The organism is Pseudomonas sp. SBB6 (assembly GCF_024213215.1).
Lineage (GTDB): Bacteria > Pseudomonadota > Gammaproteobacteria > Pseudomonadales > Pseudomonadaceae > Aquipseudomonas > Aquipseudomonas donghuensis.
The window spans coordinates 1-56,125 of the sequence record NZ_JANAVH010000019.1; the positions used below are offsets into that span (position 1 = coordinate 1).

At 62.5% G+C, this 56,125-nt stretch carries 53 protein-coding genes and 5 tRNA genes (1 of these 58 cut by a window edge); 47 read left to right on the forward strand and 11 right to left on the reverse strand.

The window, feature by feature from the left end; genetic code table 11:
- Positions 1-178 precede the first annotated feature (178 nt).
- A complete protein-coding gene (locus NLX68_RS25190; protein ID WP_010223202.1) occupies positions 179-586 on the reverse strand; it encodes a PA2817 family protein in 408 nt (135 codons plus the stop codon).
- Positions 587-654: 68 nt separating this feature from the next.
- Positions 655-3,102 carry an acyl-CoA dehydrogenase gene (locus NLX68_RS25195; protein WP_254286305.1) on the reverse strand — a complete coding sequence of 816 codons (2,448 nt, stop codon included), beginning with the start codon at positions 3,100-3,102 and terminating at the stop codon, positions 655-657.
- A 184-nt stretch (positions 3,103-3,286) separates the two neighbouring features.
- Between NLX68_RS25195 and NLX68_RS25200 the strand changes: the two genes are divergently transcribed.
- The 3 genes from NLX68_RS25200 (at position 3,287) to NLX68_RS25210 (ending at position 5,773) form a co-directional block, all read left to right on the forward strand.
- Entirely contained in the window at positions 3,287-3,910 is a 624-nt protein-coding gene (locus NLX68_RS25200; RefSeq protein WP_254286306.1) for a glutathione S-transferase family protein, read from the forward strand.
- A 154-nt stretch (positions 3,911-4,064) separates the two neighbouring features.
- Positions 4,065-4,997 carry an ABC transporter ATP-binding protein gene (locus NLX68_RS25205; RefSeq protein WP_010223205.1) on the forward strand — a complete coding sequence of 311 codons (933 nt, stop codon included), beginning with the start codon at positions 4,065-4,067 and terminating at the stop codon, positions 4,995-4,997.
- A complete protein-coding gene (locus tag NLX68_RS25210) occupies positions 4,994-5,773 on the forward strand; it encodes an ABC transporter permease (protein ID WP_010223206.1) in 780 nt (259 codons plus the stop codon). Before NLX68_RS25205 ends, NLX68_RS25210 begins: the two co-directional genes overlap by 4 nt.
- Here NLX68_RS25210 and NLX68_RS25215 read toward each other — a convergent pair.
- Positions 5,741-6,283, reverse strand: coding sequence for a DUF2062 domain-containing protein (locus NLX68_RS25215; protein ID WP_254286307.1), 543 nt, complete (start codon positions 6,281-6,283; stop codon positions 5,741-5,743). The two genes, NLX68_RS25210 and NLX68_RS25215, sit on opposite strands and share 33 nt — an antisense overlap.
- Before the next feature lie 143 nt (positions 6,284-6,426).
- Between NLX68_RS25215 and NLX68_RS25220 the strand changes: the two genes are divergently transcribed.
- From NLX68_RS25220 to murB, 8 genes are all read left to right on the forward strand, one after another.
- On the forward strand, positions 6,427-8,649 hold the full coding sequence (locus NLX68_RS25220; RefSeq protein ID WP_254286308.1) for a DNA internalization-related competence protein ComEC/Rec2: 2,223 nt from the start codon (positions 6,427-6,429) through the stop codon (positions 8,647-8,649).
- Positions 8,650-8,719: 70 nt separating this feature from the next.
- Positions 8,720-9,355 carry a MotA/TolQ/ExbB proton channel family protein gene (locus NLX68_RS25225; protein ID WP_010223209.1) on the forward strand — a complete coding sequence of 212 codons (636 nt, stop codon included), beginning with the start codon at positions 8,720-8,722 and terminating at the stop codon, positions 9,353-9,355.
- Complete coding sequence (locus NLX68_RS25230; RefSeq protein ID WP_010223210.1) at positions 9,352-9,783, forward strand: biopolymer transporter ExbD; 432 nt, start codon at positions 9,352-9,354, stop codon at positions 9,781-9,783. Before NLX68_RS25225 ends, NLX68_RS25230 begins: the two co-directional genes overlap by 4 nt.
- The gene (gene lpxK, locus NLX68_RS25235; RefSeq protein WP_254286309.1) at positions 9,783-10,793 is read left to right on the forward strand and encodes a tetraacyldisaccharide 4'-kinase; all 1,011 of its coding nucleotides are present in this window, start codon (positions 9,783-9,785) and stop codon (positions 10,791-10,793) included. Before NLX68_RS25230 ends, lpxK begins: the two co-directional genes overlap by 1 nt.
- 37 nt (positions 10,794-10,830) lie before the next feature.
- Positions 10,831-11,016, forward strand: a complete 186-nt coding sequence (locus NLX68_RS25240; protein ID WP_003247142.1) for a Trm112 family protein — start codon at positions 10,831-10,833, stop codon at positions 11,014-11,016.
- On the forward strand, positions 11,013-11,777 hold the full coding sequence (gene kdsB, locus NLX68_RS25245) for a 3-deoxy-manno-octulosonate cytidylyltransferase (protein ID WP_254286310.1): 765 nt from the start codon (positions 11,013-11,015) through the stop codon (positions 11,775-11,777). Before NLX68_RS25240 ends, kdsB begins: the two co-directional genes overlap by 4 nt.
- On the forward strand, positions 11,777-12,241 hold the full coding sequence (locus NLX68_RS25250) for a low molecular weight protein-tyrosine-phosphatase (RefSeq protein ID WP_254286311.1): 465 nt from the start codon (positions 11,777-11,779) through the stop codon (positions 12,239-12,241). The genes kdsB and NLX68_RS25250 overlap by 1 nt, the downstream gene beginning before the upstream one ends.
- Complete coding sequence (gene murB, locus NLX68_RS25255) at positions 12,238-13,257, forward strand: UDP-N-acetylmuramate dehydrogenase (RefSeq protein WP_254286312.1); 1,020 nt, start codon at positions 12,238-12,240, stop codon at positions 13,255-13,257. The genes NLX68_RS25250 and murB overlap by 4 nt, the downstream gene beginning before the upstream one ends.
- A gap of 172 nt (positions 13,258-13,429) precedes the next feature.
- Here the strand turns inward: murB and rne are convergent, their stop codons facing one another.
- Positions 13,430-16,591, reverse strand: a complete 3,162-nt coding sequence (gene rne / locus NLX68_RS25260) for a ribonuclease E (protein ID WP_254286313.1) — start codon at positions 16,589-16,591, stop codon at positions 13,430-13,432.
- Between the two features lie 745 nt (positions 16,592-17,336).
- On the opposite strand from rne, the gene rluC reads away from it, so the two are divergent.
- From rluC to NLX68_RS25275, 3 genes are read left to right on the forward strand one after another with little or no spacing between them, the layout of a single operon-like run.
- Positions 17,337-18,293, forward strand: a complete 957-nt coding sequence (rluC, locus tag NLX68_RS25265) for a 23S rRNA pseudouridine(955/2504/2580) synthase RluC (protein ID WP_254286314.1) — start codon at positions 17,337-17,339, stop codon at positions 18,291-18,293.
- Entirely contained in the window at positions 18,283-18,975 is a 693-nt protein-coding gene (locus tag NLX68_RS25270; RefSeq protein WP_254286315.1) for an HAD family hydrolase, read from the forward strand. The genes rluC and NLX68_RS25270 overlap by 11 nt, the downstream gene beginning before the upstream one ends.
- The gene (locus NLX68_RS25275; protein WP_254286316.1) at positions 18,968-19,951 is read left to right on the forward strand and encodes a S49 family peptidase; all 984 of its coding nucleotides are present in this window, start codon (positions 18,968-18,970) and stop codon (positions 19,949-19,951) included. The genes NLX68_RS25270 and NLX68_RS25275 overlap by 8 nt, the downstream gene beginning before the upstream one ends.
- Positions 19,952-20,008: 57 nt before the next feature.
- On the opposite strand, the gene NLX68_RS25280 is transcribed toward NLX68_RS25275, so the two are convergent.
- Complete coding sequence (locus NLX68_RS25280) at positions 20,009-20,587, reverse strand: nucleoside triphosphate pyrophosphatase (RefSeq protein WP_036996486.1); 579 nt, start codon at positions 20,585-20,587, stop codon at positions 20,009-20,011.
- A 95-nt stretch (positions 20,588-20,682) separates the two neighbouring features.
- Here NLX68_RS25280 and NLX68_RS25285 point away from each other — a divergent pair, with 95 nt between their 5' ends.
- The 12 genes from NLX68_RS25285 (at position 20,683) to NLX68_RS25340 (ending at position 30,448) form a co-directional block, all read left to right on the forward strand.
- Positions 20,683-21,210: a YceD family protein gene (locus NLX68_RS25285; protein WP_254286317.1), complete on the forward strand. Its 528-nt coding sequence runs from the start codon at positions 20,683-20,685 to the stop codon at positions 21,208-21,210.
- A 13-nt stretch (positions 21,211-21,223) separates the two neighbouring features.
- Positions 21,224-21,406, forward strand: a complete 183-nt coding sequence (rpmF, locus tag NLX68_RS25290; RefSeq protein WP_010223221.1) for a 50S ribosomal protein L32 — start codon at positions 21,224-21,226, stop codon at positions 21,404-21,406.
- A 3-nt stretch (positions 21,407-21,409) separates the two neighbouring features.
- On the forward strand, positions 21,410-22,420 hold the full coding sequence (plsX, locus tag NLX68_RS25295) for a phosphate acyltransferase PlsX (protein WP_081492797.1): 1,011 nt from the start codon (positions 21,410-21,412) through the stop codon (positions 22,418-22,420).
- A gap of 129 nt (positions 22,421-22,549) precedes the next feature.
- On the forward strand, positions 22,550-23,488 hold the full coding sequence (fabD, locus tag NLX68_RS25300; RefSeq protein ID WP_254286318.1) for an ACP S-malonyltransferase: 939 nt from the start codon (positions 22,550-22,552) through the stop codon (positions 23,486-23,488).
- A gap of 16 nt (positions 23,489-23,504) precedes the next feature.
- Positions 23,505-24,245 (forward strand): 3-oxoacyl-ACP reductase FabG, encoded by a 741-nt coding sequence (gene fabG, locus NLX68_RS25305; RefSeq protein ID WP_038994156.1) that lies wholly within the window; start codon positions 23,505-23,507, stop codon positions 24,243-24,245.
- Positions 24,246-24,441: 196 nt separating this feature from the next.
- A complete protein-coding gene (gene acpP, locus NLX68_RS25310; RefSeq protein WP_010223225.1) occupies positions 24,442-24,678 on the forward strand; it encodes an acyl carrier protein in 237 nt (78 codons plus the stop codon).
- A 104-nt stretch (positions 24,679-24,782) separates the two neighbouring features.
- The gene (gene fabF, locus NLX68_RS25315; RefSeq protein WP_254286319.1) at positions 24,783-26,027 is read left to right on the forward strand and encodes a beta-ketoacyl-ACP synthase II; all 1,245 of its coding nucleotides are present in this window, start codon (positions 24,783-24,785) and stop codon (positions 26,025-26,027) included.
- Positions 26,027-26,842, forward strand: coding sequence for an aminodeoxychorismate lyase (gene pabC, locus NLX68_RS25320; protein ID WP_254286320.1), 816 nt, complete (start codon positions 26,027-26,029; stop codon positions 26,840-26,842). Before fabF ends, pabC begins: the two co-directional genes overlap by 1 nt.
- 3 nt (positions 26,843-26,845) lie before the next feature.
- Entirely contained in the window at positions 26,846-27,991 is a 1,146-nt protein-coding gene (gene mltG / locus NLX68_RS25325; protein WP_254286321.1) for an endolytic transglycosylase MltG, read from the forward strand.
- 19 nt (positions 27,992-28,010) lie between these two features.
- The gene (tmk, locus tag NLX68_RS25330; RefSeq protein WP_036996483.1) at positions 28,011-28,643 is read left to right on the forward strand and encodes a dTMP kinase; all 633 of its coding nucleotides are present in this window, start codon (positions 28,011-28,013) and stop codon (positions 28,641-28,643) included.
- On the forward strand, positions 28,636-29,622 hold the full coding sequence (locus NLX68_RS25335; protein WP_010223231.1) for a DNA polymerase III subunit delta': 987 nt from the start codon (positions 28,636-28,638) through the stop codon (positions 29,620-29,622). Before tmk ends, NLX68_RS25335 begins: the two co-directional genes overlap by 8 nt.
- Before the next feature lie 43 nt (positions 29,623-29,665).
- Positions 29,666-30,448, forward strand: coding sequence for a TatD family hydrolase (locus NLX68_RS25340; protein ID WP_036996481.1), 783 nt, complete (start codon positions 29,666-29,668; stop codon positions 30,446-30,448).
- A 231-nt stretch (positions 30,449-30,679) separates the two neighbouring features.
- On the opposite strand, the gene NLX68_RS25345 is transcribed toward NLX68_RS25340, so the two are convergent.
- Positions 30,680-31,813 (reverse strand): aminotransferase class V-fold PLP-dependent enzyme, encoded by a 1,134-nt coding sequence (locus tag NLX68_RS25345; protein WP_254286322.1) that lies wholly within the window; start codon positions 31,811-31,813, stop codon positions 30,680-30,682.
- A 72-nt stretch (positions 31,814-31,885) separates the two neighbouring features.
- Between NLX68_RS25345 and NLX68_RS25350 the strand changes: the two genes are divergently transcribed.
- From NLX68_RS25350 to NLX68_RS25365, 4 genes are all read left to right on the forward strand, one after another.
- On the forward strand, positions 31,886-32,524 hold the full coding sequence (locus NLX68_RS25350; protein ID WP_010223234.1) for a TetR/AcrR family transcriptional regulator: 639 nt from the start codon (positions 31,886-31,888) through the stop codon (positions 32,522-32,524).
- A 127-nt stretch (positions 32,525-32,651) separates the two neighbouring features.
- On the forward strand, positions 32,652-33,620 hold the full coding sequence (locus tag NLX68_RS25355; RefSeq protein ID WP_254286323.1) for a GTP 3',8-cyclase MoaA: 969 nt from the start codon (positions 32,652-32,654) through the stop codon (positions 33,618-33,620).
- A gap of 66 nt (positions 33,621-33,686) precedes the next feature.
- A complete protein-coding gene (locus NLX68_RS25360) occupies positions 33,687-34,292 on the forward strand; it encodes a DUF4823 domain-containing protein (RefSeq protein ID WP_036996478.1) in 606 nt (201 codons plus the stop codon).
- A gap of 10 nt (positions 34,293-34,302) precedes the next feature.
- Positions 34,303-34,866, forward strand: a complete 564-nt coding sequence (locus NLX68_RS25365) for a DUF1285 domain-containing protein (RefSeq protein ID WP_254286324.1) — start codon at positions 34,303-34,305, stop codon at positions 34,864-34,866.
- A 90-nt stretch (positions 34,867-34,956) separates the two neighbouring features.
- Here the strand turns inward: NLX68_RS25365 and NLX68_RS25370 are convergent.
- Together NLX68_RS25370 and NLX68_RS25375 are read right to left on the reverse strand one after the other, a co-directional pair.
- A tRNA-Asn gene (locus tag NLX68_RS25370) sits at positions 34,957-35,032 on the reverse strand.
- 63 nt (positions 35,033-35,095) lie between these two features.
- Complete coding sequence (locus NLX68_RS25375; protein WP_254286325.1) at positions 35,096-36,292, reverse strand: amino acid aminotransferase; 1,197 nt, start codon at positions 36,290-36,292, stop codon at positions 35,096-35,098.
- 308 nt (positions 36,293-36,600) lie between these two features.
- On the opposite strand from NLX68_RS25375, the gene uvrB reads away from it, so the two are divergent.
- From uvrB to NLX68_RS25430, 11 genes are all read left to right on the forward strand, one after another.
- Positions 36,601-38,616 carry an excinuclease ABC subunit UvrB gene (uvrB, locus tag NLX68_RS25380; RefSeq protein WP_254286326.1) on the forward strand — a complete coding sequence of 672 codons (2,016 nt, stop codon included), beginning with the start codon at positions 36,601-36,603 and terminating at the stop codon, positions 38,614-38,616.
- An 87-nt stretch (positions 38,617-38,703) separates the two neighbouring features.
- Entirely contained in the window at positions 38,704-40,185 is a 1,482-nt protein-coding gene (gltX, locus tag NLX68_RS25385; RefSeq protein ID WP_254286327.1) for a glutamate--tRNA ligase, read from the forward strand.
- A gap of 280 nt (positions 40,186-40,465) precedes the next feature.
- Positions 40,466-40,541 (forward strand) — tRNA-Ala (locus NLX68_RS25390).
- A gap of 79 nt (positions 40,542-40,620) precedes the next feature.
- Positions 40,621-40,696 (forward strand) — tRNA-Glu (locus tag NLX68_RS25395).
- A 53-nt stretch (positions 40,697-40,749) separates the two neighbouring features.
- Positions 40,750-40,825, forward strand: a tRNA-Ala gene (locus tag NLX68_RS25400).
- A 44-nt stretch (positions 40,826-40,869) separates the two neighbouring features.
- Positions 40,870-40,945: transfer RNA gene (locus NLX68_RS25405), tRNA-Glu, on the forward strand.
- A gap of 178 nt (positions 40,946-41,123) precedes the next feature.
- Complete coding sequence (locus tag NLX68_RS25410) at positions 41,124-41,663, forward strand: TetR/AcrR family transcriptional regulator (protein WP_213569945.1); 540 nt, start codon at positions 41,124-41,126, stop codon at positions 41,661-41,663.
- Positions 41,664-41,691: 28 nt separating this feature from the next.
- Complete coding sequence (locus NLX68_RS25415) at positions 41,692-42,525, forward strand: alpha/beta fold hydrolase (protein WP_254286328.1); 834 nt, start codon at positions 41,692-41,694, stop codon at positions 42,523-42,525.
- A 44-nt stretch (positions 42,526-42,569) separates the two neighbouring features.
- Positions 42,570-43,010, forward strand: a complete 441-nt coding sequence (locus tag NLX68_RS25420; protein WP_254286329.1) for a thioesterase family protein — start codon at positions 42,570-42,572, stop codon at positions 43,008-43,010.
- 49 nt (positions 43,011-43,059) lie between these two features.
- Positions 43,060-44,019, forward strand: a complete 960-nt coding sequence (locus NLX68_RS25425) for a tRNA-dihydrouridine synthase (RefSeq protein WP_100782041.1) — start codon at positions 43,060-43,062, stop codon at positions 44,017-44,019.
- Between the two features lie 115 nt (positions 44,020-44,134).
- Complete coding sequence (locus NLX68_RS25430; RefSeq protein ID WP_010223248.1) at positions 44,135-44,581, forward strand: Hsp20 family protein; 447 nt, start codon at positions 44,135-44,137, stop codon at positions 44,579-44,581.
- A gap of 462 nt (positions 44,582-45,043) precedes the next feature.
- On the opposite strand, the gene NLX68_RS25435 is transcribed toward NLX68_RS25430, so the two are convergent.
- The 3 genes from NLX68_RS25435 to NLX68_RS25445 form a co-directional block, all read right to left on the reverse strand.
- Complete coding sequence (locus NLX68_RS25435) at positions 45,044-45,730, reverse strand: DUF2268 domain-containing putative Zn-dependent protease (protein WP_254286330.1); 687 nt, start codon at positions 45,728-45,730, stop codon at positions 45,044-45,046.
- Positions 45,731-45,757: 27 nt separating this feature from the next.
- Entirely contained in the window at positions 45,758-49,054 is a 3,297-nt protein-coding gene (locus NLX68_RS25440; RefSeq protein ID WP_254286331.1) for an EAL domain-containing protein, read from the reverse strand.
- Between the two features lie 61 nt (positions 49,055-49,115).
- Positions 49,116-50,000, reverse strand: coding sequence for a LysR family transcriptional regulator (locus tag NLX68_RS25445; RefSeq protein ID WP_010223251.1), 885 nt, complete (start codon positions 49,998-50,000; stop codon positions 49,116-49,118).
- Between the two features lie 130 nt (positions 50,001-50,130).
- Between NLX68_RS25445 and leuC the strand changes: the two genes are divergently transcribed.
- The 6 genes from leuC to NLX68_RS25475 form a co-directional block, all read left to right on the forward strand.
- Positions 50,131-51,564: a 3-isopropylmalate dehydratase large subunit gene (leuC, locus tag NLX68_RS25450; RefSeq protein WP_254286332.1), complete on the forward strand. Its 1,434-nt coding sequence runs from the start codon at positions 50,131-50,133 to the stop codon at positions 51,562-51,564.
- Positions 51,561-52,205, forward strand: coding sequence for a 3-isopropylmalate dehydratase small subunit (gene leuD / locus NLX68_RS25455; RefSeq protein WP_115085981.1), 645 nt, complete (start codon positions 51,561-51,563; stop codon positions 52,203-52,205). The genes leuC and leuD overlap by 4 nt, the downstream gene beginning before the upstream one ends.
- A 97-nt stretch (positions 52,206-52,302) precedes the next feature.
- On the forward strand, positions 52,303-53,067 hold the full coding sequence (locus tag NLX68_RS25460) for a class I SAM-dependent methyltransferase (protein ID WP_010223254.1): 765 nt from the start codon (positions 52,303-52,305) through the stop codon (positions 53,065-53,067).
- A gap of 53 nt (positions 53,068-53,120) precedes the next feature.
- Positions 53,121-54,203 carry a 3-isopropylmalate dehydrogenase gene (leuB, locus tag NLX68_RS25465; protein WP_036996469.1) on the forward strand — a complete coding sequence of 361 codons (1,083 nt, stop codon included), beginning with the start codon at positions 53,121-53,123 and terminating at the stop codon, positions 54,201-54,203.
- Between the two features lie 68 nt (positions 54,204-54,271).
- Positions 54,272-55,384, forward strand: coding sequence for an aspartate-semialdehyde dehydrogenase (asd, locus tag NLX68_RS25470; protein ID WP_010223256.1), 1,113 nt, complete (start codon positions 54,272-54,274; stop codon positions 55,382-55,384).
- Between the two features lie 202 nt (positions 55,385-55,586).
- Positions 55,587-56,125 carry the 5' portion of an aspartate-semialdehyde dehydrogenase gene (locus tag NLX68_RS25475; RefSeq protein WP_254286333.1) on the forward strand. Its footprint extends 472 nt past the window's final position, so 539 of the gene's 1,011 nt are visible here — the first part of the coding sequence; its start codon is at positions 55,587-55,589; the stop codon falls past the right edge of the window.

Consider the following 56,125-nt stretch of genomic DNA (forward strand, 5'->3'; position numbering starts at 1 on the left):
GGAATAGCTCAGTTGGTAGAGCACGACCTTGCCAAGGTCGGGGTCGCGAGTTCGAGTCTCGTTTCCCGCTCCAAATAAAGAAACGCCGTTCGTTTGAACGGCGTTTTTTTTCGTCTCGATTATTTAATCGCTGTCTGCGGGCGGCAGGGCTGTTGTCAGCCCTGCGCACCTTCATCGCTTAATGCTTGCTGTCGTCGTCCGACATGCTCAGCAGCTGTTTTTCCTGGTTCCAGTCGAAGGGCTCGTCATTCTGCTCGGCTTCGAAGCGGCGCTCTTCCAGTTCCTGGTACATGTCCAGCTCGTTCTCCGGCATGAAGTGCAGGCAGTCGCCGCCAAAGAACCACAGCAGGTCGCGTGGCACCAGGTGAGCAATTTGCGGGTAGCGCTGGATGACCTGGCAGATGATGTCCTGGCCAAGATAGGTACTTTCCGGGTCGACCGGCAGTTGCAGCATCAGCTCGTCGAAGCGCTCCAGAAACAGCGCGTGGCTTTCTTCCGGTACCTGCTCGGCTTCGCCCAAGGCAACCAGGATGGTGCGCAGGTGGGTGAGCAGGGCGAGATGATATTCCAGGCGATCGGTAGCCATGCTGGCAATCCTCTTGAGCAAAAACGGGCGCGGGAGTATACGGCTCCCGGCGCCCGATGTCCCGGCTCTTAGCGAATCTTGCCGTCGGCCGGTAGCAGTTCCTCCTTGTTGAAGGCGTCCACATCGATCACCCGGCGGCGTGCCGTTTCAGCGGCATGCAGGCTTTGCGCCTCAACGGCTTGCAGCACGCCGGCATGCAGGGCGGCATCGATTGCCGATTCGCCCGGGGCGGGGGCGACCTGGCCGCTCTTGAGTGCCTGATGCAGCTTTTTGCGCAGTGGCTCGCTTGCGCTGAGTTGCTCGTAGGCCTGTTGCAGGGCCGCAACCGGGTCACCCTCCGCTTGCGGTCGGTAGCAACCGGCAAGCAGTTCTTCCAGGGCCGGGTCGCCCTTGGCGCGGCCAATCAGTTCGGCGATCTCGGCGTCCAGTTCATCGCTTGGCCCGCTGTGGCGGCGCCCGAACGGGAACACCACCAGGCGCAGGGCGCAACCGAGCAAGCGATTGGGGAAGTTGTCGAGCAGCCGGTCCAGGGCTTTTTCGGCCTGGCCGAGGCTTTCTTCCATGGCCCAGCGCAATAGCGGTTGCAGGTGCTCGGGCGAGTTCAGATCGTGGTAACGCTTGAGTGCGGCCGAGCCTAGGTACAGGTGGCTGAGCACATCGCCCAGGCGCGCCGACAGACGTTCGCGGCGTTTGAGTTCGCCGCCGAGCAGCATCATGCACAGGTCCGCCAGCAGGGCGAAGGCCGCCGCCTGACGGTTGAGGGCGCGGAAGTAACCCTGGCTCAAGGCATCGCCCGGGACTTTCTCGAAGTGACCCAGGCCCAGGCCGAGCACCAGGGTGCTGGCGGCGTTGCCCACGGCAAAGCCGATGTGCTGCATGAGCAGTTGGTCGAACTCCTTGAGTGCCTGGTCGTGGTCCTCGCGGCCGGCCAAAGCCATTTCCTTGAGCACGAACGGATGGCAGCGAATCGCGCCCTGGCCGAAGATCATCAGGTTGCGCGAGAGGATGTTGGCACCCTCGACGGTAATAAAGATCGGCACGCCTTGCCAGTTGCGCCCCAGGTAGTTGTTCGGGCCCATGATGATGCCCTTGCCGCCATGCACATCCATGGCGTGCTGGATGCACTCACGGCCGCGCTCGGTGAGGTGGTACTTGAGGATCGCCGAGAGCACCGAGGGTTTCTCGCCCAGGTCCACGGCTTTGGCGGTGAGCAGGCGCGCACTGTCCATCAGGAAGGCGTTGCCGCCGATGCGCGCGAGGGATTCCTGGATACCTTCGAAGGCCGCCAGTGGCACATTGAACTGCTCACGGATACGCGCATATTGGCCGGTGACCAGGCTGGTGTATTTGGCCGCGCCGGTGCCCACTGCCGGCAGGGAGATCGAGCGGCCCACCGACAGGCAGTTCATCAGCATCATCCAGCCCTTGCCGAGCATGTCCTGGCCGCCGATGAGGAAGTCCAGCGGCACGAACACATCCTTGCCGCTGTTGGGGCCGTTCATGAACGCCGCGCCCAACGGCAGGTGGCGCTTGCCGATCTCGACGCCGGGGATGTCGGTGGGGATCAGTGCCAGGCTGATGCCCAGTTCTTCCTTGTCGCCCAGCAGGTGTTCGGGGTCGTAGGCCTTGAAGGCAAGACCCAGCAGGGTGGCGACAGGGCCGAGGGTGATGTAGCGCTTTTCCCAGTTGAGGCGCAGGCCGATGACTTCCTCGCCTTGCCACTGGCCTTTGCAGATGACGCCGGTATCGGGCATGGCGCCAGCATCGGAGCCGGCCAGCGGGCCGGTAAGGGCGAAGCAGGGAATCTCGTCACCACGGGCCAGGCGCGGCAGGTAGTGATTGCGCTGCTGGTCGGTACCATAGTGCAGTAGCAGTTCGGCCGGGCCGAGGGAGTTGGGCACCATGACTGTCGAGGCGAGGTCGCCGCTGCGGGTCGCCAGCTTCATCGCCACCTGCGAGTGGGCATAGGCCGAGAAACCCTTGCCGCCGTACTCCTTGGGGATGATCAAGGCGAAGAAGCCATGGCGCTTGATGTGCTCCCAGGCCGCGGGCGGCAGGTCCAGGTCCTGGCCGATCTGCCAGTCGCTGACCATGGCGCAGAGTGCTTCGGTGGGGCCATCGATAAAGGCCTGTTCTTCTTCAGTGAGTTCGGCCTTGGAATAGCCGAGCAGGGTGTTCCAGTCCGGGCGGCCGCTGAACAACTCGCCGTCCCACCACACGGTGCCGGCGTCGATGGCTTCGCGTTCGGTCTGCGACATCGGCGGCAGGGTGCGCTGGAACCAGCCGAACAACGGTGCGCTGAGCACGTTGCGGCGCAGGTCGGGGAGCAGCAGCGGGACGGTCACGGCGGCCAGCAACAGCCAGAAGATCGTCAGCAACCAGCCCGGTGAATGGCTGAAAATGCCCATCGCCAGCAGGTACAGGGCGACGATGCCCAATGCTGGCAAGGCGGCAATGCGACGGTGGGCCAGGTAAGCCACGCCGATCACCAGGACCACTAACCACAACAGCAACATAGGAAGTTCCTCCGTGAAACATCGGGGCATTTCGCCATCCATCGAAGCTTAGACCGCATCGGCTAAACGGCTTGTCTGAACAGTGACAGGACATGACCTCAGGAGTTCGCCTGAATGCCAGACGATTGCCAGCGTGATCGCCTGGAGTAGACTGGGCGACCGGTCAAACCAATAGGGATATGTCATGCTCAAGATCTGGGGTAGGAAGAACTCGACCAATGTCAGGAAAGCACTGTGGTGTGCCGAAGAGCTTGGCCTTGAGTATGAGTCGATAAATGCCGGGGGCGCCTTCGGCCTGGTCAATGACCCGCAATACCGGGCATTGAACCCCAACGGCCTGGTGCCGATGATCGAAGACGACGGTCTGGTGCTTTGGGAGTCCAATGCCATCGTTCGCTACCTGTGCGCGCAATACGGTAGCGCGTCGGGTTGGTATGAGACGGACGCGCGCAAGCGCGCCGAGGCGGACAAGTGGATGGACTGGGCCACCTCGTCGCTCGCCACGCCGTTTCGCCCCTTGTTCTGGGGCATGGTGCGCACGCCTGAAGAGCAGCGGGATTGGCTGGCAATCAACGCCGCGCACAAGACCTGCGCGCAGCTGCTTTCGATTGCAGATCAGGCCTTGGCCAATTCGCCGTATCTGTCCGGCGATACCCTGGGCATGGGCGACATTCCGCTGGGCTGTTTTGCGTATGCCTGGTTCGAGATGCCTATCGAGCGTCCCGAAATGCGTCACCTGCGCGCCTGGTATGAACGCTTGCGGGAGCGCCCGGCGTACCAGGCGGCAGTGATGACCGCACTGACCTGATCGCTGTTGATCGGGTAACTACGGTCAATCTGATAGTTATTATCGATACACATGACTGTACTTGTCCGGTCTGCACAAGCACCATGGTCATATTCACTGCGGCCGGCCTTGCCCGGCCGCGTCTAGAACCTTCCACACTGGTACGCGACCCGCTATGAGTTCTGCTCTGTCCATAAGGCAGCTAACCAAAACCTACGGCAACGGTTTCCAGGCCCTCAAGGGTATTGACCTGGATGTCGCCGAAGGTGACTTCTTCGCCTTGCTCGGCCCCAATGGCGCCGGTAAATCCACCACCATTGGCATCCTTTCGACCCTGGTCAACAAGACCAGCGGCAGCGTGAATATTTTCGGTCACGACCTTGATCGTCAACCCGCCGCGCTCAAGCGTTGCATTGGCGTGGTGCCGCAGGAATTCAACTTCAACCAGTTCGAAAAGACCTTCGACATCGTCGTGACCCAGGCCGGCTACTACGGCATTCCGGCCAAGGTGGCCAAGGAGCGTGCCGAGCAGTACCTGACCCAGCTCGGCCTGTGGGACAAGCGCAATGCACCGTCGCGTGCGCTGTCCGGCGGCATGAAGCGCCGCTTGATGATCGCGCGCGCCCTGATACACGAGCCGCGCCTGTTGATCCTCGACGAGCCCACCGCGGGCGTCGACATCGAGCTGCGCCGTTCGATGTGGAGCTTCCTTACCGAGCTCAACCAGAAAGGCATCACCATCATCCTCACCACCCATTACCTGGAAGAGGCTGAACAGCTGTGCCGCCACATCGGCATCATCGACCACGGCACCATCGTCGAGAACACCAGCATGCGTGCCTTGCTGAGCAAACTGCATGTCGAGACCTTCCTGCTCGACCTCAAGCAGGACTTGCCCCAGGCGCCACACCTGGTCGGTTATCCGTGTCGTCTGATCACCCCGCACACCCTGGAAGTGCAAGTGGACAAGGAAGTGGGCATCACCGCGCTGTTCGGCCAGCTGGCGCTGCAGAACATCGAGGTGCAGAGCCTGCGCAACAAGACCAATCGTCTCGAGGAGCTGTTCGTGTCCCTGGTTGAGAAAAACCTGGCAAAGGTGGCGGTATGAGTTCGGAACTGAGCGCCAACCTGGTCGCCCTCAATACCATCGTCTACCGCGAAGTACGCCGCTTCACCCGGATCTGGCCGCAGACCCTGCTGCCTCCGGCAATCACCATGGTTCTGTATTTCGTGATCTTCGGTAACCTGATTGGCCGGCAAATTGGCGACATGGGCGGTTTCACCTACATGGAGTACATCGTCCCGGGGCTGATCATGATGTCGGTGATCACCAACTCCTATGGCAACGTGGTGTCGAGCTTTTTCGGCAGTAAATTCCAGCGCTCGATCGAGGAGCTGATGGTGTCGCCGGTGTCGCCGCACACCATCCTCGTCGGCTACACCCTGGGCGGTGTATTGCGCGGCTTGGCGGTGGGGGTGATCGTCACGTTGCTGTCGTTGTTCTTCACCGACCTGCAGGTGCACCACCTGGGCGTGACCATTGTCGTGGTGCTGCTGACGGCGACGATCTTCTCGTTGCTGGGCTTCATCAATGCGGTGTTCGCACGCAACTTCGATGATATCTCGATCATCCCGACCTTCGTGCTGACGCCGCTGACCTACCTGGGCGGGGTGTTCTACTCGATTACCCTGCTGCCGCCGTTCTGGCAGACCGTGTCGATGGCCAACCCGGTGCTGCACATGGTCAACTCGTTCCGCTATGGCATTCTCGGCGTGTCGGATATCCGTATCGGCGTGGCCATCAGCTTCATGCTGGTCGCCACTGCGGTGCTGTATGTCGGTTGTACGCGCCTATTGGTCAGCGGGCGAGGAATGCGCACCTGATTGCTTGACCTTGCGCCGGCGCCACTGCCGGCCTACCCACCAGCGCCAGTAGAGCATGGTCAGGCAGTAGGCGAGGGCGCCGAGCAACACGCCACACACCACTGAACCGAGCAGGAACGGCTGCCACAAGGTCGACAACTGGTCGGTGATCCATTCGAAGGTCAGTTCTTCGGGCAGGCTGCGTGGCGGAATCTGCATCAGCCAGGCGCCCATCTGGTAGGTGCAGAAGAACACCGGCGGCATGGTGATCGGGTTGGTCAGCCACACCAGGCTGACCGCGATCGGCAGGTTGCCGCGCACCATGATCGCCAGGCTGGCGGCCAGTAGCATCTGCATCGGAACCGGGATAAAGGCGGCGAACAGACCGACGGCCATGGCCCGCGCAACCGAATGCCGGTTGAGGTGCCAGAGGTTGGGGTCGTGCAACAGCCGGCCGAGAAAGCGTAAGGATTTGTGTTCCCTGATGCTGGTCGGATCGGGCATGTAGCGTTTGAAGAGACGACGCGGCATGTGGGGTCTCGGCAATCTGAAGGGTGCCAGTATGCACGGATTCTAAAAGTGCCTTATTCAGACTTTGTGACAATTATTTAGCGAGCGCTTGCCGTCACTGATCTAAGCCTCAGGAGGTGGTTCACTTCTGGAGCTTCAACCTTATGCGCACAGGGATGTTGGCGCTTGCGCTCGGGCTGATCAGCCTCGGGTTTCTACCGGCTTTGCCGTCTGTCTGGGGACTTGTCCTGCTGACAGTTGTCGGCCTTTCCTGTTTGCCTTCGCGGCTTTGGCCAATCGGGCTGTTTCTGCTGGGGTTGAGCTGGGCCTGTGTCTCGGCGCAATCGGCGCTGGACCAGCGTCTGGCGGCAGAACTCGATGGCCGTACCTTGTGGATTGAAGGCCGGGTCACAGGCTTGCCGGAGCAGGGCGCGCGCTCGGTGCGCTTCGAGCTGAGCGCTGCCCACTCTCGCCGTGCGCAATTGCCCCGGCGAATACAGCTCAGCTGGTTTGGCGGGCCAGCGGTCAACAGCGGTGAGCGTTGGCGATTGGCCGTCAGCCTCAAACGCCCCTCCGGTTTGCTTAATCCTCATGGTCCCGATCAGGAAGCGAGCCTGTTGGCCCGGCGTATCGGTGCCACCGGCAGCGTCAAGGCCGGCGAGCGCCTGGCACCGGCGACAGCGGCCTGGCGCGATCACCTGCGCCAGCGCTTGTTGGCTGTGGATGCCCAAGGCCGGGAGGCGGCGCTGGCCGCGCTGGTACTGGGTGATGGCGGCGGGTTGGCGCGCGAAGACTGGCAGGCGTTGCAGGCAACCGGTACGGTGCACTTGCTGGTGATCTCTGGCCAGCATGTGGGACTGCTGGCCGGGTTGGTGTATGCCTTGATTGCCGGGCTGGCGCGCCTTGGCTGGTGGCCGTCAAGGCTGCCCTGGTTGCCTTGTGCCTGTGCGCTGGCACTTGCCGCCGCACTGGTCTACGGCGTGCTGGCCGGTTTTCAGGTGCCGGTGCAGCGTGCCTGCGTGATGCTGGCCATGGTGCTGCTCTGGCGCCTGCGTTTTCGCCATCTGGGCGTTGGCTTGCCGCTGTTGCTGGCGCTGAATGCGGTGTTGCTGTGGGAGCCGCTGGCCAGTTTGCAGCCGGGCTTCTGGTTATCGTTCGTGGCCGTGGCGATTCTGATCTTTACCTTCAGCGGCCGCCTTGGCGCCTGGAACCGGTGGCTGGCCTGGGGTCGCGCCCAGTGGTTGATCGCCATCGGCTTGTTGCCGGTGTTGCTCGCGCAAGGTTTGCCGGTGAGCTTGACGGCACCGCTGATCAACCTGCTGGCGGTGCCGTGGATCAGCCTTGCGGTGTTGCCGGCGGCGTTGCTCGGCACCCTGTTGCTGCCGGTGCCGTATCTGGGGGAGGGGCTGTTGTGGCTGGCCGGTGGCTTGCTCGACGGTTTGTTCCGGATGTTGGCAGAAGCCGCTGTCTGGCGCCCGGCCTGGCTGCCTGCGGCACTGCCTTTCTGGGGCTGGTTGCTGGTGTGCCTGGGAGCGTTCCTGCTGCTGTTGCCGCGCGGCTTGCCCATGCGCGCTCTCGGCTGGCCTTTGCTGCTGCTGGCGGCATTTGCGCCACGGGAGCGCGTACCCGAGGGCCAGGTGGAAGTCTGGCAACTGGATGTCGGCCAGGGGCTGGCGTTCATCTTGCGCACCCGTCACCACGCCATGCTCTATGACGCGGGCCCGGCCATGGGCGATTTCGATTTGGGCGAGCGGGTGGTGCTACCCAGCTTGCACAAGCTGGGTGTGCGCCAGCTCGACCTGATGCTTCTTAGCCACGCCGATGCCGACCACGCCGGCGGTGCTCGCGCCGTTCAGCGCGGTTTGCCGGTACTACGGGTGCTCAGTGGCGAAGCGTCGGCCTTGCCTGCTGTGCTACAAGCGCAATCTTGCGGTAGCGGAGAGCGTTGGCAGTGGGACGGGGTCAATTTTTCCCTCTGGCAATGGCATGACGCCGGTGATAGCAACCAGGATTCCTGTGTGTTGCTGGTCGAGGCGCAAGGCGAGAAGCTGCTGCTCACCGGTGATCTCGATGCCCGTGGCGAGCGGGCCTGGGGGCGGGATTGGCAGGCGGGCCAGGTCGATTGGCTGCAGTCGCCCCATCACGGTAGCCGCAGTTCCTCCAGTGAGGCGCTGTTGAGCGCAACCGCCCCGCGTGGCGTGCTGATCTCCCGGGGGCGCTACAACGCCTTCGGTCATCCTCACCCCGAGGTCATGGCGCGCTATCGGACGCACGGTATCCAGGCTTACGACAATGTCGAACACGGTGCGCTGCGCCTGCGCTTGGGGGCGTTCGGCGAGCCTGAAGGGCTGCGCGCCCAGCGGCGTTTCTGGCGTGAGCCGAGATGACGACCTTCGGCAGATGAGCCCCCTGGGGTCCTATGGTAAAGTGGCGGACTTTTTCGAGGGGATGCTTACTGTGTGGGAATTGGTCAAGTCCGGTGGCTGGATGATGCTGCCGATCATTCTGAGCTCCATCGCTGCCATGGCGATCGTCGCCGAGCGTCTCTGGACCCTGCGCGCCAGCCGGGTCACGCCACCGCATCTGCTGGGCCAGGTGTGGATGTGGATCAAGGACAAACAGCTCACCAGTGACAAACTCAAGGCCCTGCGCGCCGATTCGCCACTGGGCGAGATCCTCGCTGCGGGCCTGGCCAACTCGCGCCATGGCCGCGAGATCATGAAGGAATGCATCGAAGAGGCCGCCGGCCGGGTCATTCATGAGCTGGAGCGCTACATCAATGCCCTGGGCACCATCGCCGCCATGGCGCCGCTGCTCGGCCTGCTCGGCACCGTGCTGGGCATGATCGATATCTTCAGTGCCTTCATGGGCACCGGCATGACCACCAACGCGGCGGTGTTGGCCGGTGGTATCTCCAAGGCGCTGATCACCACGGCGGCCGGCCTGATGGTTGGTATCCCGGCGGTGTTCTTCCACCGTTTCCTGCAGCGCCGTATCGATGAGCTGGTGGTCGGCATGGAGCAGGAGGCGATCAAGCTGGTCGAAGTGGTGCAGGGCGACCGTGATGTCGACCTGGCCGAGGGCAAGGCGTGAAATTCCGGCGCAAGCCACGGGAGACCGTGGACATCAACCTGGCCTCGCTGATCGATGTGGTGTTTATCCTGCTGCTGTTCTTCGTGGTCACCACCACCTTCACCCGCGAAACCCAGTTGCGCGTCGAGCTGCCGGAATCGGTCAGCGGTGCGCCAGCGCCGGATTCCGAGCTCAAGCAGTTGGACATCACCATCAGCGCCGATGGCGTCTACTCGGTGAACAACCACCTGTTGCCCAAGAGCGACCTGGCGACCCTGACCGAAGCCCTGCAGCAGGAATCCGCAGGTGACACCAAATTGCCGTTGTCGATCAGCGCCGACGGCAAGACCCCGCATCAGGCGGTGGTGACTGCCATGGATGCGGCCGGCAAGCTCGGTTTCAGCCAGTTGCGCATGACCACGGTCGAGGCGGCTCAGGGGACGCCCTGATGGCTATTGCCGATCGCCTGCTCGATGCCTGGTACGCCGGGCATCCTGCCCTGGCCCTGCTGCGTCCACTTGAAGCCCTGTATCGCCGTGTGGTGCTGGGCAAGCGCGCGCGCTTTCTCAGTGGTGAAAGCCAGCGTTACCGCGCGCCGGTGCCGGTGATTGTGGTGGGCAACATCACCGTCGGCGGAACCGGCAAGACCCCGATGATTCTCTGGTTGATCGAGCATTGCCGTCAGCGCGGCCTGCGCGTCGGCGTGGTCAGTCGCGGTTATGGTGCCAAGCCACCGCAGTTGCCTTGGCGCGTGCGTGCCGAGCAGGGCGCGGCCGAGGCGGGCGATGAGCCTTTGCTGATCGTCCAGCGCAGCGGCGTGCCGCTGATGATCGACCCGGACCGCTCGCGCGCCGTACAGGCGTTGCTGGCCAGCGAGCCGCTGGACCTGATCCTTTGTGACGACGGCATGCAGCACTACCGCCTGGCGCGCGATCTGGAACTGGTGCTGATCGATGCCGCCCGCGGCTTGGGTAATCGCCGCTGCCTGCCAGCCGGCCCCTTGCGCGAGCCGGTGGAGCGCCTGCAGGAAGTTGACGCGGTGCTTTACAACGGCGCCACGGCCGATCGGGAAGACGCTTTTGCCTTTGTCCTGCAGCCTACCGCGCTGGTCAACCTGCGCAGCGGCGAGCGTCACCGCCTCGACTATTTCCCACCTGGCCAGGCCCTGCATGCCGTGGCCGGTATTGGCAACCCGCAACGTTTCTTCAACACCCTGCAGGGGCTAAACTGGCAGCCTGTGCCACACCCTTTTGCCGATCATGCCGAGTACAGCGGCCAGGCCCTGAGCTTCACGCCTGCGCTGCCTGTGGTCATGACCGAGAAGGACGCGGTCAAATGCCGCGCCTTTGCTGCTGACGACTGGTGGTACCTTGCGGTCGATGCTGTGCCTTCGCCGGGCTTCCAGGCCTGGTTCGATGCCCAGCTCGCTCGCTTGCTGCCCGGGTCGCAGCCCTCCTGATTCGTTTCTTTTCCGGCCATTGGCCCGAGGAATTTCCATGGACACCAAACTGCTCGATATTCTTGCCTGCCCGATCACCAAAGGCCCACTCAAGCTCAGTGCCGACAAGACCGAGCTGATCAGCAAGGGTGCCGGTCTTGCCTACCCGATCCGCGATGGCATCCCGGTAATGCTTGAAAGCGAAGCGCGTACCCTGACCGATGACGAGCGTCTGGACAAATGAGCCTGGCCTTTACCGTTGTGATTCCGGCGCGGCTCCGGTCGACCCGCTTGCCGGGCAAGCCGTTGCTGACGATTGCCGGCAAGCCGATGATCCAGCATGTCTGGGAACAGGCGTGCAAAAGCAGCGCCAGCCGCGTGGTGATCGCTACCGATGACGCGGGTATTTTCAAGGCCTGCGAGGCCTTCGGCGCCGAAGTGCTGATGACCCGCGAAGACCATGACTCCGGTACCGACCGCCTGGCCGAGGTGGCTGCCAAGCTGGGCCTGGCCGCCGATGCCATCGTGGTCAATGTTCAGGGCGACGAGCCGCTGATCCCGCCGGTGATCATTGATCAGGTGGCGGCCAACCTGGCGGCCCATCCTGAAGCTGGCATCGCCACCCTGGCCGAACCGATCAGCGACATCGAAGCGCTGTTCAACCCCAATGCGGTCAAGGTGGTCAGTGATTGCAACGGTCTGGCCCTGACCTTCAGCCGTGCCCCGTTGCCGTGGGCGCGTGATGCCTTCGCCCAAAGTCGTGAGCAAATGCCGCAAGACGTGCCGTACCGCCGTCACATCGGCATGTACGCCTACCGTGCTGGCTTCCTGCAGGATTTCGTCGCCTGGGGCCCGTGCTGGCTGGAGAGGACCGAAGCGCTGGAGCAATTGCGCGCGCTTTGGCATGGCGTGCGTATTCACGTCGCCGATGCAATCGATGCGCCGCCTGTGGGCGTCGACACCCCTGAAGACCTGGAGCGCGTGCGGCGCTTGCTGGAGGCCTGATGCGGGTACTGTTCGTGTGCCTAGGCAATATCTGCCGTTCACCCACCGCCGAAGGCGTGTTGCGTCACCAGTTGCAGGCTGAAGGCCTGGGCGAATTGATCGAGGTGGCTTCGGCCGGTACCGGTGACTGGCATGTCGGCAAGCAACCCGATACCCGGACCTGTCGTACCGCCCGCATACGTGGCTATGACTTGTCGCAGCAGCGTGCGCAACAGGTCAAGGCCGCGCACTTCAATGAATGCGACCTGATCCTGGCCATGGACAAGAGCAATCTTGGCCATCTGCGGGCAATGCAGCCTGCCGGGTCAAAAGCCGAGCTGGACTTGTTCCTGCGTCGCTATGAAGGTGCGCTGGATGAGGTGCCGGATCCTTACTACGGCGCCGAAGAGGATTTCGAGCAGGTCCTGGACCTGATCGAGGTCGCCTGTCGCCGCTTGGTCATCGAACTCAAGGGCCGTTTATGAGCGGGCAGTGGCAGCAACAAGTATCGCTCAAGCCGTACAACACCTTCGGCATTGACGTGAAGGCCCGCTATTTCACTGAAGTCCATAGCGACGATGAGGTGCGCCAGGCCTTGGCCCGGGCGAGTGAGCAGGGCGTACCGGTGCTGGTGGTCGGCGGTGGCAGCAACCTGCTGCTGACTGGCGATATCCAGGCGTTGGTTATGCGCATGGCCAGTCGTGGCCTGCGCATCCTGTCTGACGACGGTGAGCGGGTAGTGGTCGAGGCCGAAGCCGGTGAGCCCTGGCATCCGTTCGTGCAGTGGAGCCTGGCCCAGGGTCTGGCCGGGCTGGAAAACCTCAGCCTGATCCCGGGCACGGTCGGCGCCGCGCCGATGCAGAACATTGGTGCCTATGGCGTCGAGATCAAGGATGTGTTCGCCGGGCTCACCGCGCTGGACCGCGAGACCGGCGAGTTGCGCGATTTCAGCCTGGAAGAATGCGCCTTTGCCTACCGTGACAGCCTGTTCAAGCGTCATCCGGGCCGCTGGTTGATTCTGCGGGTGCGCTTTGCCTTGAGTCGGGTAATGCACGCGCACCTGGAGTACGGTCCGGTGCGTCAGCGTCTGAGCGAGCAGGGCGTCAGTCAGCCGACTGCGCAGAATGTCAGCGATGCGATCTGCAGCATTCGCCGCGAGAAGCTGCCCGACCCGCTCGAGCTGGGCAATGCCGGGAGCTTCTTCAAGAACCCGGTGGTGGCTGCGGTGCTGGCCGACAAGATCCGCTTGCAGTACCCGGGGCTGGTGGCTTATCCACAGGCTGATGGTCAGTTCAAGCTGGCTGCGGGCTGGTTGATCGAACAGGCTGGCTGGAAGGGGCATCGCGAAGGCGATGCCGGGGTGCACCGCTTGCAGTCGCTGGTGTTGGTCAACTATGGCCAGGCCACCGGTGTGCAATTGCATCAACTGGCGCAGAAAATCCAGGCCGATATCCTTGAGCGTTTCGGGGTCGAGCTGGAGATGGAGCCGAATCTGTACTGATTTGTGTTGTCCTTGTGGGAGCTGGCGTTGCCAGCGATCGAGCCCGAAGGGGTCGTAGGCTGTGCTGGCCCTATCGCCGGCAAAGCCGGCTGCCACAGGTGATCCGCTTTCCTGCAGGCAATAAAAAAGCCCCGCCAGTTACCTGGCGGGGCTTTTTTTTCAGCCTGGATAATCAGACGAGCGGTTTGTGCTCTTCTGTGGTTTCCAGTTTCTCCTCGACCGCTTGTTCAGCCGGTGCAGCAGGCGCCTCTTCAGCGACCACGGCAGCGCTGGCTTCGGCGGTGGCCACTGCAGCGGCGGCTGCGGCAGCTTCGGCTTCACGCTTGCGACGGCGTACTTCACGCGGATCGTTCGGGGCGCGACCGCCGCTGGTCAGGGCGCTGACCGGTGCTTCAACAGCAGGTGCCGGCGCTTCGACCGGTGCTGGCTCGACAACGGGCGCAGGCGCTTCGACTGCTTCGGCAACGACTACCGGTTCAGCCACAACCGGTGCCTGCACTGCAGGCTCTGGCTCGACTGCAGCAACCGGCTCGACCACTTCAGCTGGTGCAGGCACGGATGCTTCGACCACTGGAGCGATGCTGGCTTCGATGGCCTGCGGCGCTTCGACCGGGGCAGTGAACGGTTGTTCGACAACCGGTGCGGCAGCGACTTCAGCAGCCTGGACGGTTTCAACCACTTCGGCGACTTCAGTGACTTCAACCACTGGCTGGGCAGCTTCGACAGCGACGGTTTCGCTGGCAGCGACTTCAACAACGGCCTGCTCTTCGACAGCAGCGGTGGCGCGTTCGGCCTGCTGGTTGGCTTCGGCTTCGGCAGCGGCGCTGATGTTGCTGGTGGCAACAGCGGCGGTCACGGCCAGGCCGGCGGCCAGTTCAGCGCCCAGCTCGTTGGCTTGAGGCTGCTCTTCGCTGCCTTCTTCCGAGCCTTCTACCAGGTTGCCGTTGGCATCGCGTTGACGCTCGCGACGGTTGCTGCGACGACGCTGGCCACGGGAGCGGCGGCGAGGGCGTTCGCCTTCGGTGCCTTCCTGGTTGTCATCTTGCAGCAGCTCTTCGTTCGGCAGTTGTTCATCAGCCGCTTCTGCAGCCTGTTCGGCTGGGCGAGGCTGACGCTCTTCACGCGGCGGACGCGGTTGGCGCTCTTCACGTGGTGCGCGCTCTTCACGCGGAGCACGTTCTTCGCGCGGTGCACGCTCTTCACGTGGGGCGCGTTCTTCGCGTGGTGCACGTTCTTCACGAGGCTGACGCTCTTCACGCGGGGCACGCTCAGGGCGCTCTTCGCGTACGGCCGGGGCAACGGCGTCCAGTGGCTCGCGCAGTTCGCGGACCGGACGCTCCTCGCGGGAGCGGCGTTCTTCACGTGGTGCGCGTGGTTGGCGCTCTTCACGCGGCTGACGTGGTGCGCGCTCTTCACGGGCAGGGGCTTCTTCGCGAACTTCGCGTGGCTGACGCTCCTCACGCGGGGCGCGCTCGGCACGCTCTTCACGTGGCTTGCGCTCTTCGTCGCGGCGGCCGTTGCGATTGCGGCTCTGCTGACGACCGTTGCGACGCTCTTCGTTGCGCTGCGGGCGTTCGCTGGCAGGTTTCTCGGCAACTGCAGGCGCGGCGGCGGCAGGTTCGTCCTTGCCGGCGAACAGGCTGACCAGCGACTTCACCAGGCCTTTGAACAGGCTTGGTTCAGGTGCGTGCACCGGGGCAGCCACTGGCGCGGCAGCTTCGGTTGGCACCGGGGCGTTGGCGCGGGCCGGGGCAGTCTTGACTGCGGCTTCCTGGCGCACCAGGGTGCGGGTGGCGGCAGCCGGTTGGACTTCTTCGGTCTCGGCGGCAGCGATTTCGTAGCTGGACTGGCCGCTCAGGGCTTCCGGGCTGTCGTCGCGCAGGCGCTGGACTTCGAAATGCGGGGTTTCCAGGTGATCGTTCGGCAGGATGACGATGCGAGCCCGGGTGCGCAGCTCGATCTTGGTGATCGAATTGCGTTTTTCGTTGAGCAGGAAGGCGGCAACCGGAATCGGCACTTGGGCGCGGACTTCGGCGGTGCGGTCTTTCAGGGCTTCTTCTTCGATCAGGCGCAGGATCGCCAGCGACAGCGATTCGACGTCACGGATGATGCCGGTGCCGCTGCAGCGTGGGCAGACGATGCCGCTGCTTTCGCCGAGCGAAGGGCGCAGGCGCTGACGGGACATTTCCAGCAGGCCGAAGCGCGAGATGCGGCCAACCTGTACACGGGCACGGTCGGCTTCCAGGCATTCGCGGACTTTTTCTTCCACGGCGCGCTGGTTCTTGGCCGGGGTCATGTCGATGAAGTCGATCACGATCAGGCCGCCGATGTCACGCAGGCGCAGCTGGCGGGCGATTTCCTCAGCCGCTTCCAGGTTGGTCTGCAGGGCGGTTTCCTCGATGTCGCTGCCTTTGGTGGCGCGCGCCGAGTTGATGTCGATGGAGACCAGGGCTTCAGTCGGGTCGATGACGATCGAGCCGCCGGACGGCAGGTCGACGACGCGCTGGAAGGCGGTCTCGATCTGGCTTTCGATCTGGAAACGGTTGAACAGCGGCACGCTGTCTTCGTACAGCTTGATCTTGCTGGCGTACTGCGGCATCACCTGGCGGATGAAGGTCAGGGCTTCTTCCTGGGCGTCGATGCTGTCGATCAGTACTTCGCCGATATCCTGACGCAGGTAGTCGCGGATGGCGCGGATGATGACGTTGCTTTCCTGGTAGATCAGGAATGGCGCGGCGCGGTCCTGGGAGGCTTCCTTGATCGCGGTCCACAGTTGCAGCAGGTAGTCGAGGTCCCACTGCATTTCTTCGCTGCTGCGGCCAAGGCCGGCAGTGCGCACGATCAGGCCCATGTCGGCAGGGGCGACCAGGCCGTTGAGGGCTTCGCGCAGTTCGTTGCGTTCTTCGCCTTCGATGCGACGGGAGATGCCACCGGCACGCGGGTTGTTCGGCATCAGTACCAGGTAGCGACCGGCCAGGCTGATGAAGGTGGTCAGGGCAGCGCCCTTGTTGCCGCGTTCTTCTTTCTCGACCTGGACGATGACTTCCTGGCCTTCGCTGAGCACTTCCTTGATGTTCACCCGGCCTTCGGGCGACTTCTTGAAGTATTCGCGGGAGATTTCCTTCAGCGGCAGGAAGCCGTGACGCTCGGAGCCGAAGTCGACGAAAGCGGCTTCAAGGCTAGGTTCGATCCGGGTGATCCGGCCTTTGTAGATGTTGGCCTTCTTCTGCTCACGCGCGCCGGACTCGATGTCCAGGTCGTAGAGACGTTGGCCGTCCACCAGAGCTACACGCAACTCTTCGGGTTGAGTCGCGTTAATCAGCATTCTTTTCATGTAATACCGTCGGTTTCCGGGCTGCCGGAAACGGCGTTCGGCACACACGACTTCTCACGGTCTGTGTCAGGTGCGCAAGGGGTGGCGGGCCACCCCCGTGTCCAGCAACTTTCGAGTCCGACTGGTCACCCAGTACTGCCGAAGTCGCGACGACGCGTCCTGCTTGCTGTGGTGTCAAATGCACTCAGTCAGGAGGAGGAATCAGCCTTCGGCCGTGGACGCCCGTGGGGCATCTTGATCAAGACCGGGTCCGGTCGCCTGGCCAATAGGCCGGTGGACTGGACGCAGTACTACACGGTCCGACGGTTGTGCATCTCCACCCTACACGTATCCCTGATAATTCGGGTGCTGCCGCGCGCTGAATCCGCAACGGGTTGCATTTTCGCCAGCTCCATACGGGAGCCCGCGCCTTTTATGTCCAAGGCTGGTATTTCCGAAGCCGTCGCCATGACTGCGTGAAATTGACGGCACTGACAGAGTGGCAGCGAAAAAAAACGTGGGGGAGGGTGAAATACCGCTCTTGTAGTTTTTTATCGGTCTTCTCTGCGCGGCGCTGGTGGCGATTCCAGGCATTTCTGTAAACTGGCGAAAGCCCCGTCGGACGGCCTCGCGTCCTCGAGAATTGCGTCGGTCAGGGCCGGCTGTAAGCCGTGAGTCCGCTGGCCAGCCGCTTTTGGCGGCGTTCGCGACTATAGCAGCAATCATTAAGTGCTTCAAATCCATAAAAAATTGTTATGATTGGCAAATGACGACTAATGCCCCTCCGACCTCCGGCGTCCAGCTGATCGAGGTCGCGCCGGAACTTGCCGGCCAACGAATCGATAATTTCCTCGTAACGAAGCTCAAGGGTGTTCCCAAGACCTTGATTTACCGCATTTTGCGTAAAGGCGAAGTGCGTGTGAACAAGGGCCGGATCAAGCCCGAGTACAAGTTGCAGGCCGGTGACATCGTGCGCGTGCCGCCCGTTCGTCTGCCCGAACGTGACGAACCGGTGCCGGTGGCCCAGGGTTTGCTTCAGCGCCTTGAGGCGGCGATTGTCTACGAAGACAAGGCTCTGATTGTGCTCAACAAACCGGCCGGTATTGCCGTGCACGGTGGTAGTGGCCTGAATTTCGGTGTGATCGAAGCCTTTCGTCAGATGCGTCCCGACGCCAAGGAGCTGGAGCTGGTCCACCGCCTCGATCGCGATACCTCTGGCCTGTTGATGATTGCCAAGAAGCGCAGCATGTTGCGTCACCTGCACGCCGCCCTGCGTGGCGATGGCGTCGACAAGCGCTACATGGCGCTGGTCCGCGGTCACTGGGCCACCGCCAAGAAGCAGGTCAATGCGCCGTTGCTCAAGAGCAACCTGCGCTCCGGCGAGCGCATGGTCGAGGTCAATGACGAGGGCAAGGAGGCGCTGACGATCTTCCGTGTGCTGCGCCGTTTCGGCGAGTTCGCCACGATCGTCGAGGCGCGGCCGATCACCGGGCGTACCCACCAGATTCGCGTGCATGCCCTGCATGCCGGGCATTGCATTGCCGGCGACAGCAAGTATGGCGATGAAGATTTCACTCGCGAGATTCGCGACCTTGGTGGCAAGCGCTTGTTCCTGCATGCCTACGCCCTGACCGTGCCGTTGCCCGATGGCGGCGAGCTCAAGCTCGAGGCGCCGGTGGATGAAATGTGGGCCAGGACCGTGGAGCGCCTGAGTGCAGCGTGATTACGATCTGCTGATCTTCGACTGGGACGGCACCCTGGCCGACTCCATCGGTCGCATCGTCGAGGCCATGCACCTGGCCGCCGGTCGCGCGGGCTATCCTGCCTGCGATGACGAGGCGGTCAAGGGTATAATTGGCCTGGCGTTGCCAGAAGCCATCAGCGTGTTGTATCCGCGGCTCGATGCGGGGCAGGTGGCGCTGTTCCGCCAGCACTATGCTGACGTGTACATGGCCCTGGATGACCAGCCTTCGCCGCTGTTCGAAGGTGTGGTGGAGTCGCTGCAGGCGTTCCGTGCCGAGGGCTATCGCCTGGCGGTGGCCACCGGCAAGGCGCGTCGCGGTCTCGATCGCGTGCTGCGCGCCAATGGTTGGGAGGGCTACTTCGACATCACCCGGGCGGCCGACGAGAGTCGCGGCAAGCCGCACCCGCAGATGCTCGAGGAGATCCTTGCCCATTGCCAGGTCGAACCGCAGCGAGCGTTGATGGTTGGAGATTCATCATTCGACCTGTTGATGGCCAGCAATGCTGGCATGCATTCGGTAGCGGTTGGTTACGGCGCCATGTCGCTGGAGGCCTTGAGTGCCTTTGGGCCGCAGCTGTGTATTGATCATTTTTCTCAGTTGCAGGCCTGGCTTTGCCAAACGCCTGTGGCAGCAGATTCCAGGGTAGGTGAGCATGACTGACGAGTGGAAGGCGCCCAGCGCCGAAGACAACGAAGAGCACAAGAGCTGGAAGCTGCTGGAGAAAACCCTCCTGGCTGGTGTTCAGGAGCAGCGTCGGGCGCGGCGCTGGGGGATTTTCTTCAAGCTGATGGGCTTTGTGTACCTGTTCGGCATCCTTGCCTTGTTCACGCCTTTGATGGACATGGACAAAGCGGCCTCGCGCAGCGTCAGCCACACCGCGCTGGTCGAGGTGCGCGGCTTGATTGCCGATAAGGAGCCCGCCAGCGCTGACAACGTCGTCGGTGGCTTGCGTGAGGCGTTCAAGGATCCGAAAACCAAGGCGGTGGTCCTGCGCATCAATAGCCCGGGTGGCAGCCCGGTGCAGTCAGGGTACATCTACGACGAAATTCGCCGCCTGCGCGCAGAGTACCCGGCCATCAAGCTGTATGCGGTAATCAGTGATCTAGGTGCTTCCGGTGCCTATTACATTGCCAGTGCCGCTGATCAGATCTATGCTGACAAGGCCAGCCTGGTTGGCTCCATCGGTGTGACGGCGGCCGGTTACGGCTTTGTCGGCACCATGGAGAAGCTCGGTGTCGAGCGTCGTACCTACACCGCTGGCGAGCACAAGGCCTTCCTTGATCCGTTCCAGCCGCAAAAGCCTGAAGAGACAGCGTTCTGGCAGGGCGTGCTGGAAACCACGCACAAGCAGTTCATCGCCAGTGTCAAGCAGGGCCGTGGCGAGCGCCTCAAGGACAAAGAGCATCCTGAGCTGTTCAGTGGCTTGATCTGGTCGGGCGAGCAGGCGCTGGCCCTGGGGCTGGTGGATGGTCTGGGCAGTGCCGGTTACGTGGCGCGTGAAGTGGTAGGGGAGAAGGAGCTGGTTGACTTCACCGTCGAAGAGTCGCCGTTCGATCGCTTCTCCAAGCGCCTGGGTGCCAGTGTTGCCGAGCACCTGGCCATGTGGATGGGCTTTCAGGGGCCATCGCTGCGCTGATTGTATTGCCTGATGAAAAGCCGGCCCTTGGAGGCCGGCTTTTTTGTGCTCGCGGTATCAGGGCAAGCTCACGCCTTCAGCCAGCAGCATATCCACCAGGCGAATGAGCGGCAGGCCGATCAGGCTGGTGGCATCCACCCCGTGGGTGCTCTGGAACAGGCTCACGCCCAGGCCTTCGGCCTTGAAGCTGCCGGCGCAGTCGTAGGGTTGTTCGGCGCGCAGGTAGCGTTCGATGCGCTTCAGGTCCAGCTCGCGCATGTTTACCGTGAAGGGCACGCAGTCGACCTGGCAGTGGCCGGTAGTGCTGTTGAGCAGCGCCAGGCCGGTGAGAAAGCTCACATGATTGCCGCTGGCGGCCAGCAGCTGCTCGCAGGCGCGCTCGAAGGTGTGTGGTTTGCCGAGGATCTGCTCACCCAGCACCGCCACCTGGTCAGAGCCGATGATCAGGTGGCCGGGATGGCTGTCGGCCAGGGCCAGGGCTTTTTCCCGGGCCAGGCGCTTGACCAGGTCAAGGGCGGGTTCCTCGGGCAGGCGCTGTTCGTCGATATCCGGGGCGGCGCAGCTGAAAGGCAGGCGCAGGCGCTCGAGCAGTTCGCGCCGGTAAGGTGAGCTGGAAGCCAGTAATAAAGGCAGCATGATAGACTCCTGGGCAGGTGAAACGATTCTAACATGCTGAACGGAGCCGAATTTCCTTTGACAGGGGCGGGGGTCATCCCTAGAATGCTGCGCCTATGTTGAATGACCCGATTCCACCTCACGTTGACCCGCGCAAATTGGCCGATCGTGGTGTTTCCCTCGAAGGAACACTGCAGCTCGCCGATTTGGAGAGACTCTGCGACCCGCTTTCCGACACTGTCGGTACGGTGCAGGCTAAATTCGATTTTGAGCGCGACGAGCAGAAGGCTGTGGTTATCCACACCGACCTGAGCGTCGAGGTCAAGATGGTTTGCCAGCGTTGTCTTGAGCTGGTCACCCTGCCGATCCACAGCGAAACTACTTACGCTGTGGTGAAGGAGGGTGCGAATACCCAGTCGTTGCCGAAAGGTTATGACGTGCTGGAACTGGGCGAAGATCCTTTGGATCTGCAGGCCTTGGTCGAGGAAGAGCTTCTGCTCGCCTTGCCTATCGTGCCTGCTCATCATCCGGAAGAATGCCAGCAGCCGGCGGGCGCCGATGAGCCCGAACCGAGCAAGGACGAGGTAACACGGTCCAACCCGTTCAGTGTATTGGCGCAGTTAAAGCGTGACCCAAACGTTTAGGAGTTAATCAATTATGGCTGTTCAGCAGAACAAAAAATCCCGCTCTGCCCGTGACATGCGCCGTTCGCACGACGCCCTCTCGGAAAACGCTCTGTCCGTAGAGAAAACCACTGGTGAAGTGCACCTGCGTCACCACGTATCGCCAGAAGGCGTATACCGTGGTCGTAAAGTGATCGACAAGGGCGCTGACGAGTAATCCTTGTCCGCTCAGATCATCGCGATTGACGCAATGGGCGGGGACTTCGGTCCCCGCAGCATTGTTCAGGCGAGTATTGCTTGCCTGTCGGCTACCCCCTCGCTGCACCTGACCCTCGTCGGTCAACCCTCCCTCCTTGAAGATCTAGTCGCTGGCCAGTCGGCAGCGGATCGCGCGCGCCTGCAGATCGTGGCCGCCAGCGAGGTGATCGGCATGGATGAGCGGCCGTCCCAGGCGTTGCGCGGCAAGCCCGATTCGTCCATGCGCGTGGCCCTGGAACTATTGCGTGATGGCAAGGTTCAAGCCTGCGTGAGTGCCGGCAACACCGGTGCGCTGATGGCGCTGTCGCGCTATGTATTGAAAACCCTGCCCGGCATCGACCGCCCGGCCATGGTTGCCGCCATTCCCACCCAGACCGGTTATTGCCAGCTGCTCGACCTGGGTGCCAATGTCGACTGCAGCGCGGAAAACCTCTACCAGTTCGCCGTGATGGGCTCGGTGGCCGCTCAGGCCCTGGGGATTTCCCGGCCGCGTGTGGCCTTGCTCAACGTCGGTACCGAAGACATCAAGGGCAATCAGCAGGTCAAGCTTGCCGCGAACTTGCTGCAGAACGCCCGTGGGCTGAACTACATCGGCTTTGTCGAAGGTGACGGGTTGTACCGTGGCGAGGCGGATGTGGTGGTGTGCGACGGCTTTGTCGGCAATATCCTGCTCAAGTCCAGCGAAGGCCTGGCGACCATGATCGGCTCGCGCATCGAGGCCCTGTTCAAGGGCGGGTTCGGTGCGCGCCTGGCCGGTGCCGTGGCCATGCCGCTGCTGCGCCGCCTGCAGGCTGACCTGGCGCCGGCGCGACATAATGGCGCAAGCTTCCTTGGCCTGCAGGGCATCGTCATCAAAAGTCATGGCTCTGCCGGTGTGCAGGGCTTTCAGAGCGCCATCCAGCGCGCGCTGATCGAGATCCAGGAGAACCTGCCGCAACGCTTGCACGGCCGCCTGGAAGACCTGTTGCTTTAGGCATATGCCTCAGGAAGTGGTTAAATGTGACCGCTTGGTCCTCGTTACCATCCAACTCTTCAGTTTCTTGTGCTCAGCCTGGTGCTGGGCGCTTTATTTCCGACGACAAGATCACTAGGGGCTTGTTCAATGTCTGCATCCCTCGCATTCGTCTTTCCCGGTCAAGGTTCGCAGTCCCTCGGCATGCTTGCCGAGTTGGGCGCCCAGTATCCACTGGTCATTGATACCTTCCGTGAGGCCTCCGAGGCTCTGGGCTATGACCTTTGGGCGTTGACCCAGGCCGGTCCGGAAGAGCAACTCAACCAAACCGACAAAACCCAACCGGCCATTCTCACTGCCTCGATCGCCTTGTGGCGCCTGTGGCTGGCAGAGGGCGGTGCGCGTCCGGCGTTCGTTTCCGGTCACAGCCTGGGCGAATACAGCGCCCTGGTCGCCGCTGGCAGCCTGAGCCTGGGTGGCGCGGTGAAGCTGGTCAAGCGTCGCGGCGAACTCATGCAGGAGGCCGTGCCGGCCGGGCAGGGCGCCATGGCGGCGATCCTCGGCCTGGACGATGCTGTCGTCGTGGGTATCTGCGCAGAAGCTGCCCAGGGCGAAGTGGTCAGTGCGGTGAACTTCAACTCGCCAGGTCAGGTGGTCATCGCCGGTGCCAAGGCGGCCGTTGAGCGTGCCATGGAAGCCTGTAAAGCTGCTGGCGCCAAGCGCGCACTGCCACTGCCGGTCAGCGTGCCGTCGCACTGCGAGCTGATGCGCCCGGCTGCCGAGCGCTTTGCCGAATCGGTCAATGCCATTGACTGGCAGGCCCCGCAGATCCCGGTGGTGCAGAACGTCAGCGCTGCCGTTGCGGCTGATCTCGATACCCTCAAGAGCGACCTGCTGGAGCAGCTGTACAAGCCGGTCCGCTGGGTCGAGTGCGTGCAGACCCTGGCTGCCAACGGTGCGGTAAACCTGGTCGAGTGCGGCCCGGGCAAGGTCTTGGCCGGCCTGAACAAGCGCTGCGCCGACGGCGTCAACACCTCTAACCTCAATACCCCGGATGCTTTCGCCGCGACACTCGCGGCGCAGGCCTGATTTAGGAGAAGCTTGCATGAGCCTGCAAGGTAAAGTTGCCCTGGTTACCGGCGCCAGCCGTGGTATCGGCCAGGCTATCGCCCTGGAACTGGGCCGTCTGGGCGCTACCGTGATCGGTACCGCCACCTCCGCTTCGGGCGCCGAGCGTATCGCCGCGACCCTCAAGGAGCACGGCATCACCGGTACCGGCCTTGAGCTGAACGTGACCAGCGACGAGTCGGTCACCGCTACCCTGGCCAAGATCCAGGAGCAGTTCGGTGCGCCGACCATCCTGGTCAACAACGCCGGTATCACCCGTGACAACCTCATGCTGCGCATGAAGGACGACGAGTGGTTCGACGTCATCGACACCAACCTGAACAGCCTCTACCGTCTGTCCAAGGGCGTGCTGCGCGGCATGACCAAGGCACGCTGGGGTCGTATCATCAGCATCGGCTCGGTGGTCGGTGCCATGGGTAACGTCGGCCAGGTCAACTACGCCGCCGCCAAGGCCGGTCTGGAAGGCTTCAGCCGCGCCCTGGCGCGTGAAGTCGGCTCCCGTGCGATCACCGTCAACTCGGTGACCCCGGGCTTCATCGACACCGACATGACCCGCGAGCTGCCTGAAGCTCAGCGTGAAGCGCTGCAGACCCAGATCCCTCTGGGGCGTCTGGGCCAGGCTCAGGAAATTGCCAATGTGGTAGCTTTCCTGGCCTCTGAAGGTGCAGGCTATGTGACCGGCGCGACCATCCCGGTCAACGGCGGCATGTACATGTAAAATCGGATGTGACGGATTGCTTCAAAAAAATGTCATACGAGCTGTCTAAAATCCGTTATAAAGCTGCAACCAGATTCTAGTCGGTTGGCAGGTGTGGTCTTGCAAGGCGTGTTGCGCTTGAAAAGCAGACGTCTTTCTATACACTTACACACCGGCCAGCTGCCTGACATATGTCCATTAGGAGTGAAAACAAGGTATGAGCACCATCGAAGAACGCGTCAAGAAAATCGTCGCCGAGCAACTGGGCGTTAAAGAAGAAGAAGTGAAGAACGAATCTTCCTTCGTCGAAGATCTGGGTGCCGATTCCCTTGACACCGTTGAGCTGGTGATGGCTCTGGAAGAGGAATTCGAGACCGAAATCCCTGACGAAGAAGCCGAGAAGATCACTACTGTTCAAGCTGCTATCGACTACGTCAACAGCCACCAGGCCTAAGACGTTGTAGTCGTCGCTTCTTGTCATGGAAAAACCGCACTGCCTTTGCCGGCGTGCGGTTTTTTCTTTACAAGAGATGTAGTCAATTGAATAAGGAGAGTGCTGTGTCGCGTAGACGCGTCGTGGTCACCGGTATGGGTATGCTGTCGCCACTGGGTACGGATGTGCCGAGCAGTTGGCAGGGCATTCTGGCTGGCCGCAGTGGCATAGGTCTGATCGAGCATACTGACCTGTCTGCCTACTCCACCCGTTTTGGCGGCTCGGTAAAGGGCTTTGAAGTCGAGCAGTACCTGTCGGTCAAGGAAGCCCGCAAGCTCGATCTGTTCATTCAGTACGGCCTGGCTGCCGGTTTTCAGGCGGTGCGTAATGCCGGCCTGGAAGTAACCGATGCCAACCGCGAGCGCATTGGCGTGGCCATGGGCTCGGGTATCGGTGGCCTGACCAACATCGAAGAAACCAGCCGGACCTTGCATGACCAGGGCCCGCGGCGTATTTCGCCATTCTTCGTACCGGGTTCGATCATCAACATGATTTCCGGTTTCCTGTCGATCCACTTGGGGGTACAGGGGCCTAACTACGCTATTTCCACCGCGTGCACCACGGGTACCCACTGTATCGGCATGGCCGCGCGCAACATCGCCTTCGGTGAAGCCGACGTGATGATTGCCGGCGGTGCAGAGATGGCCGCCTGTGGTCTGGGCATGGGCGGTTTCGGTGCGTCGCGGGCGCTGTCGACCCGCAATGACGACCCGACCCGTGCCAGCCGTCCGTGGGACAAGGGGCGTGACGGTTTCGTGCTCGCCGACGGTGCCGGTGCGCTGGTGCTCGAAGAGCTCGAGCACGCCAAGGCGCGCGGCGCAACCATCTATGCCGAGCTGGTTGGTTTCGGCATGAGCGGTGACGCCTACCACATGACCTCGCCGCCAGAAGACGGCAGCGGGGCTGCGCGCTGCATGGCCAACGCCCTGCGCGATGCCGGCCTGAATGCCAGCGACGTTGATTACATCAACGCCCACGGTACCTCGACGCCGGCCGGCGACCTGGCTGAAGCGTCGGCGATCAAGTCGGTGTTCGGCGATCACGCCTACACGCTGGCGGTCAGCTCGACCAAGTCGATGACCGGTCACCTGCTCGGCGCTGCCGGTGCAGTCGAGGCGATCTTCAGCGTGCTGTCGATCAACAGCCAGGTGGCGCCGCCGACCATCAACCTGGATGAGCCGAGCGAAGGCTGCGACCTCGATTTCGTGCCGCACCAGGCGCGCAACATGCCGATCGAGGTGGTGCTGTCCAACTCCTTCGGGTTTGGCGGTACCAACGGCTCGCTGGTGTTCCGCCGGTTCGCCGGCTGATGCGCAGCTGGGTCGATGGCCTGCCGGCAGATGCACTGACGGTGCAAAGCCGGGGGCTGGCCTACGGCGATGGTCTGTTCGAGACCATTGCCGTGCGGGCCGGTCGGCCATCACTGCTCGAGTATCACCTCGATCGCCTGGCGCTGGGTTGCCAGCGTCTGGCGATTTGCGCTGATCACGGCCTGATTCGCGACGAGATATGCCGTTATGCCAGCCTGCTGGGTGACGGCGTGCTCAAGCTTATTGTTACCCGTGGCGACAGTCAGCGCGGCTATGCGCCGGCCGCTGGCGTGGCGCCACGGCGTATTCTCCAGGGCAATCCCTTGCCCGGTTATCCCACGCAGCATGCCGAGCAGGGTGTTCGCTTGTTCGACTGCCAGACGCGCCTGGCCGAGCAACCGCTGCTGGCGGGTTTGAAGCACCTCAATCGCCTCGAGCAAGTATTGGCCCGCGCCGAATGGCAGGACGCCACGTACGCTGAAGGTTTGATGCGCGATGTTTCCGGGCGCATTATCGAAGGGGTGTATAGCAACCTGTTCCTGGTGCGCGACGGCCAGCTGCTGACCGCCGACCTGAGCCGCTGTGGTGTGGCCGGGGTGATGCGCGCAGCCTTGCTCGATCACGCCAGGGCAGTTGGAATCCCCCTTTGGATAACCGACCTGAGCCTGCAGGACCTGCAGCAGGCCGACGAAGTCTTCGTCTGCAACAGCGTCTACGGCATCTGGCCGGTGCAGGCTTTTACATCGCTGAACTGGCCGCCGGGGCCGCTCACCCGTAAACTGCAGGCCATTGCCCGTACGCTACTGGATACCTGATTTGTGAGACGTAAATTCTTGGTGCTGCTGGAGACCGGGTTGATCCTGGCCGGCCTGATGTTGGGGTATTCGGCCTGGAAGGTGAATTCGGCGCTGGAGCAGACCCTGCACGTGTCTCAGGAGCAGTTGCTCGACGTGCCCACCGGTACCACCCCCAACCGTATGTTCTACCGCATGGAGAGCGACGGTGTGCTGGAAGATGCCTTCTGGCTGCGCCTGTACTGGCGCTTCAACATGGCTGGCGTGCCGCTGCACACCGGCGAATACCGCATGACCCCAGGCATGACCGTGCGCGATCTGTTCGAGGTCTGGCGCCGCGGTGATGTGGTGCAGTACACCCTGACCCTGGTTGAAGGCTGGAATTTCCGCCAGGTGCGCGCGGCGCTGGCCAAGCACGAGAAGATCAAGAAGACCCTCGACGGCCTGAGCGACGCCGAGGTCATGGACAAGCTCGACCACCCGGGCGTGTTCCCGGAAGGCCGCTTCTTTCCTGATACCTACCGCTTCGTGCGCGGCATGAGCGACGTCGAGTTCCTTCAGCAAGCCTATGCACGCCTGGAAGAGGTGCTGGCCAAGGAATGGGCGGAACGCTCCAGCGACGTGCCGTATCGCGACCCGTACCAGGCGCTGATCATGGCCTCGCTGGTCGAGAAAGAGACCGGCGTGCCTCAGGAGCGCGGGCAGATTGCCGGGGTGTTCGTGCGGCGCATGCGCATCGGCATGCTGCTGCAGACCGACCCAACAGTGATTTACGGCATGGGCGAGCGCTACAACGGCAAGATTACCCGTGCCGACCTGCGCGAGCCGACGCCGTACAACACCTACACCAACGCCGGTCTGCCGCCGACGCCGATTGCCATGGTCGGCCGTGAAGCTATTCATGCCGCATTGAACCCGACCCCGGGCAGCAGCTTGTATTTCGTCGCTCGTGGCGATGGCAGCCATGTGTTCTCCGATGACCTGGATGCGCACAATTCGGCGGTGCGCGAATACCAGATCAAGCGCCGCGCCGACTACCGTTCGAGCCCGGCCCCTGTTACCGAACCTGAACCCGAGGCCCAGCCGCAGGCGCCGCAAACCCCGGACGTCAGCCCTGCGCCAGCGCCCGAGCAAGCAGCGCCGGCCAGCGAAGCGGCCTCTTCGCAATGAACAACTGTAAGGACTGCCTGTGAGCGGCTTGTTTATCACCCTGGAAGGTCCCGAAGGCGCGGGCAAGAGCACCAACCGCGAGTACCTCGCCGAACACTTGCGCGCCCAGGGCCTGGATGTCGTGCTGACCCGCGAACCGGGTGGCACGCCGCTCGCCGAGCGGATCCGCGAGCTGCTGCTGGCGCCCAGCGACGAAAAAATGGACGCCGACACCGAATTGTTGCTGGTGTTTGCCGCCCGTGCCCAACACCTGGCCGAAGTGATTCGCCCGGCCCTGGCCCGCGGCGCGGTGGTGCTGTGTGACCGTTTTACCGATGCCACTTACGCCTACCAGGGTGGCGGCCGCGGCCTGTCGTTGGCGCGCATCGCCACCCTGGAGAATTTCGTCCAGGGCGATTTGCGTCCGGACCTGACCCTGGTCTTCGACCTGCCGGTGGAAATCGGCCTGTCCCGCGCAGCCGCTCGCGGCCGCCTGGACCGTTTCGAGCAGGAAGGCCAGGCCTTCTTCGAAGCGGTACGTCAGGCCTACCTGGCCCGCGCCCAGGCTGCACCGCAGCAGTACCGGCTGATCGATGCCGCGCTGCCACTGGCACAGGTACAGCAGTCTCTGGACGCCTTGCTACCGCAGATCCTGGAGCGTTGCCGTGGCTGAGGCCTTCCCTTGGCAGCAGGCCTTGTGGCAGCAACTGGCCGGGCGTACCCAGCATGCCCATGCCTACCTGCTGCACGGCCCGCAGGGCATTGGCAAGCGCGCCCTGGCCGAGCGCCTGATGGCTTTGCTGCTGTGCCAGCGTCCAGAAGGGCTGCAGGCTTGCGGGCAATGCAAGTCGTGCCTGTTGCTCGCAGCAGGTAGCCACCCGGACAACTACGTGCTGGAGCCGGAAGAGGCCGACAAGCCGATCAAGGTCGATCAGGTTCGCGACCTGGTGTCCTTCGTGGTGCAGACGGCGCAGTTGGGCGGGCGCAAGGTGGTGCTGATCGAGCCGGTCGAGGCGATGAACGTCAACGCCGCCAACGCCTTGCTCAAAAGCCTCGAAGAGCCCTCGGGCAATACCGTGTTGCTCTTGGTCAGCCATCAGCCCAGCCGCTTGCTGGCGACCATCAAGAGCCGCTGCCAGCAGCAGGCCTGCCCGCTGCCGAGTCGACAGCAAAGCCTGGCCTGGCTCGAACAGGCCTTGCCCGACTGCGACGAGCAGGAGCGCCTGGAGCTGCTCAGCCTGGCGGCCGGCTCGCCGTTGGCGGCGGTCAGCCTGCAGGCCCAGGGTGTGCGCGAGCAGCGCGCGCTGGTGGTCGATGGGGTGAAGAAGCTGCTCAAGCAGCAGCAATCGCCCAGCCAGCTGGCCGAAGCCTGGAATGCCATTCCCTTGTTGCAACTGTTTGACTGGTTCTGTGACTGGTCCAACCTGGTCCTGCGTTATCAGTTGACCCAGGACGAGGAGGGGTTAGGCTTGAGCGATATGCGCAAGGTGGTTCAGTACCTGGCGCAGAAGAGCAGCCAGGGCAAGGTCCTGGAGATCCAGGACTGGATTCTGGCCCAGCGCCAGAAGGTCCTGGGCAAGGCCAACCTCAATCGGGTGCTGTTGCTCGAGGCGCTGCTGGCGTCCTGGGCGATGTTGCCGGGCCAGCGTTGAGCTGCGCCGTCCCTTCATTACTTTTCAGCGTTGTCATGTGCCCATGCTTGTAGATTCCCATTGCCACCTCGACCGTCTCGACCTTACCGCCCACCAGGGCTCCCTGGATGCGGCGCTTGATGCTGCCCGCGCGCGTGGCGTCGGGCACTTTCTGTGCATCGGCGTCAGCGCCGACAACGCCCAGGCGGTCAAGGACCTCAGCGAGCGCTACAGCGATGTCGACTGTTCAGTGGGTATCCACCCGCTGGACCTCACCCCTGACGGTGCGCCGGCGCTGGACTGGTTGCTCAAGGAGCTTGAGCACCCGCACGTGGTGGCCATCGGTGAAACCGGCCTGGACTATCACTACGAACCGGAAGCGGCCCAGGTGCAGCAGGACTCGTTCCGCCTGCACCTGGAGGCGGCGAAGGTCACGGGCAAGCCGGTGGTCATCCATACCCGCGCGGCGCGTGCCGATACCCTGGCACTGCTGCGCGAAGCGGATTTGCCGCAGGCCGGCGTGCTGCACTGCTTCACCGAAGACTGGGACATGGCCAGGGCGGCGCTGGACCTGGGCTATTACATCTCGTTGTCGGGCATTGTCACCTTCCGCAATGCCGATGCACTGCGCGACGTGGCGCGGCAAGTACCGGCCGATCGCCTGCTGGTCGAGACCGATTCGCCGTACCTGGCACCCATTCCCTATCGCGGTAAAGCCAACCTGCCGCAATACGTACGGGAAGTGGCGGAGTTCGTGGCGATGGTGCGCGGTGAGGGTTATGAGCAATTGGCCGAGCAGACCACCGCGAACTTCAAGCGCCTGTTTCCATTGGCGCGGGTGAGCTGAGCTCGCCTGCTGAAAAACAGGCAAAAAAAACCCGGGTTCTGGGGGGTGAATCCGGGTTAAGACCATTAGGAGTAAAACAAAGGTACGCGGTCCCTGAGCACCTTTATCGACGCGCCACTTGGGGGGATGTGCCGCGCCAACACCTGAAGTATTGGTCAGGATTGGCGCGCCGCCAGCATCAGCTGCTCGTTTTTTAAACAGATTTGGAATACGGCTGCGGCTGTTGAGCACTCATCGCTCTGCAATCTGCCGCACAATCGCCAGAGTTTCTTCGATTATCTGCTTAGGTGTGTAGAAGTGCGGGGAAAATCGAACGCCCGGGCCTCGTGGAATGCATATCACCTGTTGCTGCTTGAGCTGCTGATAGACCTGCACGTTTTCAACCCCTTCAATGCTGAAGGACACAATCCCTGAGCGGCGCGCCGGGTCTTGCGGGTTGTGCAGCGTTACCCCGGGTATTGCGGCCAGGCCCTCATTGAGCCACTGCACCCGTTCCTGCAGCTCGGCTGCCACGCGATCCATTCCCACCTCTTCGAGCAACGACAGGCTGGCTTCCAGTGCCGCGGCCCCGAGCATGTTCGGGCTGCCACATTCAAAGCGCCGGGCGCTGTGGGCCGGTTGCCATTCACTGCGGGTGTAGTCGCCCATGTGCTCGAGCATGTGCCAGCCGTACTCGCTGAGCTTGAGCAGCGGGCGCACCTCGGCGCGGCAATAGAACACCCCCAGGCCTTCCGGACCGAGCAGCCATTTATGGCCATCCGCCATGGCGAAGTCGCACTGATAGGCCTGGACGTCGAAGGGCAGGGCGCCCAATTGCTGGATGGCGTCGATGCAGAACAGCACTTCCCGGTCACGGCAGCCCTGACCCAAACGTGGCAAGTCCAGGCGCAGGCCGCTGGCGAATTGCACGGCGCTGATCGCCAGCAGGCGAACCTTGGGGCCGCAGGCGGCCAACAGATCGCCTTCCGGGTCGCTGCCCTTGAGGCTCACCTGGATGACGCTGACGCCTTTGTCGGCCAGGGCTTCCCAGACAATCCGGTTGGAGGGGAATTCTTCGTCGCTGATAACGATCTGGTCGCCGGCCTGCCAGTCGATACCGAAGGCAACGAAAGACAGCGCCTCGGAAGTGTTCTTGACCAGTGCGATGTCATCCGTCGACGGTGCGTTCGTCAGGCGCATCAGGCGTTCACGTAGACGCTGCTCCATGGCCAGCCAGTCCGGATAGTCCCTTGCGCCGAGCAAAACGTTCTCGTTGGCGAAGCGCGAAACCGCCTGGCTGGCGCGTTTCGGCCAGGGTGCCACGGCAGCATGGTTCAGATAACGAAGGCCCGGGGCCTGTTCAAACTCATCAAGAAACATAGACATGGTTGGATGATCCGTGCATTTTGGCGCAAGTTAGGCATAATAACCGGCTTCGATTTTGATCCAGTCCTTCTTATGCAGAAAGAACCTCGTAAGGTCCGTGAGTTTCGTCGCCGTGAGCAAGAAATTCTCGATACCGCGCTCAAGCTGTTTCTCGAACAGGGTGAAGACAGTGTCACCGTCGAGATGATCGCTGATGCCGTCGGTATCGGCAAAGGCACGATCTACAAGCACTTCAAATCCAAGGCGGAGATCTACCTGCGCCTGATGCTCGACTACGAGCGCGATTTGAACGAACTGCTGCACTCTGCCGACGTCGACCGCGACAAGGAAGCCCTGTCGCGCGCCTACTTCGAATTCCGCATGCGTGATCCGCAGCGCTACCGCCTGTTCGACCGCCTCGAAGAGAAGGTGGTCAAGGGTAACCAGGTGCCGGAGATGGTCGGGGAGCTGCACAAGATCCGCGCCTCCAACTTCGATCGCCTGACCCTGCTGATCAAGGGCCGCATCAGCGAAGGCAAGCTCGAAGACGTGCCGCCGTACTTCCACTATTGCGCTGCCTGGGCACTGGTGCATGGGGCGGTGGCGCTCTATCACTCGCCGTTCTGGAGCAATGTGCTGGAAGATCAGGAAGGCTTCTTCCAGTTCCTCATGGACATCGGCGTGCGCATGGGCAACAAGCGCAAGCGCGACCCGGATAGCACCGGTAGCTGAGACATTCAGCCAAACCATGGCGCTACTGGGATTGGGTGGCGAGGAATATACTCAGGTATGAGGCTTGCAAAAACCTGATTTTTGAGTCAGGTTTTGCAGGCCCGATTCACCCATGCCGGAGTCACCCATGATCGTCGACCGCCAAGGCAGGCGTTTTCGCAATTTGCGTGTCAGCCTGACGGCTGCCTGCAACTACGCCTGTACCTATTGTGTGCCGGACGGCAAGCGTCTGGTCGCGGCCCAGGACGAGCTCTCGGCCGAGGCCATGGCCCGTGGCGTGGCTTACCTGGTGGAGGCTGCCGGCATCGAGCGGGTGCGCGTCACTGGCGGCGAGCCGCTGGTCAGCCCCAAGCTTGAAACCTTCCTCGCTTCAATCGCCACCCTCGGCCTGGATGAAATCAGCCTGACCACCAATGGTCAGTTGCTGGCGCGCAAGCTGCCCTTGCTGCACGCGGCGGGTATCCGTCGTCTTAACGTTTCCCTCGATACTCTTGACCCGGACGCCTTCCGGCGCATTGCCCGTGGCGGCGACCTGGCCACCGTGCTGGACGGCATGAGCCAGGCCAGCGCCGCGGGCATGAAGATCAAGGTCAACATGGTGCCGCTGCGTGGGCAGAATTTCGACCAGGTCCTGCCGCTGCTGGAGTATTGTCTGGCCCACGGCTACGAGTTGCGCTTCATCGAGCTGATGCGCATGGGTCACCTGGCTCGCGACAGCAATGCCTTTTTGCAGCAGTTCGTCAGCCTCGAGCACCTGTTGCAATTGATTGGCGGGCGGTACGAGTACCTGCAGGCCAATGCGCCGGTGGATGCCACCGCCTTGCGCTATCAGGTCCCGGGGCAGGGTTACTTCGGCATTATCGCCAACGAGAGCGTACCGTTCTGCCGCACCTGCTCGCGCTTGCGCCTGTCGTCCACCGGGTGGCTGCACGGTTGCCTGTCGTCGAGTAACCGTCACTATATCGGCGATCTGCTCGACAAGCCGCGCCATCAGGCTTTGCCGGCGCTGCAGGGCTTGCTGGTCAAAGCCCTTGGCGACAAGCAGTCGGTGGCGTTTTCCGGCGGCGCGACGGTGATGAAGATCATTGGCGGCTAAGACTGGCGCAAAAGCTGCATCTGCCAGCCGTTCGCCGGTTTTCCGTCACCGGCCACTGGAGGATAGATGCGTAGCCTGGTTTTGCTGCTGGCGCTGACGGCGCTGGGCGGCTGCATGAATGTCAGCGATATGGGCGAGGGCGCCCGGTATCACATGAGCGATGCCGGTCTGCTCGATCACAGCGACACCCGTCGTTCGCTGTCGGTGCGCCTGCAGCCTGATTCATTCATTTACATTGGCCAGGGTGCCTTCGTGCCGCCGGGCAAGGGCCCGTATCCGCGCCCTAACGTGGTGGCCGAAGAGGCCTTCAAGGGTTTTATCGAGTACTTCCCCCTGGTTCGCCGCGCCCCGGCGCCGTTGGGCCTGGAGCAAGCGCTGATCGAGGCGCGTGAAGTCGGCGCCCATTACCTGCTGTACACCCGCTTTGCCCGCACCGATGATCGCATCGGCAATGGCGATGAGTGGTACGACGAACAGGCGGTTGACCGCCTGGGCATCGATACCGGGGTGGTGCAACTGATGCTGATCGAAACCAGCACCCGTTACCTGATCGACACCGCGCAGATCAAAAGCCGCGGCGGTTTGCTGACGTTCCATGACAACAAGCCGGAAGATTTGCTCAGGTCCCCGCTTGAGGATTACGCTCGCAGCCTGTTAGGCATGAGTCGTTGAGGAGAGGGTGATGCAAGATACCGGCAAGGCCAGTGATCTGCTGGCGCAGATTCCCAAGGCAGAAAAAGGCCTGCCGCCCGTGCATCTGTGGAACCCGGATTTTTGCGGCGACATCGACATGCGCATCGCCCGCGACGGCACCTGGTATTACCAGGGGACGCCAATCGGGCGAAAACCGATGGTGCGCCTGTTCTCGACCATCATTCGCCGCGACGGTGACGACTACTTCCTGGTGACGCCGGTGGAGAAGGTCGGCATCAAGGTTGATGACGCGCCCTTTGTCGCTGTCAGTCTTGAAGTGCAGGGCGAGGGTGAGCAGCAGCTGCTGCGCTTTACCAGCAATGTCGACGATCAGGTCGAGGCCGGCCCCGAGCATCCGCTGAGCTTTGAAATCGATGCGCAAACCCAGGAGCCTTCGCCGTATGTGCACATGCGCAGCAACCTCGAAGCGCTGATCCATCGCAACGTCTTCTACCAGTTGGTCGAGCTGGCGGTGCCGCGGCAGATCGATGGCCAGCAATGGCTGGGCGTCTGGAGTGGCGGCAGCTTCTACCCCATCGGCCGGGCCGATTAGCCTCCGCGTATTGCCTGTGGCGCAACTTTTGTTCGCTCGGAAACGAAAAAACCTCCAGTGCTCAGGGCAACTGGAGGTTTTTCAGGTGTTTGGCTCCGCGACCAGGACTCGAACCTGGGACCCAATGATTAACAGTCATTTGCTCTACCGACTGAGCTATCGCGGAATCTGTGGCGTATCTTACTGATTGCTAAGGGGAAGTCAAGCCTCCCCTATGCAATTGAGTAATTTACAGGACCTCGACGATCGCCTTGGTCACCACATGGATGTTGCTTTGGTTGAGCGAGGCGACGCAGATGCGGCCGGTATCCAGTGCATAGATACCGAACTCGTTCTTCAGGCGGGCCACCTGCTCAACGGTGAGGCCCGAGTAGGAGAACATGCCGCACTGGCGACCGACGAAGCTGAAGTCCTGCTGGGCGCCGTACTGGGCCAGCAGCTCGACCATCTGCTGGCGCATGCCGTGGATGCGCTGGCGCATCTCGGCCAGCTCGTCTTCCCACATCGTGCGCAGCTCCGGGCTGTTGAGCACGGTAGCGACGATGGTGGCGCCGTGGGTTGGCGGGTTGGAATAGTTGGTGCGGATCACGCGCTTGACCTGCGACAGCACGCGAGTGGCCTCTTCCTTGGACTCGGTGACGATCGACAGTGCGCCAACGCGTTCGCCGTACAGCGAGAAGGACTTGGAGAACGAGCTGGACACGAAGAAGTTCAGGCCCGACTCGGCGAACAGGCGTACGGCGGCGGCGTCTTCAGTGATACCGGCGCCAAAGCCCTGGTAGGCCATGTCGAGGAACGGCACGTGGCCTTTGGCCTTGACCACTTCGAGGACGTTTTTCCAGTCTTCTGGGGTCAGGTCGACACCGGTCGGGTTGTGGCAGCAGGCGTGCAGCACAATGATCGAGCCGGATGGCAGGGCGTTGAGGTCTTCGAGCATGCCGCTGCGGTTGACGTCATGGGTGGCGGCGTCGTAGTAGCGGTAGTTCTGCACCGGGAAACCGGCGGTTTCAAACAGCGCGCGGTGGTTTTCCCAGCTCGGGTCGCTGATGGCGACGACGGCGTTCGGCGACAGCTGCTTGAGGAAGTCGGCACCGATCTTCAGGGCGCCGGTACCGCCGACGGCCTGGGTGGTGATCACCCGACCGGCGCTCAGCAGCGGCGACTCGGCACCGAACAGCAGCTTCTGCACGGCCTGGTCGTAAGCGACGATACCGTCGATCGGCAGGTAACCGCGGGAAGCGTGCTGGGCAGCGCGCTGGGTTTCGGCTTCGATCACTGCGCGCAGCAGTGGGATACGCCCTTCTTCGTTGCAGTAAACACCCACACCCAGGTTGACCTTGTTGCTACGGGTATCGGCGTTGAAAGCTTCGTTGAGGCCCAGAATGGGGTCGCGTGGTGCCAGCTCGACAGCGGAAAACAGGCTCATTATTACCTTGGCTCTGAATGGAGAGTGGAAGAGATCGCACGCTCCAGTCGCTTGCACTAGAGCGGTGCACAAACGGGGAGTCAGTATAGTGATACCGGCTGGTCACGGCGACAGTCTGTCGCAGCTTTTCCTGCTGTTTGGCCGAATATTTTTCGACCGTTAGTCGATTTCACCGGTCCATCGTCAGAAATGCCCGCAACACTGAGTTGAAACTGGCGCTCGGGGCCCTGAATTCGGTATAACTACTGTCTATAAATACAGTTGCCCGCGCCAGCGATGAAACCATCGCGATCACACAGAGGTTTGTCATGTCCGAGTTCCAGCTCGTCACCCGTTTCCAGCCGGCCGGCGATCAGCCCGAGGCCATTCGCCTGATGGTCGAAGGAATCGAGGCGGGCCTTGCGCACCAGACCCTGCTCGGGGTGACCGGCTCGGGCAAGACCTTCAGCATTGCCAACGTGATCGCCCAGGTGCAGCGCCCGACCCTGGTGCTTGCGCCGAACAAGACCCTGGCAGCGCAGCTGTACGGCGAGTTCAAGGCGTTCTTCCCGAACAACGCCGTGGAGTATTTCGTTTCCTATTACGACTACTACCAGCCCGAAGCCTACGTGCCGTCCTCCGATACCTTCATCGAGAAGGACGCCTCGATCAACGACCATATCGAGCAGATGCGCCTGTCGGCGACCAAGGCGCTGCTGGAGCGGCGCGATGCGATCATCGTCACCACCGTTTCCTGCATCTATGGCCTGGGCAGCCCGGAAACCTACCTGAAGATGGTCCTGCACGTGGACCGCGGCGACAAGCTCGACCAGCGCGCGCTGCTGCGCCGTCTGGCCGACCTGCAGTACACCCGCAACGAGATGGACTTTGCCCGCGCCACTTTCCGCGTGCGCGGTGATGTGATCGACATCTTCCCGGCCGAATCGGACCTGGAAGCCATCCGCATCGAGCTGTTCGACGACGAGGTGGAAAACATCGCCGCCTTCGATCCGCTGACCGGCGAGGTGATCCGCAAGCTGCCGCGCTTCACCTTCTACCCCAAGAGCCACTACGTGACCCCGCGCGAGACGCTGCTGGAGGCGGTGGACGGCATCAAGGAAGAACTGGCCCAGCGCCTTGAGTATCTGCACAAGGCCAACAAGCTGGTCGAAGCCCAGCGCCTGGAGCAACGCACCCGCTTCGACCTGGAGATGATCCTCGAACTGGGGTACTGCAACGGCATCGAAAACTACTCGCGTTACCTGTCCGGGCGTCCGGCCGGGGCGCCGCCACCGACCCTTTACGACTACCTGCCGGACGACGCCCTGCTGGTGATCGACGAATCCCACGTCAGCGTTCCGCAAGTCGGGGCTATGTACAAGGGCGACCGCTCGCGCAAGGAAACCTTGGTCGAGTACGGTTTTCGCCTGCCCTCGGCGCTGGACAACCGGCCGATGCGTTTTGACGAGTGGGAAAACGTCAGCCCGCAAACCATCTTCGTCTCGGCGACCCCGGGCAACTACGAAGCCGAACATGCCGGCCGCGTGGTTGAGCAGGTAGTACGCCCGACCGGCCTGGTCGACCCGCAGGTCGAAGTGCGCCCGGCCACCACCCAGGTCGACGATCTGCTCTCGGAGATTCGCAAGCGCGTGGCGGTGGGAGAGCGGGTGCTGGTGACCACCCTGACCAAGCGCATGGCCGAAGACCTCACCGACTACCTGGCCGATCACGACGTGCGCGTGCGCTACCTGCACTCGGACATCGACACCGTCGAGCGGGTCGAGATCATCCGCGACCTGCGCCTGGGCACCTTCGATGTGCTGGTGGGCATCAACCTGCTGCGTGAAGGCCTGGACATGCCCGAGGTGTCGCTGGTGGCGATCCTCGATGCCGACAAGGAAGGCTTCCTGCGTTCCGAGCGTTCGCTGATCCAGACCATCGGCCGCGCCGCGCGTAACCTCAATGGTCGCGCGATCCTCTATGCCGACAACATGACCGGCTCCATGCAGCGGGCGATTGGCGAGACCGAGCGGCGCCGCGACAAGCAGATTGCCTTCAACGCCGCCAATGGCATCGTGCCCAAGGGCGTGGTCAAGGACATCACCGACATCATGGAAGGCGCCAACGTGCCCGGCTCGCGCAGCAAGAAGCGCAAGGGCATGGCCAAGGCGGCAGAGGAGAGCGCCCGTTACGAAGCCGAGCTGCGCTCACCGGGCGAGATCGCCAAGCGCATCAAGCAGCTGGAAGAGAAGATGTACCAGCTGGCGCGCGACCTGGAGTTCGAGGCGGCGGCGCAACTGCGCGACGAAATTACCGCGTTGCGCGAGCGCATGATCACGGCGTGAGGGCGACGATCGCGCCCATTGCTGGAGCCCGATGCCCGCTCCCTGTTAACATCCCGCCTTTGTTTCATCTCTAGTTCGAGACTGTCCATGACCACCGTTCGCACGCGTATCGCGCCATCGCCTACTGGCGATCCCCACGTCGGCACTGCTTACATTGCCCTGTTCAACTACTGCTTTGCCAAGCAGCACGGCGGCGAGTTCATCCTGCGTATCGAAGATACCGACCAGTTGCGTTCGACCCGCGAGTCGGAACAGCAGATCTTCGACGCCCTGCGCTGGCTCGGCATCGAGTGGAGCGAAGGTCCGGACGTCGGCGGCCCGCACGGCCCTTACCGGCAGAGCGAGCGCGGCGATATCTACAAGCAGTATGCCCAGCAGCTGGTTGACCTTGGTCACGCCTTCCCGTGCTTCTGCACCGCCGAAGAGCTCGACCAGATGCGCGCCGAGCAGATGGCCCGCGGCGAAACCCCGCGCTACGACGGCCGCGCCTTGCTGCTGTCGGCAGAAGAAGTGCAGCGCCGCCTGGCCGCTGGCGAGCCGCACGTGATCCGCATGAAAGTGCCGAGCGAAGGCGTCTGCGTGGTCCCGGACATGCTCCGTGGCGACGTCGAGATCCCGTGGGATCGCATGGACATGCAGGTACTGATGAAAACCGACGGCCTGCCAACCTACTTCCTGGCCAACGTCGTTGATGACCACCTGATGGGCATCACCCACGTGCTGCGCGGCGAAGAGTGGCTGCCGTCGGCGCCCAAGCTGATCAAGCTGTACGAGTACTTCGGCTGGGAACAACCGACCCTGTGCTACATGCCGCTGCTGCGTAACCCGGACAAGAGCAAGCTGTCCAAGCGCAAGAACCCGACCTCGGTGACCTTCTACGAGCGCATGGGCTTCATGCCGGAAGCCATGCTCAACTACCTGGGCCGCATGGGCTGGTCGATGCCGGACGAGCGCGAGAAGTTCTCCCTGGCCGAGATGGTCGAGCACTTCGACCTGTCGCGCGTCTCCCTCGGCGGGCCGATTTTCGATATCGAGAAGCTGTCGTGGCTCAACGGCCAGTGGCTGCGTGACCTGCCGGTGGAAGAGTTCGCCGCGCGCCTGCAGAAGTGGGCATTCAACAGCGACTACATGATGCAGATCGCGCCGCATGTGCAGGGCAGGGTAGAGACCTTCAGCCAGGTCGTGCCGTTGGGGGGCTTCTTCTTTGAGGGTGGCCTCAAGCTCGATGCCAAGCTGTTCGAGAGCAAGAAACTTTCGGCCGACCAGGTACGCCAGGTCATCCAGCTGATCCTGTGGAAGCTCGAAAGCCTGCGTCAGTGGGAAAAAGACCGCATCACCGGTTGCATCCAGGCGGTGGTCGACGCCCTGGAACTGAAGTTGCGTGATGCCATGCCGCTGATGTTTGCTGCGATTACCGGCCAGGCCAGCTCGGTCTCGGTGCTCGATGCCATGGAAATCCTTGGCCCGGACCTGACCCGCTACCGCCTGCGCCAGGCCCTGGACCTGCTCGGTGGTGTGTCGAAGAAAGAAAACAAGGAGTGGGAAAAGCTCTTGGGCACCATCGCCTGATTGCCTGACCTTGGTAAAACTTCGCGGGGCAAACCCGCTCCTACCTGTTCAGCAGGAGTGAGCTTGCCCCGCGAAGAGGCCCGCAAACCCCTGTAAAACCGGGGTGTTTCATCCGGCCGGGCGGTAAGTGTTTGTTATCTCGGAAATTTTTTTTGAATTTTGTTGAAAATATATTTGACAGGTTCGCCATCCGATCTTAATATGCGCCCCGTCCACAGCGATGAACGAAAACGAAGCGCGAAGCACCCAGCCAAGCGATTCAAGTTCAAAGCGACATTGTGGGGCTATAGCTCAGCTGGGAGAGCGCCTGCATGGCATGCAGGAGGTCAGCGGTTCGATCCCGCTTAGCTCCACCAAATTCCGATTCGTAGTCAGCTAGACTGGCTGCGAAATCAACCGGGTTCCAGCGACCAGGTTGGTAAGGTAAGAAGGTTCGTCCCCTTCGTCTAGTGGCCTAGGACACCGCCCTTTCACGGCGGTAACAGGGGTTCGAGTCCCCTAGGGGACGCCAGTTTCACACAAGCAACGTCGAAAGAGGTTGCTGGGCCGCGAGGCTAAAAATCTGGGGCTATAGCTCAGCTGGGAGAGCGCCTGCATGGCATGCAGGAGGTCAGCGGTTCGATCCCGCTTAGCTCCACCAATTTTGCCAGGATTCGTGAAAACGGATCTGCACGAAGGTTACAAGTCCCCTTCGTCTAGTGGCCTAGGACACCGCCCTTTCACGGCGGTAACAGGGGTTCGAGTCCCCTAGGGGACGCCATTTTACCCACTTTGTGGGATTTCAAGGCTCATTCGATTATTGAATGAGCCTTTTGTTTTTGCCTCGAAAAAACTTCCCCCCAAGCCTCTCTTGCCTGACGCGACAAGCGGCAGCACTTTCTGCTTGCCAAAAAATATTATGAGAATAATATTCTAACCATAATATTTTGGAGGCGAGCATGAACGACAAAAAGGCGAAAACCCGCGAACGGATTCTCGATGCAGCCTGCAGTGCGCTGATTCAGCACGGCCCGGCCGAGCCCAGCGTCAATCAGGTAATGGGTGCTGCCGGCCTGACTGTCGGGGGCTTTTACGCCCATTTCGACAGCAAGGACGCGCTGATGCTCGAAGCCTTTCGCCAGTTGCTCGGCGAGCGTCGGGCGCTGCTCGCCGAAGTCGACCCGAACATGAGTGGCGAGGAGCGCCGTGCCCTGGTCGCCGCCTTTTATCTTTCTCGCAAGCACCGCGACGCCACCGAGCGCGCCTGCCCGCTGCCCACCTCGCTGGGCGAAATGGCGCGCCTGCCGGAGGCCTTCCGGGCGGTGCTGGCCGAGCACATCGAATTGATGATGGCCAATCTTGCCGACAGCCCTGAGGAGGCTGACAAGGTCCTGGCCGACATGGCCCTGATGATCGGTGGCCTGGCCCTGGCCCGCGCTTTGGGCACTGGCGAGCTGTCTGACCGCATCCTGCGTGCCGCCAAGTCGGCGGTTGTCTGAACCACGCGCTATCCACCGGAGCAAAGCGATGAATACCTTGAGCTGGATTCGTAGCGTCAACGGCACCCTTGGGCATATTGCGCCGGAGCATGTCGCGCGCAAGATGCGCCGGGCCTTCATGACCCCGCGCAACCTGCCGCCACGGGAATGGGAGCTGCCACTGCTGGCCCGTGCCGAGCGCATCACCTTGCGCTTCGGGCTTTCTGCGCTGCGCTGGGGCCAGGGCCCGACGGTGCTGTTGATGCACGGTTGGGAAGGGCGCCCAACCCAGTTCGCACGCTTGATCGACACCCTGGTCGAGGCTGGCTACACCGCCGTGGCGCTGGAAGGCCCGGCGCATGGCCGTTCGCCGGGTAGCGAAGCCAATGTGGTGCTGTTTGCCCGGGCCTTGCTTGAGGCCGCCGCCGAACTGCCGCCGCTGCAGGCGGTGATCGGCCACTCCATGGGCGGTGCCAGCATGCTCCTGGCCCTGCAGTGGGGCCTGCGCGCCGAAGTGGCGGTGAGCATCGCCGCGCCAGCCCAGTTGCTTGGCGTAGTCCGTGGCTTTGCGCGGCGCCTGGGCATGCCGGCACGGGCGCGGGCGGCGTTTATCCGCCAGATCGAGCGCGATGTCGGTGTGCAGATTGCCCGCCTGGATGTCAGTGGCTACCAGCTGGAACTGCCTGGCTTGATCGTGCATGCCGAGGATGACCCGCTGGTACCGGTCAAGGAGTCCGACGCCATTCACCGGGCCTGGTTCGACAGCCGCCTGCTGCGCCTGCCTGACGGCGGCCATCAGCGCGTGCTGGCTGACCCGCAACTGGTCGAGGGGGTGCTGGCGTTGCTGCAGCGCAGCAGTTCACCGGCGCGGCAATCGGCCTGAGCATCCGGTACACTCTGCCCGTTCACCACGGACCTGGAGCGGGCATGAGTTGGGATCTGGCAACACCGTTCATCATCGACCTGCGGGTCGCTGCCGACGACATCGACGGCCTCGGCCACGCCAACAACGCAGTCTATGTCACCTGGCTTGAGCGTTGCGCCTGGCGCCACTCCCAGCGCCTGGGGCTGGACCTGGCCGAGTACCGGCGCCTGGACCGGGCCATGGCCGTGGTCCGCCACGAAATCGACTACCTTGCCGCCGCCTATGAAGACGACGAGTTGCAACTGGCAACCTGGATTGTCGACTGGGGCCAACGGCTGAAAATGACCCGGCGCTTCCAGCTGGTTCGTCCCAGCGACGGCACCACCTTGCTGCGCGCGCAGACCACCTTCGTCTGCATCGAGTTATCCACGGGGCGGCCCAAGCGCATGCCGGCCGAGTTCATTGACGGCTATGGCCCGGCGCTGATGGCCGGAGCGCTGTAGGCCGCGGATTTTGCTAGACTGCCGGCCTTTTCCAGCCGAGATGCAACCCATGCAAATTGCCCTGGCCCCGATGGAGGGGCTGGTCGACGACATTCTTCGCGACGTACTGACCCAGGTGGGCGGCATCGACTGGTGTGTCACCGAGTTCATTCGGGTCTGCGACCGCTTGTTGCCGGCGGCCACCTTCGAAAAGCTCGCGCCGGAGCTGAGCCAGGGTGCGCAGACCGCTGCCGGGGTGCCGTTGCGCGTGCAATTGCTGGGCTCCGACCCGGTGTGCCTGGCCGAAAACGCGGTGCTGGCCTGTGAACTGGGCGCGCCGGTGATCGACCTCAACTTCGGCTGTCCGGCCAAGACCGTGAACAAGTCGCGTGGTGGTGCGGTGTTGCTCAAGGAACCAGAGCTGCTGCATGCCATCTTGCGAGAAGTGCGTCGCGCGGTCCCTGCGCATATTCCGGTCACGGCCAAGATGCGCCTGGGCTTCGACAGCCCCGACGGCGCCCTGGACTGTGCCCGGGCCCTGGCCGAAGGCGGCGCCGAGCAATTGGTGGTGCATGCGCGAACCAAGGTCGACGGCTACAAGCCGCCTGCCCATTGGGAGTGGGTGGCGCGGGTGCAGGACGTGGTCAAGGTGCCGGTGTATGCCAACGGCGAGGTCTGGACCCTGGAAGACTGGCGGCGTTGCCGAGAAGTCAGCGGTGTTGAAGACATCATGCTGGGCCGTGGCCTGGTTTCGCGCCCGGACCTTGCCCGGCAGATCGCCGCCGAACGTGATGGTGTCGAGTTCGTGCCCATGGACTGGCACAGCTTGCTGCCGCTGATCCGGGACTTCTGGGGCCAGGCCCGGGCGCAGATGACGCCGCGCCAGGCACCGGGGCGCTTGAAGCAGTGGGTGGCGATGTTGACCCGCACCTACCCCGAGGCGGTGGCGCTGTTCACGGAATTGCGCCGGGAGACCGACTGTGACCGGGTCGGGCAGTTGATCGGTGTGCCGGTCTGCGAGGCGGCCTGAAAAAATTTTTGCAGGGTTGCTTGAAAAGCAGGCGAGGGTCCTTATCTAGGGAGTACGCGATGCCGAAGTCGGGTCGCGCTACTACACAACCTCGCTGATTTTCAGGAGATGCATCATGACTACTGCTTTTTCTCTGGCTCCACTGTTCCGTCATTCCGTGGGTTTCGACCGTTTCAATGACCTGTTCGAATCTGCGGCGCGTAATGAGGCGGGTAGCAGCTACCCTCCCTACAACGTTGAAAAACATGGCGATGACCACTATCGAATCGTCGTTGCTGCGGCAGGTTTCCAGGAGCAGGATCTGGACCTGCAAGTGGAAAAAGGCGTCTTGACCGTGACTGGCGGCAAGCGTGACAGCAACGCTGAAAGCGTTACCTATCTGCATCAGGGCATCGCCCAACGGGCGTTCAAGTTGTCGTTCCGGTTGGCTGACCATATCGAGGTCAAGGCGGCTGGTCTGGCTAACGGGCTGCTGAGCATCGATCTGCTGAGGATCGTGCCGGAAGAGGCCAAGGCCAAGCGGATCCCGATCAATGGGGATGGCAAGCCTGCTCTGAATTGATTGTTGTTTGTTTAGGAAAGGGTGCCTTCGGGCACCCTTTTTTTTTGGCTCTGAGATTTTGGTGTTGATCCGGTTGTTTTGGTGGTGCTGAGTCACCTTTCCGCCCTTGCGGCGGCTTACTTTTTTCAGTCGAAAAAAAAGTAAGCAAAAATTCTTGCCCCACCAGGGGCCCTACGCTGCGCTTCGGGTTCCCTCCCTCCGGTGTCGCTACGGGGCATTGCGAACTACGAGTTGCAAGCAACTCTACGTTTCGCAACTTCGGCTAACGCCGAAGGTGCTGCGCACTAGCCCCTTCGCAACACCTCCACTCGGCCCTTCTGGTTAACGGGGCCGGTAGATCAAGATCACAAGCAGATCAAGAGCACAATTCGTGTTGCCCTTGTGGGAGCGGGCTTGACCCGCGATGCGATTTGGCAGGCAGGGCGCTATCGCGGGGCAAGTCGAGTCGTTGAGTCGTGCACCCTACGGTTTGATAACCAACCCTGCTCGAATGCCAGCGGCAATTACAGTATCCGCAGCAACTGAAATCCATTCTTCACCACTTACGGCAGGTGACTGCGTAAGCCAATGATCAGCCAGTTGGTACCCAAGGCTGTACCCCAGCCAACGCGGGAAATCTCTGTTAGTGCCAAAGAACCATGCAGAGTGATCATAATCACGTCTCGCCAGCTGGCAGCTGTCTGGAGGGGCTGCAAGCAGAGCCGGCAAACCAATAGCGCGCTCCCAGGGCTCTGGCTCGCTGCCAAGTAGGTGGCTTACAAACCGCCCCGCCAGGCCCTCGCTTACCAGCGCTTCACCTAAGGTGTGACCGTATCCCGGTCCGGCCATGCGCAGGCAATGATGTGCTTCGTGGATGATCTGGCGCAGCAATGTGCCGTTGTTCAGGCTGGCAGCAAAATTGGAATTCTCCGGGTCCACCGTCAGCGAAAACAGGTTGTGGCGAAAGGCATATCCCATGAGACCGACTTCGGGTATGACCTGGCCCGGCAGAGCTTGAACCAGAATGTCCAGAGCAGGGGCGGGCAATAGACGTTCGATTGCCTTTTCGGCCTCTACAGCCTGTTCGGTTATCGCTGACTGCCAATTGCTCAGGTCACCGCTTGCCTGAAGCCAATGCAGCGTCCAGTTGGCTGAGCCTACTGGATTCATGTTCCCCCCCTCAGATGCACCAGTCGATCAATGATCGGCCGGCGCCTCAAGCAACATTGCCCGAAACTCCCCCAGCGGCAACGGCCGGCTATGCAGGTACCCCTGGTACAAATGACACCCCAGCCGCTCGAGAAACTCCAGCTGCTCCGACAGCTCCACCCCTTCGGCGATCACCGCCAGGTCCAGGCTGCGGGCCATGGCGACGATGGCGCGGACGATCTCGGCGTCGTTGGGGTCCAGCGGTGCGTCGCGGACGAACGATTGGTCGATCTTCAGGGCATCCACCGGCAGGCGTTTGAGGTAGGTCAGCGAGGAATAGCCAGTACCAAAGTCATCCATGGCAAAGCTCACGCCTAAGGCCTTGAGCTCGCGCATTTTGCTGATGGTGTCTTCCAGGTTCTGAATGACGATGCCTTCGGTAATCTCCAGCTTGAGGATTCTGTGCGGCAGGCGGAAGTCGTCGAGGCTGCGCATCACCCGCTCGACGAAGTCGTTCTGGCGGAACTGTCGCGGGCTGATGTTCACGCACAGGCTGAAGTCGTCCGGAGCGATCAGGCCGTCGCGCAGCATACCGGCACAGGCGTCGCAGGCTTCGTCGAGGATCCAGCTGCCAACTTCCAGTATCAGCCCGCTTTCTTCCAGCACCTGGATGAACTGCGCCGGCGGCTGCTGGCCCAGTTGCGGGTGGTGCCAGCGCAACAGCACTTCGGCACCGACGATGCGGTTGTCGCGGGCATCGACCTGGGGCTGGAAGTGCAGGGCCAGTTCGCCGCGGGCCAAGGCCAGGCGCAGGTCGTTTTCCATGCGCAGGCGCTCGCTGGCGGCCTTTTGCATGGTGGTGTGGAACATTTGCGTGGTGTTGCGCCCGGAATCCTTGGCCCGGTACAGGGCGATGTCGGCGCGTTTGAGCAGGTCGGCCGGGGTCGAACCATGGTCGGGGATCAGCGCCACGCCGATGCTCGGCGTCACCTGCAGGCGCTGGCCGTCCAGCGACATCGGCTCGGCCAGCAGTTCGCGCAGGGTGTCGGCCAGTTCGCGGACTTTCTCCGTGACTTCCTCGCGGCTGCCTTCCAGGCCGCTGAGCAGGACCACGAATTCGTCACCGCCCAGGCGCGCGACGGTGTCCTCCAGGCGCACGCTGGCTTCCAGGCGCGCGGTGATGATCTTGAGCACCGTATCGCCGACCGGATGGCCGAGGGAGTCGTTGATGTGCTTGAAGTGATCGAGGTCGAGAAACAGCAAGGCGCCACGCAGGTTGTGGCGCTTGAGCAGGGCGATCTGCTGGCTCAGGCGGTCCATCAGCAGGGCGCGGTTGGGCAGGTTGGTCAGCGGGTCGTGGTAGGCCAGGTGACGGATTTGCGCCTGGGCGTTCTTCAACTGACTGACATCGCGGGCGGTGAGCAGCAGGCACTCGGTTTCGTTGAGGTTGATCGGCTCGATCGACACCTCGACGGTAAGAATGTCGCCGCGCTTGTTGCGCCCGAGCATTTCCCGGTGATGCACGCGGCCTTTTTCCTGGAATTCGCTGAGCAGCGCCGCGCGCTGCTTGTCGTCGGCCCAGATGCCGATGTCGTGCACGGTCTGGCCGATCACTTCGGCCGCGCTGTAGCCGGTCAGGCGGCAGAAGCCATCGTTGACCTCCAGGTAGCGGCCGCTGTCGCGCTCGGTGATGGTGATGGCATCGGGGCTGGAGTGAAACGCCTTGGCAAATTTTTCTTCGCTGGCCTTGAGCGCCGCTTCGGCGCGCTGCTGCTGGGTGATGTCGCGCAGGGTGGTGACGCTGCAGGGCTGGTTGTCGACCTTGATCAGGCGGCTGGAGATCACGCAGGTCAGCGGCTGGCCGTCCTTGTGGTTGACCACCACGGCGACGTTGTTCAGGGCCTGGTCACGGATTACCCGTTCGATGCGTCGGGCGCGTTCGGCGGACTCGGCCCACAGGCCGATCTGTTCGGCGGTGTTGCCCAGTACCTGTTCGGCGTTCCAGCCAAACACCTGGGTAAAGGCCGGGTTGATCTCGATGAACTGGCCGCTGTCCTGGCGAGTGACGCAGATCGGGTCGGGGCTGGCCTGGAACAGGCTGGCGAACTTTTCTTCGGAGCTGGTCAGGCGCTGTTCGCGTTCGACCTGGTCGCTGATGTCCAGCAAGGTGCCGGCCATGCGCAGCGGGTTGCCCTGTTCGTCACGGTACAGCCGTGCACGGCTTTCGATGTAGCGCGAGGTGCCATCTTCCAGCTGGATGCGGTAGGTGATCTGGTAGTTGCCGGCCGGGCCTTCACGCAGGCTGCGATAAGCCTGGCGCATGGTGCTGCGCTCCAGTTCCGGCACGCCTTCGAAAAACGCCTCGAAGGATTCGTGAAAGGGGGCCGGTTCAAGGCCGTGCAACTGGGCCGCGCGCGCCGAGCCGTAAAGCATGCCGCTGGGGATGTGCCAGTCCCAGGTGCCCAGCTGCGCCGAGTCCAGGGCCAGGTCCAGGCGTTCCTGGCTGTCCTTGAGTGCTTGTTCGGCGCGTTTGCGCTCGCTGGTGTCGACAAAGGTGCTGAGCAGGTAGGCGGTGCCTTCCAGCTCGATATTCTGGGTGCAGAGAATGCCGTCGTGAACTTCACCGTTGCTGCCGCGAAACTGCACTTCGAGGGTCACCGGGCCGCTGGTGCCGCTGGTCGCCGCCAGTACCTGGTGGCGCTGCTGCGGATGGACCCACAGGCCCAGCTCCAGGGTGCTCTTGTGGATGATCTGGTGGCCCGGCCAGCCGAGGATGTTCTCAAAATGCTGGTTGACCTCGTAGATCATGCCGTCGGCACGGCGGGTCAGCAGGATGACATTGGGGCTCAGGTGGAAGAGGGTGGCGAAGCGCTTTTCCGAGTTGATCAGCGCCGCTTCCCGTTCGCGTTGACGGGTGATCTCGCGGATTACCCCGACCATTTGCCGCCGTCCGCTGCGGTCCTTGGTCATACTGCCGTTGATTTCCAGCCAGTGCAGGCTGCCATCGGGCCAACGGATGCGATGGCGCAGGGCCTGCTCCACCGGCTCGCCGTTGACCACCGCATGAAACGCCTGCAGGGTACGGGGACGGTCTTCCATGGGCACCAGTTCGAGGTAGTCCAGGTCGTTGGGCAGTGGATGGTGCGGATCGAAGCCGAACAGTGCCTGGGTGCCGCGTGACCAGCTGATCTGCCCGGTCTCGACATCCCAGAACCAGGCACCCAGGCGCGCACCGTTGAGCGCCGCCAGCAGTTGCGGGGCGTTTTCCCAGGTTTGCTCCGATTCCTGGGGGTCCGCTGCATGAATTCGGGGCATGCGCGGAAAACGGTTTGCTGATTTGGGCATCGATACCAGACCTTTGGCAGATAACGCGTCCTTGAGCGGGCAGGCTTGCCCGGATGCTACCTCAGTGGTTCAAGGGGCTTGCTTGGCTGTCGAGCAGTGCCATAAAGGCCCTGGCGGCATTCGATAACGTTCGTTCGGTGTGCAGAATGTAGCCTAGCTGGCGCGACAGCTGTATGCCCGGCAAGGCGATGGGTGCAACCTGCTCATCGAGCATAGTACGTGGCAATACACTCCATGCCAGGCCGATGGAAACCATCATCTTGATAGTTTCCAGGTAGTTGGTGCTCATGGCGATGTTCGGGGCCAGGCCCTGGGCTTCGAACAGGCGCTGGACAATATGGTGTGTGAAGGTGTTGCCGCCGGGGAAAACCGCCGGATGGTGGGCAATGTCGGCCAGGCTCACCGCGCCTTTGCGCGCCAGTGGATGCTCGGGGGCGGCGACGAAGTCCAGCGGGTCGTCCCATACCGGCACGGCGCGTACCAGGTGGTGGGGCTCCGGGGCCAGGGTGATTACGGCAATTTCCGCTCGGCCATGGAGGATTTCTTCGTAGGCTACTTCTGAATCGAGAAATTGGATGTCCAGCGCCACCGCCGGGTACTGGCGGGTAAAGGCCCTTAATAGCGGTGGCAGGCGGTGCAGGCCGATGTGATGGCTGGTGGCCAGGGTCAGGCGCCCGCTGACTTCACCGGTGAGGTTGCTCAGGGCCCGGCGGGTGTCGTCCAGTACATTGAGTATCTGGTAGGCGCGCGGCAGCAAGGCGCGTCCGGCCTCGGTCAGGTTGACCTCGCGGCCCAGGCGGTCGAACAGGCGCACATCCAGCTGCTGCTCAAGGCCGGCGATGCGTTTGCTGATTGCAGGTTGGGTCAGGTGCAGGCGTTCCCCAGCCCCGGAAAAGCTGCCGGTCTCGGCGATTGCAATAAAGGCATTGAGATTGGCCAGATCCACTACTCGAATTCCTTTTAGTTATCCAAAGCATAAAAATTATGAATTTGAGTTATTCAATCTACCGGCATAGCATCGCCCGTACAAGCCAAGGGGTTATTGGCATAGAAAGACGCTGATGAGGAACAGTCTGATGGCCGGCAAAACGCTTTACGACAAGCTCTGGGATTCGCATTTGGTCAAGCAGCGCGACGATGGTTCGGCGCTGATCTACATCGACCGTCACATCATTCACGAAGTGACGTCGCCGCAAGCCTTCGAAGGCCTGCGCCTGGCCAATCGCAAACCCTGGCGCATCGATGCCAACATCGCCACGCCTGATCACAACGTGCCGACCACTCCGGAGCGCAAAGGCGGTATCGACGCCATTGTCGACCAGGTCTCGCGTTTGCAGGTTCAGACCCTCGATGAAAACTGCGACGAGTATGGCATCGTCGAATTCAAGATGAATGACGTGCGTCAGGGCATCGTCCACGTCATCGGCCCGGAGCAGGGCGCGACCTTGCCGGGCATGACCGTGGTCTGCGGCGACTCGCACACCTCGACCCACGGTGCCTTCGGCGCCCTGGCCCACGGTATCGGCACCTCCGAGGTCGAGCACGTGCTCGCGACCCAGTGCCTGGTGGCCAAGAAAATGAAGAACATGCTGGTGCGCGTCGAAGGCAAACTGCCGTTTGGCGTCACTGCCAAGGACATTGTCCTCGCCGTGATCGGCAAGATCGGCACCGCTGGCGGCAACGGCCATGCCATGGAATTCGCCGGCAGCGCCATTCGCGAGTTGTCGGTCGAAGGCCGCATGACTATCTGCAACATGTCCATCGAAGCCGGTGCCCGGGTTGGCCTGGTGGCCACTGATGAAAAAACCGTCGAGTACGTCAAGGGCCGCCCTTACGCGCCGAAAGGCGAGCAGTGGGCACAAGCGGTCGAAACCTGGAAAGACCTGGTGTCCGATGCCGATGCGGTGTTCGACACGGTGATCGAGCTGGACGCCGCGCAGATCAAGCCGCAGGTCAGCTGGGGCACTTCGCCGGAAATGGTCCTGGCGGTTGACCAGCGTGTGCCGGACCCGGCTGCCGAAGCCGACCTGGTCAAGCGTGGCTCGATCGAACGGGCCTTGAAGTACATGGGCCTGAGCGCCAACCAGGCGATCACCGACATCCAGCTTGACCGGGTGTTCATCGGCTCCTGCACCAACTCGCGCATCGAAGACCTGCGCGCCGCCGCCGAAATCGCCAAGGGCCGCAAGGTGGCCGCGACCATCAAGCAGGCAATCGTGGTGCCGGGCTCGGGCCTGGTCAAAGCCCAGGCGGAAAAAGAAGGCCTGGACAAGATTTTCCTCGAAGCGGGCTTTGAGTGGCGTGAACCGGGTTGCTCGATGTGCCTGGCGATGAACCCTGACCGCCTGGAGAGTGGCGAGCATTGCGCCTCCACCTCCAACCGCAACTTTGAAGGGCGCCAGGGTGCCGGTGGTCGTACCCACCTGGTGAGCCCGGCGATGGCCGCCGCCGCCGCCGTTACCGGCCGTTTTATCGATGTACGTGAGTTGATCCAAGGGAGCGCAGCATGAAAGCCTTTACCCAGCACACTGGCCTTGTCGCGCCATTGGACCGTGCCAACGTCGACACCGACCAGATCATTCCCAAGCAATTCTTGAAGTCGATCAAGCGCACCGGCTTTGGCCCCAACCTGTTCGATGAATGGCGCTACCTGGATGTCGGCCAGCCGTACCAGGACAACAGCAAGCGCCCGCAGAACCCGGATTTCGTTCTCAACCACGCGCGTTACCAGGGTGCCAGCGTATTGCTCGCTCGCGAGAACTTCGGTTGCGGTTCGAGCCGCGAGCATGCGCCCTGGGCCCTGGAAGAATACGGCTTTCGCAGCATCATCGCGCCGAGCTACGCCGACATCTTCTTCAACAACAGCTTCAAGAACGGCTTGCTGCCGATCATCCTCAGCGAGCAAGAAGTCGATGAGCTGTTCAAGCAGGTCGAAGCCGAGCCTGGCTACCAGTTGAACGTGGACTTGCAGGCGCAGACCGTGACCCGTCCTGACGGCAAGGTGCTGAGCTTCGAGATTGACGCGTTTCGCAAGCACTGCCTGCTCAACGGCCTGGATGACATCGGCCTGACCTTGCAGGATGGCGAGGCGATTGCCGCGTTTGAAGCCAAGCATCGGGCTAGCCAGCCCTGGTTGTTTCGTGACGTCTGACTAATACGCTGAACCGGCTGACGCCATCGCCGGCAAGACCGGCTCCCACAGGTGTGTGGGAGCTGGCGTTGCCAGCGATGAGGCCAAGGAGATCGCAATGACCAGCACCACCCATAAGGACGTCGTCCAGCGCCAGTTCGGCGAACAGGCCAGTGCCTACCTGAGCAGCGCCGTGCATGCCCAGGGCAGTGAATTTGCCCTGTTGCAGGCCGAACTTGCCGGCCAAGGCCGCGCACGCCTGCTGGACCTTGGCTGTGGCGCCGGCCATGTAAGTTTCCACGTTGCCCCGCTGGTGCGTGAAGTGGTGGCCTATGACCTGTCGCAGCAGATGCTCGACGTGGTCGCCGCTGCAGCTGCCGAGCGCGGCTTCGAGAACATCGTTACCGAGCGTGGCGCCGCCGAGCGTCTGCCGTTCGCCGATGCTTCGTTCGATTTCGTCTTCAGCCGCTATTCGGCGCACCACTGGAGCGACCTCGGCCTGGCCTTGCGTGAAGTGCGCCGGGTGCTCAAGCCGGGTGGCGTGGCGGCCTTCATCGACGTGATGTCGCCGGGCAGCCCGCTGCTCGACACCTACCTGCAGAGCGTCGAAGTGCTGCGCGATACCAGCCATGTGCGCGATTATTCGGCCAGCGAATGGCTGCAACAGGTCAGCGAAGCCGGCCTCTTCACCCGCAGCCACAGCCGCCAGCGCCTGCGCCTGGAGTACAGCTCCTGGGTCGAGCGCATGCGCACCCCTGAAGTGATGCGTGGCGCCATTCGCCAATTGCAGCAGGCGATGGGCGAAGAAGTACGGCAGTATTACCAGATTGAAGCCGACGGCTCGTTCAGCACCGATGTCGTGGTGCTCTGGGCCGAACGCTAGGTTTTTTCCGGCAGGCCAACAGGGCGTGCCGCTTGAATTGAATAGAGGAAAGCATGAGCAAGCAGATTCTGATTCTTCCAGGAGATGGCATTGGTCCGGAAATCATGGCCGAGGCGGTCAAGGTGCTGGAACTGGCCAACGACAAGTTCCAGCTCGGCTTCAGCCTGGAACACGACGTCATCGGTGGCGCCGCCATCGACAAGCACGGCGTACCCCTGGCCGACGAGACCCTGGCTCGTGCACGCAAGGCCGACGCGGTGCTGCTCGGCGCCGTTGGCGGGCCGAAGTGGGACAAGATCGAGCGCGACATTCGCCCCGAGCGCGGCCTGCTGAAGATCCGTTCGCAACTGGGCCTGTTTGCCAACCTGCGCCCGGCGATCCTCTACCCGCAACTGGCCGACGCCTCGTCGCTCAAGCCGGAAATCGTCGCGGGCCTGGACATCCTCATCGTTCGTGAACTGACTGGCGGCATCTACTTCGGCGCGCCACGCGGCACCCGCGAGCTGCAAGGCGGCGAGCGCCAGGCCTACGACACCCTGCCGTACAGCGAAAGCGAAATCCGCCGTATCGCCCGGGTCGGTTTCGACATGGCCCGCGTGCGCGGCAAGAAGCTCTGCTCGGTGGACAAGGCCAACGTCCTGGCTTCCAGCCAGCTGTGGCGCGAGATCGTCGAGGAAGTGGCCAAGGACTACCCGGATGTCGAGCTCAGCCACATGTACGTCGACAACGCCGCCATGCAACTGGTGCGTGCACCCAAGCAGTTCGATGTGATGGTCACCGACAACATGTTCGGCGACATCCTGTCGGATGAAGCTTCCATGCTCACCGGCTCCATTGGCATGCTGCCATCAGCGTCGCTGGATGCCGACAACAAAGGCATGTACGAGCCTTGCCACGGCTCGGCACCGGACATCGCCGGCCAGGGCATTGCCAACCCGTTGGCGACCATCCTTTCGGTGTCGATGATGCTGCGCTACAGCTTCAACCAGCAGGCGGCAGCCGAAGCCATTGAAAAGGCCGTCAGCCTGGTGTTGGATCAGGGGCTGCGCACCGGCGACATCTGGTCGGCCGGTTGCAGCAAGGTAGGTACGCAGGAAATGGGCGACGCAGTAGTCGCAGCGCTGCGGAATCTGTAATCTCTCGGGCCCGCTGCTGTTTTTCCTTGTGAAGCAGCGGCCCACTTTTTAGCAAAGGTGTAGTTGCGATGAAACGTGTAGGTCTGATCGGTTGGCGCGGTATGGTCGGTTCCGTGCTCATGCAGCGGATGCTGGAAGAGCAGGATTTTGATCTGATCGAGCCGGTGTTCTTCACCACCTCCAACGTCGGTGGCCAGGGTCCGGCAGTGGGCAAGGATATTGCTCCGCTCAAGGACGCTTACAGCATTGAAGAGCTCAAGACCCTCGATGTGATCCTGACCTGTCAGGGCGGCGACTACACCAACGAAGTCTTCCCCAAGCTGCGCGAAGCCGGCTGGCAGGGCTACTGGATCGACGCCGCCTCCAGCCTGCGCATGCAGGATGACGCGGTCATCGTCCTCGACCCGGTCAACCGCAAGGTCATCGACCAGCAGCTCGACGCGGGCACCAAGAACTACATCGGCGGCAACTGCACCGTCAGCCTGATGCTGATGGGTCTGGGCGGCCTGTTCGAAGCGGGCCTGGTCGAGTGGATGAGCGCCATGACCTATCAGGCAGCCTCCGGCGCCGGCGCGCAGAACATGCGTGAGCTGATCCGCCAGATGGGCGCAACCCACGCCGCGGTGGCCGATGACCTGGCCAACCCGGCCAGCGCCATCCTCGACATCGACCGCAAGGTCGCCGAGGCCATGCGCAGTGAAGCCTACCCGACCGAGAACTTCGGTGTGCCGCTGGCCGGCAGCCTGATCCCGTGGATCGACAAGGAACTGCCTAACGGCCAGAGCCGTGAAGAGTGGAAGGCCCAGGCCGAGACCAACAAGATCCTCGGCCGCTTCAAGAGCCCGATCCCGGTCGACGGCATCTGCGTGCGCATCGGCGCCATGCGTTGCCACAGCCAGGCGCTGACCATCAAGCTGAACAAGGACGTGCCGATCGCCGACATCGAAGGCATGATCAGCCAGCACAACCCTTGGGTGAAACTGGTGCCGAACCAGCGTGAAATCAGCATGCAGGAGCTGAGCCCGACCAACGTCACCGGGACGCTGAACATCCCGGTGGGTCGCCTGCGCAAGCTGAACATGGGCTCCCAGTACCTGGGCGCCTTCACCGTCGGTGACCAGCTGCTGTGGGGTGCGGCCGAGCCGCTGCGGCGCATGCTGCGGATCCTGCTGGAGCGTTGATTGCTACGCAGCGTTGAATCAAAGCCCGTGCTGGAAACAGCGCGGGCTTTTTTGCTTTGCATGGGGCCGCTATGAGGCCTCTCGTGGGAGCTGGCGTTGCCAGCGATGGGCTGCGCAGCAGCCCCAATACAGCCTTGCACAAGACTGCAAGGGCAAATCCAAGTAAAGTGCCGCTCCCGCCGTTCCAGCAGAGGATTTTTCCATGAGCCAGCCTATTGATATCGCCGTCATCGGTGCCACCGGTACTGTCGGTGAGACCCTTGTACAAATTCTGGATGAATGCGATTTCCCGGTCGGCACCCTGCACCTGCTGGCCAGCAACGAATCGGCGGGCAGCGGCGTGATGTTTCGCAGCAAGAGCCTGCGCGTGCGCGAGGTCGACAGCTTCGACTTCAGCAAGGTCAAGCTGGCTTTCTTTGCCGCCGGCCCGGCGGTGACCCGCAGCTTCGCGCCACGGGCGCAGGCGGCCGGTTGTGCGGTGATCGACCTGTCCGGCGGCCTGCCGGCCGAACAGGCGCCGGCGGTGGTGCCAGAAGCCAACCCGGCGGTGCTCGACAACCTCAAGGCGCCGCTGCAACTGAGTAGCCCAAGCGCCGCCGCGATCGCCCTGGCGGTCACCTTGGCGCCACTCAAGGGCCTGCTGGCGCTTGAGCGCATCAACGTTACCGCGTGCCTGGCAGTCTCGGCCCAAGGGCGCGAGGCGGTCAACGAGCTGGCCCGGCAGACCGCCGAGCTGCTCAA

What these genes read in the sequence shown, in the direction of transcription:
- NLX68_RS25210 (WP_010223206.1), top strand. Translation starts at nt 4,994, where the DNA reads ATGAGTTCGGAACTGAGCGCCAACCTGGTCGCCCTCAATACCATCGTC.
- fabD (WP_254286318.1), top strand. Translation starts at nt 22,550, where the DNA reads ATGTCTGCATCCCTCGCATTCGTCTTTCCCGGTCAAGGTTCGCAGTCC.
- NLX68_RS25430 (WP_010223248.1), top strand. Translation starts at nt 44,135, where the DNA reads ATGACTACTGCTTTTTCTCTGGCTCCACTGTTCCGTCATTCCGTGGGT.
- NLX68_RS25345 (WP_254286322.1), bottom strand. Translation starts at nt 31,813, where the DNA reads ATGTCTATGTTTCTTGATGAGTTTGAACAGGCCCCGGGCCTTCGTTAT.
- NLX68_RS25375 (WP_254286325.1), bottom strand. Translation starts at nt 36,292, where the DNA reads ATGAGCCTGTTTTCCGCTGTCGAGCTGGCACCACGCGACCCCATTCTG.
- NLX68_RS25365 (WP_254286324.1), top strand. Translation starts at nt 34,303, where the DNA reads ATGCAAGATACCGGCAAGGCCAGTGATCTGCTGGCGCAGATTCCCAAG.
- NLX68_RS25250 (WP_254286311.1), top strand. Translation starts at nt 11,777, where the DNA reads ATGCGGGTACTGTTCGTGTGCCTAGGCAATATCTGCCGTTCACCCACC.
- rluC (WP_254286314.1), top strand. Translation starts at nt 17,337, where the DNA reads ATGACGACTAATGCCCCTCCGACCTCCGGCGTCCAGCTGATCGAGGTC.
- NLX68_RS25360 (WP_036996478.1), top strand. Translation starts at nt 33,687, where the DNA reads ATGCGTAGCCTGGTTTTGCTGCTGGCGCTGACGGCGCTGGGCGGCTGC.
- NLX68_RS25415 (WP_254286328.1), top strand. Translation starts at nt 41,692, where the DNA reads ATGAATACCTTGAGCTGGATTCGTAGCGTCAACGGCACCCTTGGGCAT.
- NLX68_RS25215 (WP_254286307.1), bottom strand. Translation starts at nt 6,283, where the DNA reads ATGCCGCGTCGTCTCTTCAAACGCTACATGCCCGATCCGACCAGCATC.
- NLX68_RS25425 (WP_100782041.1), top strand. Translation starts at nt 43,060, where the DNA reads ATGCAAATTGCCCTGGCCCCGATGGAGGGGCTGGTCGACGACATTCTT.
- NLX68_RS25435 (WP_254286330.1), bottom strand. Translation starts at nt 45,730, where the DNA reads ATGAATCCAGTAGGCTCAGCCAACTGGACGCTGCATTGGCTTCAGGCA.
- leuD (WP_115085981.1), top strand. Translation starts at nt 51,561, where the DNA reads ATGAAAGCCTTTACCCAGCACACTGGCCTTGTCGCGCCATTGGACCGT.
- NLX68_RS25340 (WP_036996481.1), top strand. Translation starts at nt 29,666, where the DNA reads ATGCTTGTAGATTCCCATTGCCACCTCGACCGTCTCGACCTTACCGCC.
- NLX68_RS25460 (WP_010223254.1), top strand. Translation starts at nt 52,303, where the DNA reads ATGACCAGCACCACCCATAAGGACGTCGTCCAGCGCCAGTTCGGCGAA.
- leuC (WP_254286332.1), top strand. Translation starts at nt 50,131, where the DNA reads ATGGCCGGCAAAACGCTTTACGACAAGCTCTGGGATTCGCATTTGGTC.
- NLX68_RS25280 (WP_036996486.1), bottom strand. Translation starts at nt 20,587, where the DNA reads ATGCTGCCTTTATTACTGGCTTCCAGCTCACCTTACCGGCGCGAACTG.
- rne (WP_254286313.1), bottom strand. Translation starts at nt 16,591, where the DNA reads ATGAAAAGAATGCTGATTAACGCGACTCAACCCGAAGAGTTGCGTGTA.
- fabG (WP_038994156.1), top strand. Translation starts at nt 23,505, where the DNA reads ATGAGCCTGCAAGGTAAAGTTGCCCTGGTTACCGGCGCCAGCCGTGGT.
- NLX68_RS25410 (WP_213569945.1), top strand. Translation starts at nt 41,124, where the DNA reads ATGAACGACAAAAAGGCGAAAACCCGCGAACGGATTCTCGATGCAGCC.
- gltX (WP_254286327.1), top strand. Translation starts at nt 38,704, where the DNA reads ATGACCACCGTTCGCACGCGTATCGCGCCATCGCCTACTGGCGATCCC.
- leuB (WP_036996469.1), top strand. Translation starts at nt 53,121, where the DNA reads ATGAGCAAGCAGATTCTGATTCTTCCAGGAGATGGCATTGGTCCGGAA.
- lpxK (WP_254286309.1), top strand. Translation starts at nt 9,783, where the DNA reads ATGGCTATTGCCGATCGCCTGCTCGATGCCTGGTACGCCGGGCATCCT.
- NLX68_RS25440 (WP_254286331.1), bottom strand. Translation starts at nt 49,054, where the DNA reads ATGCCCAAATCAGCAAACCGTTTTCCGCGCATGCCCCGAATTCATGCA.
- NLX68_RS25355 (WP_254286323.1), top strand. Translation starts at nt 32,652, where the DNA reads ATGATCGTCGACCGCCAAGGCAGGCGTTTTCGCAATTTGCGTGTCAGC.
- rpmF (WP_010223221.1), top strand. Translation starts at nt 21,224, where the DNA reads ATGGCTGTTCAGCAGAACAAAAAATCCCGCTCTGCCCGTGACATGCGC.
- NLX68_RS25220 (WP_254286308.1), top strand. Translation starts at nt 6,427, where the DNA reads ATGCGCACAGGGATGTTGGCGCTTGCGCTCGGGCTGATCAGCCTCGGG.
- kdsB (WP_254286310.1), top strand. Translation starts at nt 11,013, where the DNA reads ATGAGCCTGGCCTTTACCGTTGTGATTCCGGCGCGGCTCCGGTCGACC.
- NLX68_RS25350 (WP_010223234.1), top strand. Translation starts at nt 31,886, where the DNA reads ATGCAGAAAGAACCTCGTAAGGTCCGTGAGTTTCGTCGCCGTGAGCAA.
- acpP (WP_010223225.1), top strand. Translation starts at nt 24,442, where the DNA reads ATGAGCACCATCGAAGAACGCGTCAAGAAAATCGTCGCCGAGCAACTG.
- pabC (WP_254286320.1), top strand. Translation starts at nt 26,027, where the DNA reads ATGCGCAGCTGGGTCGATGGCCTGCCGGCAGATGCACTGACGGTGCAA.
- murB (WP_254286312.1), top strand. Translation starts at nt 12,238, where the DNA reads ATGAGCGGGCAGTGGCAGCAACAAGTATCGCTCAAGCCGTACAACACC.
- NLX68_RS25285 (WP_254286317.1), top strand. Translation starts at nt 20,683, where the DNA reads ATGTTGAATGACCCGATTCCACCTCACGTTGACCCGCGCAAATTGGCC.
- NLX68_RS25275 (WP_254286316.1), top strand. Translation starts at nt 18,968, where the DNA reads ATGACTGACGAGTGGAAGGCGCCCAGCGCCGAAGACAACGAAGAGCAC.
- NLX68_RS25420 (WP_254286329.1), top strand. Translation starts at nt 42,570, where the DNA reads ATGAGTTGGGATCTGGCAACACCGTTCATCATCGACCTGCGGGTCGCT.
- NLX68_RS25195 (WP_254286305.1), bottom strand. Translation starts at nt 3,102, where the DNA reads ATGTTGCTGTTGTGGTTAGTGGTCCTGGTGATCGGCGTGGCTTACCTG.
- NLX68_RS25200 (WP_254286306.1), top strand. Translation starts at nt 3,287, where the DNA reads ATGCTCAAGATCTGGGGTAGGAAGAACTCGACCAATGTCAGGAAAGCA.
- NLX68_RS25240 (WP_003247142.1), top strand. Translation starts at nt 10,831, where the DNA reads ATGGACACCAAACTGCTCGATATTCTTGCCTGCCCGATCACCAAAGGC.
- asd (WP_010223256.1), top strand. Translation starts at nt 54,272, where the DNA reads ATGAAACGTGTAGGTCTGATCGGTTGGCGCGGTATGGTCGGTTCCGTG.
- uvrB (WP_254286326.1), top strand. Translation starts at nt 36,601, where the DNA reads ATGTCCGAGTTCCAGCTCGTCACCCGTTTCCAGCCGGCCGGCGATCAG.
- NLX68_RS25190 (WP_010223202.1), bottom strand. Translation starts at nt 586, where the DNA reads ATGGCTACCGATCGCCTGGAATATCATCTCGCCCTGCTCACCCACCTG.
- NLX68_RS25205 (WP_010223205.1), top strand. Translation starts at nt 4,065, where the DNA reads ATGAGTTCTGCTCTGTCCATAAGGCAGCTAACCAAAACCTACGGCAAC.